The organism is Deinococcus metallilatus, from assembly GCF_004758605.1.
Classification (GTDB): Bacteria; Deinococcota; Deinococci; order Deinococcales; family Deinococcaceae; genus Deinococcus; species Deinococcus metallilatus.
In genome coordinates this window covers 139872-196633 of record NZ_CP038510.1, presented here as the reverse complement: position 1 = coordinate 196633, position 56762 = coordinate 139872, and the positions used below count along the sequence as shown (strand labels likewise).

The window sequence follows — 56762 nt, the reverse complement described above, 5'->3', positions numbered from 1 at the left end:
CGATGATGGCCCTGTACTGGCGCGACGCGCAGGGCGGCGGGGTCGGGCAGATGATCGACCTGAGCCTCTATGAACCGCTGTTCGGCATTCTGGGGCCGCAGGCCATCGAGTACCTGCAAACCGGCACCGTCCAGCAGCGCCAGGGGAACCGCAGCAAGCGCACCGCCCCCCGGAACGCTTACCGGACGGCGGACAACCACTGGGTGGCCCTCTCAGGCGGCACGCAGCAGATCGTGAACCGCATGCTCACCGTGATCGGTCGCCCGGAACTCGCCGGGGACGAGCGGTTCTCCACCGCCGCCGCCCGCCTGCGGAACGCCGACGAGATCGATACCCTCATCGGTGACTGGATCGCCGCCCATCCGCTGGACGAGGTGCTGGCCCGCTTCCGCGCCGTGGAAGCACCCATCGCGCCCATCTACGACATCGCGCAGATCGTGCGCGACCCCCACTACCAGGCACGCGGCACCATTGCCTCTGTTCCCGACCCCGACCTGGGCGAAGCCGCCATGACCGCGGTGTACCCTCGGCTCTCGCGGACGCCCGGCCAGATCCGCTTCGCAGGCGCGCGGGACATCGGCGCACATCAGGGCGAGGTGCTCGCCGAGATCAGCGGCAGGAAAGCCGGGGATACGCCGGTTCAGCCTGCCTCCGGGGCGGGAGACCGCTCCTGATGGCCGCCAGCATGGTCCTTAACCGTCTCCTTGACCTGATCCTGCGCACCCGGAGCGCCCTGTGACGCTGCCCGCAGACTACGCCGAGCGCGTGTACGCCGGGGTGCTGGGAAAGATGATCGGCGTGTACCTGGGCCGCCCCATCGAGGGCTGGACGCACGCGCGCATCGTGGAGCGCTTCGGTGAGGTGCGCGACTACGTGCACGAGGCTCAGGGCCGCCCGCTGATCGTGAGTGACGACGACCTCTCCGGCACCTTCGCCTTCGTGCGCGCCATCGAGGAACACGGGCCGCATCTGGGCAGCCGCGAGATCGGGCTGACCTGGCTGAACCAGATCGTGGAGGGCCGCAGCATCCTGTGGTGGGGCGGCATGGGCAACAGCACCGAGGAAACCGCGTATATCCGCCTAAAAAGCGGCATTCCCGCGCCGCAGAGCGGCAGCATCGCCCTGAATGGCCGCCCCGCTGCCGAGCAGATCGGGGCGCAGATCTTCATCGATGGCTGGGCCATGCTCGCGCCGAACAACCCCGAGCTGGCCGCGAGGCTCGCCCGCGCCGCCGCGCAGGTCAGTCACGACGGCGAGGCGGTGGACGCGGCGGTGGCCCTGGCCGTCATGGAGGCCCTGGCCTTCACCCGCCGCCCACTGGAGGAGCTGCTGGACGCTGCGCAGGCCACCCTTCCGCCGGAGGGGACGCTGGCGCGCCTGTACCGCGACGTGCGGCAGTGGCACGCCACCCTTCCTAACTGGCGGGACGCTTTCGCCGAGCTGGAGAAGTATTACGGCTACCACCTGTACCCCGGCAACGTGCACGTCATCCCCAACCACGGCGTCATCCTGCTCAGCCTGCTTTACGGCGGCGGCGACTTCGAGGAGACGCTCGTCATCTGCAACACCTGCGGCTGGGACACCGACTGCAATGTCGGGAACGTCGGCGCGCTGATGGGCCTGCTCTGCGGCTTGAACGCGATTCCGGAGCGCTGGCGGGAACCGGTCGCCGACCGTCTGTTCGTGTGCAGCGCCGAAGGCTCGCGGGCCGTTACGGACGCCGTGCAGGTCACGGATAACCTCGTGCGCCTGGCCCACGTCCTGCACGGGCTGCCGCTGCCGGAGAGGCCTCCGCGCTACCACTTCCGCCTGCCGGGAAGTGTGCAGGGCTTCCAGGGGGAGGGCGTGGAGGTGCAGCCTTACCCAGACGGCCTGCACCTGACCGTGAACGGCGCGGGCCGCGCGACTGTGGCGACCTTTCTGCCCCCAGAGGTGCCGAACCCGCACGACACGCCCTATACCCGCAACCTGGGTCAGGGCTGGAACTACACGCTGCTCGCCAGTCCGACCCTCCACCCGGGTCAGCGGGTCACGGCGCGGGTGAGGGTGGACGCACCCCTCACGGTCGCGTGGACGCTGGATCACTACGACGCGGAAGATCAACCCGTCACGCTGAATGCCGAAGCAACGCTCCTCCAGCCCGGCACGCACGATCTGACCTGGACGGTGCCCGACCTGAGGGCCTTGCCCGTCGCCCGCATCGGGTTGCAGTTGGAGGGCGCGGGCACCCTGATCCTGCGCCACCTGGACTGGCAGGGCGTGCCGACCTTGCAGCTTACCCGTCCGCCGGGCGCCGGGCAGATGTGGCGGCGGGCCTGGATCAATGCCGCCGGGCGCATCGACATCAAGAGTCCCGGCCTGATGCGCTTTTCCCAGCATGAGGGCGTCGGGCAACTCCTGCTGGACGCCCGCGACTGGACCAGCCTGCGCCTGCGGGCCGTGATGTCCGCCCAGTTGCCCGCCCCGCTCGGGCTGGCCGTTCATACGCGTGGGCTGCGCCGCCACTACGCGCTGTGGGTGAGGCCGGGACTCGTCGAACTGGTGCGCCAGCGGGACGCCGAGCGGGTGGTGCTGGCCCAGGCGCCCTCCCTCTGGGAGCCGGGCGAGCGGCTGGAACTCTGCCTCACGGTCGTGGAGGGATCGCTGCAGGCCAGGGTCGGCAGGGCAATGCTGGAAGCCAGGGACCCGAACCCTCTCCCACCCGGTGGGGTCGCCGTGCTGTGCGAGGCAAACGGCGTCGATGTGTGGGAGGTCCAGGTCCAACCGATCTGATCCTGCACTGGGGTCGACTCGGTCTTGTGGCCGTTGGTTGGAACGATGACAGATAAGGAACGCTCTCAGGTCGTGAAAGAACTTCACGGAAGTGGACCGCGGGGCGCCTGTCTCCATCTACCCGCTGGAGACGGTGGTGACCGAGAGGTTCGCGGCCCTGGTCAGTCTCACCAGCGGGGACCTGGAAGCAAGCTCTCTGCGCGGTCATCGGGGATTGACAAGAAGCGACCGCAGGTTCATGCTGCATTCGTAAACGTTTACAAACGAAGATTGCAACCAATCCCTCTGACCTGACAAGGTCGGATTTGTCCCGCCCCCGGAGGAAGCGTTGTCTGTCACCATCCATGACGTTGCCCGTCAGGTGAACCTGAGCATCGCGACGGTGTCACGCGCCCTCAACCGGCCGGAAAGCGTGCCCGAGCCAACCCGCCAACGGGTGCTGGAGGCGGTCAGACTGACGGGCTACCGACCGGACGCCATTGGGCGGTCATTGCGGGAGGGGCGTTCGCGCAGCGTCGGCCTGATCGTGTCCGATATCCGCAACCCGTTCTACGCCTCGATTACCAAGGCCGTGGAGGACATTGCCCAGGCCCGTGGGTACGGGGTGCTGATCTGCAACGCCGACGAAAAACCGGAGCGTGCCCAGGAGGCCCTGCACTTTCTCGCCTCCCATCAGGTCAGCGGCATCATTCATGTCCCGACGGGTGAGAACGTCGCGGTTCTGGGTGAACTGGAGGCGCGCGGTGTCCCCATCGTCGATCTGGACCGCGTCTCCGGCCTCCAGAACGCCGGTGCCGTGCTGGTCAACAACCGGCAGGGCGCACGGCAGGCCGCCGAACATCTGATTGGTCTGGGCCATCAACGGATCGCGACCATCGCCGGCCCACAACATCTGACCACCGGGCGGGAGCGCCTGGAAGGCTTTCGGCAGGCCCTGGAGGAGGCGGGCATTCGCTTGCTCAAACGGCACGTGGAATTTGGTGATTTCCGGGAAGCCTCCGGGATGCGGGCCGCGCAGCGCCTGTTCGCCTTGCCCAAGCCGCCGACCGCCCTCTTCGTGGCGAACAACGAGATGATGGCGGGCGCCCTGGGAGCGGTGCTGGAAAGTGGGCGGCGGATTCCGCACGACATCTCCCTGGTCGGCTTCGACGACGCGCGCTGGGCGCAGTACATGCATCCGCCGCTGACGGTGGTGGCCCAGCCCATCGACGCGATCGGGACGCTCGCGGCAGAGCAGCTCTTCGAACGCATCGAGGGAAAACCAGCGGCCAGGATTCAGGTGCTGGACACCCAACTGATCGTGCGCGCTTCGACCGGACCGCCAGGTGCGTCATGAGTGGTTCCCAGCTCCACCCCTTTGCGCGCCCCCTCCCGTAAACGTTTACGTTCCCTCGGAGCCATTGTTTTCACCGCACTGCGGTCCCGCTGGGCAGAAAGGACTCACATGCTGCATGCCAAGCCAGTTCGTCAGATCACGCGCCGCCGGACCCACCGTCTCAGCCTGGTCATCGGCTGCGGGTTGAGCCTGGGCGCCCTGACCCCCGCGCTCGCCGCGCCCCCCAGCAACATCAAGGCCACCCTGAACGTTGTGCGCTTCGGGGACGAGAACGATGTCAAGACCGTGGGCCTGATGATTCAACGCTTCCACAAGCGTTACCCCAACGTGACCGTGAAAGTCCAGCGCTTCACCGCCGCGAACGGCTGGCCCGAATATCTCAGCAACGTGATGAACCTGATCGCCAGCGGCAATCCGCCGGACATTCTGGACATGCCGCTGGAGGGCGTCTCGACCGTCGCCAGCCGCGGCCTGATGCTGGACCTCGATGCCCTCGCGGCCAAGGACGGTCAGGCGAAAGAACTGCTCAACGATGTCGAACCCAACATCATCAACAGCATGCGCTACAACAAGCAGTTGGTGTTCTTCCCCACCGCCTGGAACAACATCGTCATCTACTACAACAAGGGAGCGTTCAAGAAAGCGGGCCTGCAACCCCCCAGCTCCACCTGGACCTGGGACGACTTCCTCAAGGCCGCACAGAAGCTCACCGTGCGGGACGCCAAGGGAAAGGTCACGCAGTACGGCTACTACGTTCCCGCCTACGGTTTCGGCCTAACCCCCTGGTTCCTCACCAACGGCACGGACAAGCTCACCCCCGACTGGCGCCGGTCCAACGTCAAGGACCCCCGCTTCCGCGAGTCGCTGCAATTCCTGCACGACCTGATCTACAAGTACAAGGTGTCCCCGGCCTTCCAGGCGGGTGCCGGTGAAAGTGCCTTCGTGTCGCAGCAGGCCGCCATGATCTCCATCGGCCACTGGCCCATCGCCAGCTTCGTGAAAAGCTTCAAGGATTTCGACGTGGCCGTGGTGCCGCGCAAGACCGCCTCCAACACGGTCTTCGGCGGCGAGGGCAACGGCATCCTGAAGACCTCGAAAAATCCCGAACTGGCCTGGGAGTTCATCAAGGAGCTGACCAGCAAGCAGTCCCAGGCCGAGCTGGCCGGAGCCGGGCTGGCGATTCCGGCGCGGCGCTCGGCGGCCAGCCTGCCCGCCTTCCTGAACTTCCCGGCCAACTCCGGCATCTTCTACGGCAGCGCGAAGACGGCCGTGCCCATCGCCTCGCCGCCCAACTTCTCGCAGGTCGAGGACATCCTGATGCGGAACGTCACGGCCTACATGACGAACAACCAGACGCTGGACGCGGCCCTGAACAACATGGACCGCGAACTGACCCGTTCTCTCAGCCGCGTGAAGTGGTGAGGCGCGGGGCCGCCAGGGGGTGAAGGCATGACCACGCTGTGGACCAGACGGAGGGGTGGGCTGAGACGCCGCGACGGGCGGGCCGCCCTGCTGTTCGCCGCACCGGCCTACCTGCTCTTTCTCGCCTTCGTGCTGATTCCGGCCCTGGTGACTTTTGGCCTGAGTTTTACCTACTACGACCGCCTGGCCTCGGGACCTCAGTGGGTGGGTCTGGAGAACTACAGCTACATGTTCAGCGACCCCCGCGTGTGGCAGATCTTCGGCAACACGCTGGTGTTTACGGTGGTGGCGACCAGCCTGAACGTGGGCTTGGGGATGCTGCTGGCGCTGCTGCTCGACCGCCGCATGCCCCGGCCCTTGCTGTACCTGCTGCGCCTGGCCTACTTCCTGCCGGTACTGACGGCCACGGCCTTCGTGGTGCCCATCTGGCAATTTCTGTACTCCACCGATCTGGGCGTCATCAACTACTTCCTGCGGGCCGCCGGGCTGGAGGGTGTGGGCTGGCTGACCAGCGAGCGGCTGGCCCTGCTGTCGGTGATCATCATGGACGTCTGGAAGAACGTCGGCTTCTTCATGGTGATTCTGCTGGCGGCCTTGCAGGGTATCCCCCGCGATGTGCTGGAGGCGGCCACGCTGGACGGGGCCGGTCCCGCGACCGTTTTCTGGCGCATCAAGCTGCCCATGCTCTCGCCCGTCTTGTTCTTCTGCGTGACCTTCGCCTCCATTGGGGCGCTCCAGGTCTTCGACTCCACCCGGCTCTTAACCGGTGGCGGCCCCGGCGACGCCACCCGCAGCGTCGCCATGTACATGTACGAGGCGGCCTTCGGGCAGCAGGACATCGGGTCGGGCGCTGCGGTGGCCCTGGTGCTGCTCCTGCTGGTCGCGGGCGTCACCGCCTTCCAGTTCTACGCCGCGCGGCGCTGGGTGCAGTCGTGAGGAGGCTTCATGTCGCGCGTTAACCCGGTGCCCGCGCCCACGCCCACCGAGCGCTGGCTCTCGGCCACACAGGCCATCCACTGGCGCAACCTGCCCTTCATGGTGCTGGCGGTGCTGGGGGCCTTTTTGATGGCGCTGCCCTTCCTGTGGATGGTCAGCACCTCATTCCGCACGCCCGCCGAGGCGTACAAGTTGCCGCCCTCCCTGCTTCCCAGCCGATTGGACTTCTCGGCCTACGACCACGTGCTGACCTCCTCGGTGCCCTTTTTGACCATGTACTGGAACAGCTTCAAGATCGCGCTGCTGACCACGGCGGGCGTGCTGCTCAACTGCTCGATGGCAGCCTTCGCCTTCTCACGGCTGAACTTCCGGGGCCGCGAGACGCTCTTTTCGATCCTGCTGCTGGGCCTGATGGTGCCCGCCGGTCTGGTGGTCATCCCGGTGTACCTGGGCCTCTCGCGGCTGCACCTGCTGGACACCGGGGCCGCGCTGGTCCTGCCCGCCCTGGCCTCGTCGTTCGGGGTCTTCATGCTGCGGCAGTTCATGCTGGGCCAGCCGCGCGAACTGGAGGAGGCCGCCGCCGTGGACGGTGCGGGCCAGTGGACGGTCTTTACCCGCATCTCGCTGCCGCAACTGGCCCCCGCGCTGTCGGCGCTGGGCATCATCACCTTCACGGCCAGCTGGAACAACTACATGGGGCCGCTGATCTTCCTGAAAAGCTGGGACAAGATGACGCTGCCTATCGGCATCTCCATCTTGCAGGGCTTTTTGGGGTCCGGCAGCCTGGCGGTGGTGATGGCCGCCGTAACCATGGCGATCCTCCCGCTGCTGGTGGTGTTCCTGATCGCGCAACGTTACATCATCGAGGGCCTGGCGATGTCCGGGGTGAAGGGATGAGCGCCCTGAACCCCGCCGGTGTGGCGGCGCCGCGCATCGCCTCACCCTTCGTCCACCTCTATGACCCGAACCTGGCCCGTCCCGGCGACGACCGGAACTGGTACACCAACGACCACACCGTCTTTCGTGGTCAGGACGGGCTGTGGCACGCCACCGGCATCTGCGGCGTGCGGCCCGCCGATCCCTTCGCGGGCGAGCAGGTCTTCTTCCATGCGCGCGGCGCGAGCCTGGAACAGGGTGGCTGGGAGGAGTGCCCGCCGACCCTGCGGGCGGACCATTGGCGCGGGGAACGGTTCCTGTGGGCGCCGCACGTGGTGCGGCAGGGCGGGCGCTACGTGATGGCCTATGCGGCGGGCGGCCCGCGCGTGACGCCGGAGCATCCGGAGGGCGTGTGCGACCACTACGGCCTGTACTTCGCGCACAGCGAGGACGGCGAGCACTGGGCGCGCCATCCCCTCAACCCCATCTTCCGCGAGCCGGGCCACGCCCGCGACCCGATGCTGCTGCAAGTCGAGGACGGCTGGCGGATGTACTACACCGGCGTGATGGGCGAGGAGGACCGCCGGGGAGCCGTGCGGATGCGGCGCTCTCCCGACCTGGAACACTGGTCCGGCGCGCAGGTCGTGAACGTGCAGCCCGGCCCGCACGACTTCGGGCGCGACGCCGAATCCCCCTTCGTGGTCGAGCGGGAGGGCGTGTATTACCTGTTCGTGTGCCGCGCCATGTCCTCCTACCGGGACACCCGCGTGTACGCCTCGCACGATCCCGCACGCTTCGAGCAGGAGGTCGCGCGGCTGGCCGTCCACGCCGCCGAGGTCGTGCAGGACGGGGACAGCTACTACATCACCGATACCGGCTGGGACAAATGCGGGCTGTACGCGGCCCGTCTGGAATGGAGCTAAAGGACGACCGTGCGAACCTATTGTCACTCCCCCCCTTGCCCGCCCCCGTCACCCCGCCTCTCTCATCCCGCTCAAGGAGACTCCATGCAGAAGAGCAAGAAGGTCCTGTTCGCCCTCGCCGCCAGCCTGCTGCTCGCCAGTTCCGCGCAGGCCGCCACCCTGCAATTCTGGAAGTTCGGCACGCCCGAGGAAACCGCCAACAAGGCGCTGCAAGGCTGGGTGGATCAGTGGAACAAGGAAAACCCCGACACCCAGGTCGCCTTGAAGCTCTTTCCCTTCAACGACTACACCGGCCCGGTGCTGACCACCGCCTTCGCTTCCGGGAGCGGCCCGGACGTGTTCTGGGCCTCACCCGGCACCTTCTTGCAGTACGTGTCGAGCGGCGTGGCCGCCGATCTGTCGAGCATCTTCACGCCCGCCCTGCGCGCCGACCTGCTGCCCGCCGCCGTCCAGGCCGTCACCGTGAACGGTAAGCCCTACGCCATGCCCTTCGAGCAGGAGCCGGTGGCGCTGTTCTACAACAAGGACATCCTGGCGAAGTACAAGATTCCCGTGCCCCGGAGCTGGAACGATGTGCTCAAGGCCAGCGCCACCCTCAAGGCGGCGGGCGTGACCCCCATCGTGATCGAACCCGCGCCGGGGGCCTACCAGAACTTCACCTGGTATCCCTTCCTGTGGCAGACCGGCGCGAACGTCGCCAATCCCTCCCTCACCCAAGCCACCATGAACAGCGGGGGGGCCGCGCAGGCACTGGACTTCTGGCGCGCCCTGATTCAGCGGGGGTACGCGCCGCGCACCGCCTCGGACTGCACCTGCAACATCGGCTCGACGCCCTTTGCCAGCGGCAAGGCGGCCATGATCGTGGACGGCATGTGGGCCATCCAGATGCTCAAGGAGGCGGGGAAGGTGAATTTCGGCGTCACCCACCTGCCGACGCCCACCGGCAAGAATCCCGTCACCGTGTACGGCGGCTGGACGCAGGTGGTGAACGCCAAGGGCCAGAACGTCGAGGCGGCCAAGAAGTTCACGGCCTGGATGTGGGCGCAGGGCACCCAGCGGCCCCTGGAATGGGTCAGCAAGGTGAACTCCAAGTTCAGCCCGCGCAAGTCGGTCACCGCCGCGGGCAAGAGCTACTACGACCAGCCGTACCTACGTGACTTCCGCGACCTGATCCTGCCCACCGCCCGCGCCGAACCGCGCTTCCCCGCCGAGATGGTCAAGATCGTCGGGGACGCCATCCAGTCCAGCATGTTCCGCAACACGCCCGGCCAGGTCGCCGCCAATCAGGCCCAGGCGCAACTGGTGCCCTACCTCAAGACTCTGCCGAAGTAAGGCCGGAGGGGGGCGGGGGCTGGACGGCTTAGGACTCTCACGAAGCTTGAGCGGGAAGAGCGGGGGGTTGAGAGCAAATGGCGCTGGGAGGCCCAGCCCGCTCACCCCCTCCCGGCCTCCCCCCTCGAGGGGGAGGAGCAATAGCGCCTCCTGCACAGTTTCATCTTCTGCTGAATCGCGTAAGTCCCAGGCCCGCAGAGCGGATTCCCGCCCCCGCCTCCACTTCCCCCCGCGCCCACCCACCAAGGAGTGTTCATGACCCGCCTCGCCACCCCACCTCTTCGCAGCCCCGCGCGCCCGGCCCGGCGTGAGCGGCGTGAACGCTGGACCGCGGCGCTGTTTCTGGCCCCGGACGTGATCGGGCTGGCGGTCTTCGTGGTGCTGCCCATCGTGGCCGCCCTGGTCATCAGCTTCACCAACTGGAACGCCCTGGGCAGCCCGAGCTGGGTGGGGGCCGCCAATTACCAGCGGCTGCTGGCTGACCCAGTCTTCTGGTCGTCGCTGCGGGTCACGGCGCTGTATACCGTGATCTACGTGCCGCTGGTCTTCGCCGTGTCGCTGGGGCTGGCGCTGCTCGCCAACCAGCGGCTGCCGCTGATCGGGGCCTTCCGCACCATCTTCTTCGTGCCGGTGGTGCTGAGCCTGGTGGTGACCGGGCTGATGTGGCGCTTCATCTTCGATGAACAGGTGGGGCTGCTGAACTACGCGCTGTCGCTCGTCCACCTGCCGCCACGCGCCTGGCTGGGGGACGTGAACCTGGCCCTGCCCGCCATCATCGTGGTGAGCGTCTGGATCAACATGGGCTACTACATGACGATCTTCCTGGCCGGGCTTCAGGACATCCCGCGCGAGTACTACGAGGCAGCCCGGATCGACGGCGCGGGAGGCTGGCAGAGCTTCTGGCGCATCACGTTGCCGCTGCTGCGGCCCACCAGTCTCTTCGTGCTGGTCGTGACCCTGATCGGGTCCTTTCAGGTCTTCGATCAAATCTGGGTGATGACCAAGGGCGGCCCCGCCGACGCCACGCAGGTCACGGTCATCTACATCTACAAACAGGCCTTCCAGTACCTCAGCCTGGGGTACGCCAGCGCCATCGCCTTCGCGCTGTTTTTGGTCATCTTCGTGGTCAGCCTGGCGCAGTTCTGGCTGGTGCGGAAGGAGGACTGATGCAGCGCAGCTATCCCCTGCCCGTGACCCGGCCACACAGGCACGTTCGCTCGCCGGGCCGCTGGCTGGGCACCGCCCTGGTGTACCTGCTGTGCCTGCTGGTGGCGCTGCTGACCCTGATTCCGCTGGTGTGGATGATTCTCGGCTCCTTGAAGAGCGCCGACGAGGTGGTGGCCTACCCGCCGACCTTCCTGCCGCACCACTTCGCGTGGCACAACTACGTGGAAGTGTTCACGACGGTGCCCTTCGGGCGCTACATCCTCAACACCTTCTTCGTGGCGACCAGCGTGACGGTGGTGGCGCTGCTGTTTCACTCGATGGCCGCCTACGCCCTCGCGCGGCTGAAGTTCCGGGGCCGCGACGCCCTCTTTCTCGGCATCGTCGCCACCTTGATGATCCCCTTCTCGGTGACGCTGATCCCGACCTTCATCCTGGTGAAGTCGCTCGGCTGGCTGGACACCTACTGGGCGCTGATTATCCCCGCCATCCCCAACGCCTTCGGCATCTTCTTGCTGCGGCAGTTCTACCTGGGCCTGCCGGTGGAGCTGGAGGAGGCGGCCCGCCTGGACGGCGCGACGCCCGCCGGTATTTTCTGGCGCATCGCGCTGCCCATGAGCCAGCCGATCCTGGCGACGCTCGCCACCTTCTTCTTCCTGGCGAACTGGAACGCCTATCTGTGGCCCCTGATCGTCACGCAGAACCCCAATATGCGCGTGACGCAGGTGGCCCTGGCCGCCTTTTCGGGCGAACACTCGACCTCCTGGCAGCTCATCATGGCGGGCGCGACGGTCGCGGCGCTGCCGGGCCTGCTGCTGTACCTGTTCCTGCAACGCTACCTGATCGAGGGCATCAAGCTCTCGGGCCTGAAGTGACGGCCCAAAGGAAAGGAGTCCGGTGAACATGCGACGCGGCTTCCTGGTGGCCCTGACCCTCGTTCTCACCGCCGCCTGCGCGCAGAAGGGGAACCCGGCGCCCGCCAACACGGTCGACGTCATCAAGACCCTGACGGTGCGGCAGGTGGCCCCGCTCACCGGCCCGGACGCCACCACGCCCACCAAGGCGGTGGACATCTGCGGCACCGACCTGGGGATTCCCGCCAGCCTGAACGGCACGCTGTACCTGGCCTTCGGGGACACCTTCGGGTACAACGGCGACATCTGCAAGCCTTTCGGGCCGAACTGGCGCTCGAACGTCCTCGGCTTCAGCACGGACGCCGATCTTTCCGACGGCCTGAGCTGGACCGGCTGGCATACCGGGCCGGACGGACGGGCCGTCGCCGTGATCGAGGGTGCGCACCAGGCCCCCTTCACCGGCGAGCAGACCAAGATTCCGACCTCCATGATCGGCCTCGGGGGCACGCTCTACCTGCATTACATGTCCGTCCACGGCTTCGCGGCGCAGGGGGGCGTCTGGGAGTGCAACTTCTCGCAGTTCGTGACTTCCAGCGACGCGGGCAAGACCTGGCAGCCGATGGGCGGGCACGTCGGCGAGCAGGGGAGCAACTTCAACATGCTGGCGCTGAGTGGCGACGCGGGCGGGGGCAACGCGGGCGGCACCTACGTCTACGCGCTGGGCACCCCCTGCGGACGTTTCGGGGATGCGCAACTGGCGCGGGTGAAACCGGCGACCCTCAGCGACGTCTCGACCTGGGAATACTTCGCGGGCCGGGCGGCGGACGGTGCGGCGTTGTGGGACAAGAACCCCCTGAAGGCCGTGGACGTGGTGCCCGGTCCGGTGGGGGAAGCCTCGCTGGTCTGGAACGCTTACCTGGGCCGCTGGACCTACAGCTACCTCAACGAGCAGACCGCCTCGCTGGAACTGCGGCAGGCGGAGCAGCCCTGGGGACCGTGGAGCGAGCCGCGCGTGCTGGCGACGGCCAGCGACTACCCGCAACTGTACGGGGCCTTTACCACCGCCGCCATGCTGCGGGGGAACGGGCAGACCATGTACTTCGTGATGTCGCGCTTCGGGCCGTACAACACGTTCCTGATGCGCGCCGACCTGAGCAAATGATTTTTCTCGATGAGGTGTACTGGATGACCCAACAGACCGGCCTTTCCCCGCTGCGTGGCCTGATGAAGCTGCGCGACGCCCGGCCCCGCCGCTTTTCCAGCTTTGACCGCACGGGGGGTAACGACGACCGGCTGCACCTTCAGCCCGGCGAAACCGTCACCCTGGCCGAACTGGACGGCGCGGGCATCGTCACGCATATCTGGTGTACCGTCGCCTGCCAGAGTCCCAACTCTCTGCGCAAGCTGACCCTGCGCGCCTACTGGGACGGCGAGGACACGCCCAGCATCGAGGTGCCACTCGGGGACTTCTTCGGCATGGGCCACGGGCGCACCGCCAATTACGCCAGCCTGCCGCTCCAGACCAGCCCGCAGGACGGCAAGGCCTTCAACTGCTACTTCCCCATGCCGTTCTCGGACGGGATGCGCGTCACGCTGGAGAGCGAGTGCGAGGACGAGGTGCTGTTTTACTACTACATCGATCTCGAACTGCACGACCGGCTCGAAGACGGTTTGGGCCGCTTCCACGCCCAGTGGCGGCGCACCATTCCGCAGGGTGAGCCGCAGGACGACATGACGGACGAGCAGTACCTGTTCGGCGGCGTGAACACCGACGGGGCGCGCAATTACACCATTCTGGAGGCCGAGGGGCATGGGCATTACGTGGGCTGCCTGTTCTCGGTGTACTCGCTGCGGCGCTCGCCGACCTGGGACTGGTACGGCGAGGGGGACGACATGATCTTCGTGGACGGCGAGCCGGGCATCAGCGCGCCAGACGCGGGGCGCAAGGTCGATTTTCCCGAACAGGCTGGCCTTCCCGTCATCGAACCCCGCCCCGAGTCGAGTCCGGGCGCCAACGATGCCTGGCCGCCCACGCTGCACGGCACCGGCACCGAGGACTACTTCAACACCGCGTGGTGCCCCAATCAGGAATACAACGCGCCCTACCACGGCATCATCGCGGGGGGCGGGGAGAACTGGGCCGCGCCGGTGACGGTGTACCGCTTTCACATCGAGGACCCGGTGATCTTTCAGAAGCGTATCCGCGTGACCATCGAACACGGTCACGCCAACCGCCGCGCGGACGAGATCGCCACCACCGCCTTCTGGTATCAGACGGAGCCGCACGCGCCTTTCCCCGAACTGCCGCGCGCCGCTGGCCGTCTGCCCGTCTACCGCAATATCTGGGAGCCGCGCGAGGTGCCCCGGACGCCGGGAGGAGAGGGCTGAACGTGCCGCCCGTTCTCCTCGGAGGGTTTTTATGATTAAGCAGGCATATCTGGTGGCGAGTGGGGACCTGCGGCCAGCGGCGAACCGGCAGTGCTGGCCCGCCCAGGCGCAGATGGAGGGGCAACTGACGGACGCCCTGGGCAAGCTCGGTGTGCAGGTGACGCGCGCCCATCCCTACGACGCGGCGGCAGGCCACGGGTTTATCGACTCGCAGCGCATGGGCATGGACGTGTTCCGGGAGATTCCGCAAGGCGCGCCGGTGATCGTCGCGGAGGCCGTCTGGCAATACAGTCATCATGTCCTGGCGGGGCTGCGCGACCATCAAGGCCCCATCCTGACCGTCGCCAACTGGAGCGGCGAATGGCCCGGCCTGGTGGGCCTGCTGAACCTGAATGGCAGCCTGACCAAAGCGGGTGTGACCTACAGCAGCCTCTGGAGCCGCGATTTCGAGGACGACGCCTTCACCGGGAAACTTCAGGAGTGGGTGCAGACGGGGCGGGTCACGCACGACCTCAGCCACGTTCAGCCGCTCGACGGAGGTGCGCTGAGCGCCGACAACAGGCAACTCGGCCAGCAACTCGCCCACGACCTGCGGCGCGACAAGGCCATCCTGGGGGTCTTCGACGAGGGCTGCATGGGCATGTACAACGCCATCATCGACGACGAGATGCTGAATCCGCTGGGGGTGTACAAGGAGCGCCTCAGCCAGTCCGCCCTGTACGCCGAGATGCGGCGGGTGGCCGATCAGGAAGCCGAACGCGCGCTGGCGTGGCTGCTTGAGCGCGGCATGACCTTCGACTGGGGGACGGACCCGGCCACCCAGCTCACCCGTGAGCAGACCCTGGAGCAACTGAAGATGTATATCGCCGCCGTGCGGATCGCCCACCGCTTCGGCTGCGACGCCGTCGGTATCCAGTACCAGCAGGGCCTCAAGGACCTGGTGGCCGCCAGCGATCTGGCGGAAGGCCTGCTGAACAACCCCGACCGGCCCCCGGTCTACCACGCGGACACCGGCGAGGAGCTGTACGCCGGGCAAGCCCTCCCCCACTTCAACGAGGTGGACGAGGGGGCGGCGCTGGACGCCCTGGTCACCCACCGCGTCTGGCAGGCGCTGAACCTGGACCCCTCCACCACCCTGCACGACCTGCGCTGGGGCGAAGACTTCGGGGACCAGTTCGTATGGCTCTTCATGATCTCCGGCGCGGCCCCCGCCTCGCACTTCGCGCAGGGCTACGCGGACGCGACCAGCGAGCGCCAGCCGCCGATGTTCTTCGCGCAGGGCGGCGGCACCCTGAAGGGGGTCGGCAAGCCGGGCGAGATCGTGTGGTCGCGGGTGTATATCGAAGGCGGCGCCTTGCAGGTGGACCTGGGGCTGGGCCGCGCGGTCGAGTTGCCGGAAGAGGAAGTGCGGCGGCGCTGGTCGCTGACCAATCCCCAGTGGCCGATGATGAACGCCGTGCTGGACGGCGTGACCCGCGATCAGATGATGGCGAAGCACCAGGCCAACCATATCCAGGTCGCCTATGCCCCTGACCGGGCGGCGGCGCAGCGGGCGCTGGAGGTGAAAGCGGCTTTCTTCGACGCCCTGGGCATGCGGGTCAACCTGTGCGGCGTCGGGACGGAGACTGCGCCGCAGGACGAACCCCAACCGGTCAGTATCACCACTGCCCACGCTTGAGGCACGACCCACGCCGCACAGGCGTGAGGTGGAGAGGAGCAGGGATGCCAAGGAACTTCCTTATCCTGCTGGTGGTCGGCGCGGCGCTCGGCGGCTGCGCGGCCCCCACGGGTCAAACGCCCAAAGGTGTCCTCCATGCCCAGGGCAGCCCGGCGGCCAGCACCTGGATCGGCACGGCGTTCGTGGAATCCGCCCACTCGGCCAGCAGCGCCAGCGACGGCGACCTGTGGCCCTCGTGCTGGTCGGACGACGGGAACCTGTATGCCGCCAACGGTGACGGCAAGGGCTTCGGCAGCACGGCCAGCGACATCGTGCTCAGCCGCGTCACGGGCACCCCACCCAACCTGAGCGGGACGGCCCTTGCCAGCGGCAACGCGCTGGGGCAGGTCTGGGGGGGCAGCAGTTACAACCGCAAGCCCACCGGGATGGCCTGCGCGGGAGGGAAGCTCTTCCTGGCGGTGCAGGACCTGAACCTCGATTTCAACGACGCCCCCAACGCCACCGTCGCGCAGTCGAACGATCACGGCCTCACCTGGACCTGGAACCGCAGCGCGCCGATGTTCAGCGGCGGCAAGTTCACCACCGTCATGTTCCTCGACTACGGGCAGAACAACGTCAACTCGCCCGACGGGTACGTGTATGCTTACGGGCTGGACGGCAACTGGCGCGATTCCTTCAATGACCGGGTGCCCGACCCGGTGGACCTGTACCTGGCGCGTGTGCCCGCCACGCAGGTGCTGACCCGCAGCGCCTGGCAGTTCTATGCCGGGCAGAGCGGCGGCGCGCCCGTCTGGACTCCCGACATCAATGCCCGCGTGAGCGTGCTGCATGACGACCGGCGCATCTACCCGGCCCTCTATTCCGGCAACGCCCACAACCTCAGCGTCATCAGCCAGGGCGGTGTGGTGTTCGACAAGCCGCTGAACCGCTACCTCTACACCTCCTGGACCGAGTACACCTTCGAGTTCTACGAGTCGCCCACGCCCTGGGGACCCTGGACGCTCTTCATGACCAGGGACTTCGGGGGCTACCCCTGGACCCAGACCAAGCACGGCGGCTACGCCACCACCGTCCCGTCCAAGTTCATCAGCGCGGACGGCAAGAGTCTGTGGCTCCAGTCCAACGTGTGTTCCTGCGGGGGCGGCGGAACCTCCGTCTACGACTACTCGTTGCGGCGTTTCTTTGTGGAACCTGCCAAAGGCGGGACCGCCAGCAATCCCCGCGACGACGCCCTGAACCTGGCGATGAATGGCGCGGGCACCCGGCCCGTCGAGCGGGTGGCCCATTTCGGGAACGTGGCCTTTTACAACGACGGCGTGCTGAATCAGAGCGAGGACGACTGGAACGACGAGAACAAGACCCAGAGCTGGTGGGGCTACGTCTGGCCGCAGCCCTACACCGTCAGCGAGGTACGCTACACGACCGGCCAGATGTTCAGCGACGGCGGCTGGTTCTCGGGCAATCTGGGAGTGCAGGTGCGCCAGAACGGCGTGTGGGTGAACGCTGCGGGAGTAAGTATCACGCCGCCCTATCCCTACAGCGGCGCGGCGGGTCCCAATAAGACGTATACCCTGCGCTTCACGCCGGTGAGCGCCGACGGGGTGCGGATCATCGGGACGCCCGGGGGCAGCCGGACCTTCACCTCCATCGCGGAACTGGGCGTCTATCACCGCGCGGTGGCCGACCAGGGCTTTGAAGAACAGACCGGTTCCGCCCTCGGCGCGCCCTGGGGCAGCGAGGGGAGCGGCAGCAAGGGCGTGGACCGGGGCGCGGGCTTCGCCCACAGCGGGGCCAACAACGCCTGGATTCACACCAGCAGCGCGGACTGGAACGCGATCACCCAGGTGATCCCCGTCACGCCGGGCACCAACTACCGCCTGACCGGCTGGGTGCAGACCTCGGCCAATCTGACGGGGGGGTACTTCGGGGTACGGGCAGGTACGGGCAGCACGCCTCTGGCCGAAACCAGTTTCGCGGGACTGCCGGGCTACACGCTCCTCACCGTCGATTTCAATTCGGGGACGAACAGCACCCTGACCGTCTTCGGCGGCTTCCACGGTGCGGGCGCGGACACCTGGCTTCGGCTCGACGACGTGCGGATCGCCACACGCTGAGCGGGCCTCCAGAAAGGGACCATGAGACAACGAGCCATGCGAGCGGATCACCCATGAGCCAGCTGTTGCTGGGAATCGATATCGGCACCGGCAGCAGCAAGGGCGTGCTGGTGCGCCCCGACGGGACCATCGTGCGGTCGCACAGCGTGCCCCACGACATCAGCGTGCCCCGGCCCGGCTTCGTGGAGCAGGACGCCGACACGGTGTGGTGGGTGGATGTGGTGACCCTCTGCCGCGCCCTGCTCTCGGGTGAGTACAGCGGGGCCGATGTGGCGGGCGTGGCGATCAGCGCCATCGGGCCGTGCCTGCTGCCGCTGGACGAGGAAGGCCGCCCGCTGCGCCCCGGCATCCTGTACGGCGTGGATACCCGGGGCACCCCCGAGATTCCCGCTCTGGAAGCCGAGTTTGGCGCTGAAAATATCCTGGCCCATTCGGGGATGGCCCTGACCAGCCAGGCCATCGGCCCCAAGGTGCGCTGGCTGCAACGTCACGAACCCCAGGTCTGGGCGCGGACCCGCATGCTGGCCACCGCCAGCAGCTACGTGACCTACCGCCTGACCGGGCGGCACGTCATGGACCGCCACACCGCCAGCCATTACATGCCCATGTACGACCCAGCCACCGGAGACTGGAACGCCGACTACAGCGAGCGCATGGGCGTGGCCGGGCGGCTGCCCGAGCTGGGCTGGAGCGACGAGCGGGCCGGAGAGGTCACGCCGGGGGCGGCGGCCCTGACCGGACTGAGGCCGGGCACGCCGGTGGCGGTGGGTGCCGTGGACGCACTGAGCGAGGCCATCAGCGTGGGCGCGGTGCAGCCCGGCGACCTGATGATCATGTACGGCTCCACCACCTTCTTCATCCTGGTGCAGGAGCAACCTACCCCCGACCCGCGCGTGTGGACGGTGGCGGGCGCCTTCGCGGGCCAGTTCAACCTGGCGGCGGGGATGAGTACCACCGGCAGCCTGACGAAGTGGTTTGCGGAAGAGCTGGCCCGCGAGCTGCCAGGGGGCGAAGCCTACGCCGAATTGTTCGCGGCGGCGGGGCGGGTGCCGCCGGGCGCGCGTGGCCTGGTGGTGCTGCCCTATTTCAGCGGCGAGCGCACGCCCATCAACGACCCGCAGGCGAAAGGCGTGCTCGCGGGCCTGACCCTGGCCCACACCCGGGGCGACCTGTTCCGGGCCACCCTGGAGGGCGTGGCCTGCGGCATCCGGCACAACCTTGAAACGTTCGCCGCGCTGGGCACGCCCATCCGGCGGGCGGTGGCCGTGGGCGGGGGCACGCAGGGCAACCTGTGGCCGCAGATCGTCTCGGACGTGGCGGGGACACCCCAGGTGTTGCCCCGGGTGACCATCGGGGCGAGCTACGGCGACGCCTTCCTGGCCGGACTGGTCGCCGGACAGGTGCGCCGCGAGGACCTGGACGCCTGGGTGGGGCAGACCGAAACCATTGAGCCCGACCCGGACGTGAAGCCCACCTACGACCACCTGTACGCCCTCTACCGCGAGCTGTACGAGAACACGAAGGACGTGGTGCATAGGCTCCACCCCGGATAAGAGCCTCTCTGGAAAGGGGCAGGTGACGGGTGGGCCTGTCCCGGTTGTGGCAACGCCCGGTGTACGGCTGGCTGGGGCCTGGTGTCAGGGTCGCTGCCGTGAGGCGCCATGATCAGGAGACAGCGGCCAGATGGTTCATCACCTCGACCAGCACCCGGGCACCTCGCACAATTTGCGCAGGCTCCAGCCCGCCGTAGCCCAGGAGCAGCCCGCCCGGTGCCGTGTCCGAGACATAGAACGGCGAGAGCACACTGACGCGCACGCCCCGCTCTTCTGCCCGGTGCACCACTTCCGCCGCATCCAGGCGCTCGTCCAGCTCCAGGTGGACGTGAAAGCCCGCCTCCAGGCCACCCACCCGCGCCACGGACCTCGCCCCGGCCAACTCACGCACCAGCAGTTCTCGCTTGCGGGCATACACCCGCCGCATTCGCCCCAGGTGCCGCTCCAGGTCGCCTGATCGGAGGAAGAACGCCAGTGCCCGCTGCACCGGCCAGGACGTGTGGTAGTCCGCGATGGTCTTCAGACCAATCAACCGCTCGCGCAGCACCGGCGGCCCCACGATGTACCCCACCCGGAGGGCCGGGGACAGCACCTTGGAGAAGGTGCCCAGATACACTACGCGGTCCGGTTCGAGCGAAGCCAGGGCCGGAAGCGGCGCAGCGTCATACCGGAACTCACCATCGTAATCATCCTCCACGATCAGGCTGTCCTGCGCCCGTGCCCAGGCCAGCAGGGCGTGGCGGCGGGGGAGCGAGAGGCGGCTGCCCAGCGGGAACTGGTGTGAGGGGGTCGTGTAGACCAGGGGCGGCGCGCCCTCGCCCACCGGCAATTCAGCGACCCGCAGCCCGTCTTCATCAACAGGGACCGGTAGAATTTGCGCTCCCCGCTCGCGGAGCACCTGACGGGCGAGGCGGTACCCCGGCTCCTCGAAGGCGGCCACATCTCCCGGGGCGAGCACGGCCCGCGCGACCAGGTGCAGGCCCTGAATGGTCCCGCTGGTCACGACCACATCATCCGGGCTGCACACCACGCCTCGCGAGCGCCGCAAGTACGCTGCGACCTCGGCGCGTAACTCGGGGTCTCCCGCCGCCTCCGCGTAAGCACCTGGCAGCGTGTCCTCTGCGACCCGGCGCCAGGCTCGCTTCCACGCCGCGTCCGAAAGGGGCGCGACGGCAGGCTGCCCCACCCGGAAGTCGATCACGTCCTCGTCAGCTCTGGACGGGGCCACGTCGGGGGTCACGGGTACACCGCGCAGCCAACGGGGCCGTTCTTCCATCAGCGGCGCACCCGAGGGGACTGGCGGTGTCAGGGGCAATTCGGTGCTGACATACGTGCCCGCGCCGACGCGGCCGACCAGATACCCCGCCGCCAGCAGATCGTCGTACGCCGTGACCACGGCCCCACGGCTGATTCCGAGCACCCGGGCGAGAGTGCGGGTGCTGGGCAGCCGCGTGCCAGGCTGCAACTGACCCTTCTGGATCGCCGCACGCAGTTGCGTACTCACCTGCTGCGCCACGGATAGAGGACTGGCCCGCTCTACATGCAGCGGCAGGTCCACGGTCACGTCCGGTTGGCGAGTCGGCAAATGGTCCGTCATTTTTCTCCCGAAATGGTACTTCCTGCCGGGCCATTTCCCCTTCAGGATGAACCCGTATGACCCCAAGCATTCACCCTGCCACCGAGCAGGACATCCCGCAACTGTTGCCCCTGATGCGTGCCCTGGCGGAATTCGAGGACTACCTCGACGTGTTCGCCGTGAACGAGGACATCCTGCGTGAGCAGGGCTTCCGCAAGAACCCCCCGGACTTCCATGCCCTCGTCGCCGATGAGGACGGAACCCTGGTAGGGATGTTGGTGTACTACCTCGTCCCCTTCACCGCGACGGCCAGACCGACGCTGTACGTCAAGGAGCTGTACGTGGCCGAGGAGGCGCGTGGGCAGCACATCGGGGAACACCTCATGCGCGCAGCGGCGCGCGAAGCCACGACGCGGGGCTGCGGTGCCCTCCGCTGGACGGTCGCCAACTGGAACACGTCTGGGCAGCGCTTTTACGAGCGGCTGGGGGCACGGGCAAACCCCGTGTGGACCGACTATGGCCTGAGTGGTCCTGCCTTGACTGCCCTGGCCGAAATCACCGTCTGAACACGTTCAGGAGTCCCTATGACCGACACCACTCCACGAGGACAGCTCAAGCGGCAGGACAAAGCCATGCCCCGGGAAGAAGCTGAGGCGTTCCTCACCACCGCCTTCTGTGGGCGCACTGGCACCCTCGGCCCGGACGGCTACCCGTACGTCGTGCCCAACCTCTTCACCTGGCAGGACGGGCAGGTGTACCTCCACACCGCGCGCTATGAGGGGCATTTCCTGACCAACGTGCGCTTCCACGACCGGGTCAGCTTTGAGGTGGACGAACCCGGCGAGATCTTCCCCTACGGTCACGTGGAGTGCGACACGTCGGTGTCGTACCGCTCGGTGATCGTCTTCGGGCGCATCCGCATCGTGGAGGACACCAACGAGAAGCTGCGCTTCTACCGCGCTTTTATGGACAAGTACGCGCCCGAGGATTCCTGGGGCCGGGAGAAGAACTCGCTGCCGCGTGTGGGCGGCACCATCGTGTACGCCATCACGCCGGAAACCCTCACCGGCAAAGAGGGACGACTGCCCGGGGTGAGCGAACGCTGGCCAGCCAGGAACGACACCGCCTCACCCGGCTGGCAAAAACGGAAATGACCCTGCTCCCTTCCGCCTTTTCTGGAGAAATTCTCTTGAACGATCTGCTTCAAATCAGCCCGGCTGTGGCTGAACGCTTCCCGACCTACCACGGACTCGTCCTCTTCGCTTCCGGCCTCAAGAACGGTCCCAGTGACAAACGCAGCCAGACCCTGCTGCGGGAGGCCGAAGAGCACGCCCGCCGAATGTTCGTCGCCACGCCTCCTGCCGAGCACCCGCACCTCGCCGCCTGGCGGGAAGCGTTCCGCGCCTTTGGCGTCAAGCCCCAGCGCATGATGAATTCCGCCGAGGCTCTGATCACACGGGTGATCAAAGGTGGGGAACTGCCTGCTATCAACCGTCTGACAGACGCCTACAACGCGGTCAGCGTACGCTTCGTGGTGCCCTGCGGCGGCGAGGATCTGGCCCAGGTGGTGGGACCGGTGACCTTGAAGTTTGCGGACGGCACGGAGCCCTTCGAGACGACCAAGGACGGCGCGCCCTTCATCGACCAGCCCGTGCCGGGTGAGGTGGTCTGGGCCGACGAAGCGGGCGTGACGTGCCGAGCGTGGAACTGGCGGCAGGGCACACGGACCCGGCTGACGGAAGACACGACGGAGGCGTACTTCCTGTTCGACGCCCGCTCGCCCATGACCTCCGGGAACCTGGAGCAGGCGGGCGACGCGCTGGAGACGCTGCTGGGGGAACTTTCGCCCGGCTGCCGAATTGAGCGTGTGCGCCTGGGGCCAGTCGGGTGAGCGACCTGGGCACCGTGCTGGCGGCGGGGCTGGGCGCGGCTGCCGCCTTCGGGGCAGGGGACTTCAGCGGCGGCCTCGCCACGAAACGTGACCCGGTGGTGCGCGTCGTGGCGCTGGCGCACCTGCTCTCCCTCGCCCTGTTCGTGGTGCTGGCCCTCGTAACGGGCGAGGCCGCGCCCAGACCAGTGGACCTCGCCTGGGGCGCCCTCGCCGGGGTAGGCGGTGTGATCGGCCTCGCCTCCCTCTACCGGGGGCTGGCCCTGGGACCGATGGGTACGGTGGCCGCCACGAGTGCCGTGCTCGCGGCGGCCCTGCCGGTGCTGGTGAGCGTGCTGCTCGGTGGGTCTCTGGGGGCGGGGCAACTGCTTGGGATGATCCTGGCCCTCGCGGGCGTCATACTGCTCAGTCGGGTTCCGGCCGAAGGACGGGGTGGGCTGGGACTGGCGGTGCTCGCGGGGCTGGGCTTCGGGGCGTTCTTCGTGTTCCTGGGGCAGACGCAGGCGGGGTCAGTGTTCTGGCCGCTGGTGATGGCCCGGCTCGTCTCGGCGGGGGTGATGCTGCCCCTCGCCGTAGGGGGACCGGGCTTGCGTCCCCAGAGTGCGCGACCCATCATGCTGTCCTCGCTGCTCGACGCGCTGGGGAACGTGCTGTTCGTGGTCGCGGCGCAAACAGGGCGGTTGGCAGAGGCGAGCGTGCTGTCGAACGTGTACCCGGCGTTCACCGTGCTGCTGGCCCTGGTGCTGCTCCGTGAGCGGCTGCGTGTGGACCAGTGGTGGGGGCTCGCGGCCACCCTCCTGGCCGTCCCGCTGATCGCCGCGCGGCTTTAGGGGCGGCCAAGTCGGGAGAAGTGCCGAATATCAGATTGGACATGGCATTAGTGGAGTGATTCAGAAGAAGCTTGGGAGTTTTGGGGGGCGGATGGGGCCGGGAGGTACCGCTTACAGAAACGCTTGATGTTGTCCAGAATGTCGTCGGCCGACCTCGTCCAAACGAACGGGGCTGGTGTTTCGTTGGTCTGGGCGATGAACGCTTGGATGGCCTGTTCCAGCTCATCCTTCGACTTGAAATTTCCGCGCTTCAATCGCCTGCGGCTCAGCAGCGCGAACCACGACTCCACAAGATTCAGCCACGATCCGCCCGTAGGTGTGAAGTGAAAGTGGAAGCGAGGATGAGCCAGGACCCAGTCCTGCACCACCTTGGTCTTGTGCGTGATGTAGTTATCGAGAATAACGTGCACCTCAAGTTCCGCAGGAACTTGAGCATGGACGATAACCAGGAAGTCTTTGAATTCGACGGCTCGATGTCGCGGGTAACACCGGCCAATGAGGTTGCCCACTCTGGCGTCAAGAGCAGCAATCAGCGTGGTGGTGCCGTGACGGACGTACTCGTGCCCCGTTCGTTCCTCCTGTCCGGGGAGCATGGGGAAGGTCGCACTCCCGCGTTCCAACGCCTGAATCTGAGGCTTCTCGTCCACGCACAGCACCAGCGCCCGGTCTGGTGGCGCGAGATACAGCCCCACGATGTCGCGCACCTTCTCGATCAGCAGGGGGTCTGTGGAGAGCTTGAACGACGAGATCAGGTGGGGCCGTAAGCCAAACGCACGCCAGATGCGGTGCACCGCACTCTGGGTCATCCCACTGGTCTGGGCCATGCTGCGGGTACTCCAGTGCGTGGCGTCGGCAGGAAGGGTATCGAGGGTCAGACGAACGACCCGTTCCACGTCGGCCTCCTGAATGGTCCTGGGCGCGCCGCTCTTCGGCGCGTCACTCAACCCGGCCACCCGCTCGGCAGCAAAACGTCGGCGCCAGGTGCCTACGGTGTCGTCGCTGAGCCCAACCTGCGCCGCAATCTGGCTCAGCGTCGCCGTGGGTTGATCGGCGCTGAGCAGGATAATCTTGGCCCGCGTCGCCAGACCCCGCGGGGTCTGGCGACGACGCACCAGCGCGCTCAGCAACTGACGTTCCTCGGCAGTCAGAACGGGAACAGGGGATGAGGGGCCACGGTGCATCGTCCACCTCCCATACCAGCGTACCCCTCTATCTCCCAACGTTCCTCTGAATCACTCCACTAAGTACAACTACGGAAGTTGTGCGGGATGGGAGCCAATAATGGACCGAACGCCGCCGGGCCTGAGGTTGTAGCGGTCAAAGAAGGCGTGTGAGGCCACCAGCAGGGCCTCGACGTTCTCGAACAACTCGCAGTGGGTGACTTCCCGGCGGAAGTGCCGCCACAACATCTCGATGGGGTTGAGCCAGGGGCTATAGGTGGGCAAGTACAGCAACACCAGGCGACCAGCCGCACCTCGGACCACGGCCTCGATTTCCTCGTCCTGGTGGGTACTGGCGTTGTCCCAGGCAACGTAAATCCGTTCGTGGGGATGCTTCTCCAGCAGTTGCTGGAGAAGCTCGGCCACCTCCTGGCGGCGTTTTCGCGTGCGGGTCAACACGACCGTCTCCCCGGTGTGGTAGTTCACGGCACCAATTCCATACCGGCGCACTGGCTGCGCCGGTGTCGGGACCATCACCTGCTGACCCACCGGGCTCCACATCGCCCGTAAGGTTGGCAACCAACTGATGTTGAACTCGTCAGCGTAGTAAAAGACCTCCCCGGGCTTCACCTGGTCACGGGCTTCCTCGACCGCTTTTTTTTCACGGCGTACTCGGGGTCCGGGCTGGTGATGGTGTGCTATGGCCGGTTGAAGTGAATTCCCCCCTGATGCAGCAAGCGGTAGACGCTCACCGCACTCAGCCGGATTCCGGTCAACTCCGCCAAATAGTCGGCCAAGCGCCAGCCCGTCCATAGCGAGAAGGGCAGGTCCAGGGCACGTGACCGCTGCCGGGCCACGCTGATCAGCTTCTCGCGGTACTCCGGTGTGACTTTGGGTGGTGCACCGGACCGCGGCGCGTCTGCCAAGCCCTGTATCCCCTCGGCAACGTAGCGGTGCAACCAGCGGCGGACCGTTTCCTCGTCGTACCGCACCAACACGGCGATCTCCGCGACCTTCCGCTGCTGTTCTGCCGAGAGCAGGACGATCAGGGCTCGAATGCGAAGATGGCCCTCCCCAGTGCGGTAGAGGTGCTCAAGTTCCTCAAGCTGCTCGGCAGATGGGGGCGGCAACCGAAAGGGTGCATATCGACCTCCTCGGTACGTCGATGACCCTACCCTACACCCCGCACAACTTCCGTAGTTGTACTTAGAGCCGGAGCAGGATGTAAGCCCCGTGGACACCGGCTAAGAACTGGTGTCCACGCTGGTCGGACCGCGTACCAAGAGCGCGGAAATCCTTGAGTCGGTCGATGCCACATCCCACAGCGTGACGGCCTTCGTGGGCTTGTGCATCCAGCCCGGCGAGCTATGGGCATGAAGCCTTGAACCGTGCTTTGCGCTGGGAGAAAGCGCGTTCCAGACCCATCTTCTCACCACCCCTTTTGCTGCCGCGGGACAGCGCAGTCCTCGACCAGTCAGGTACCGAGTATAAGGACCTTTGATAAATCTGATGAACACCCTTAGGAAGTTTCAAATATTAACGTCAGGACAGGTGAGTCGGATTTCATCTGAGAAGCACTGACAGGCTGCCCATAACTGTTTGAATTGCTACACGTAGGAGGGACATAACGATTCGGGCATACCGGGTCAACGTCGCGCCACAACGCCTGCTGCCTGCGCTGGTCAGCGAGAACTAGGGGTCATGAGGCCTGCATCTCCTCCTTCGCCAGCCTAGAACTCAGGTTCGTTCAGGAATGACCGACCACAGGGGGTGACCTTCCCATACCGGTTCGGGCGACCACACAGAAATCAGGGTGCGGTGCGAGACCAACGATGCGAGTTCCCCTCGTGCACGGGTGAGTCATCACAGAGGAGGCGGTATGGACGCGGGAAGCCCATTGGGAGGACCGGCCACGAGCGGGATTGCTGACGCGCTCAAGGGGACGCTTTCGCGGGGAGCAGGCAAGGCGAGTCAGGAGCAGCGCCGGGTCACCCTGATCCTCGGTGGGGTCTTACTGACGCTCGGCCTGCGGCGCATCTCGTTCGGCGGCGTGGCGCTGGCGCTCGCGGGCGGCGCCCTGCTGTACCGAGAACTGGCCAGGCGGTCCGGTCAAGCTGGGGCGGAAACCAACATGGCCGAGGTGGCGCGCTCCATCACCATCGGCAAGTCCGCCGACGAGCTGCACCGCTTCTGGCGCGAGGGGGGATACCTGCCCCGCGTCATGGGGCACTTCGCCGAGATCACCGAGACGGACATGGATCAGGCGCACTGGACGGTGCGCGTTCCCGGTGGGCGCAGCCTGTCCTGGGACACCCAGGTCGTGGAAAGCCGCCCCGGAGAACTGGTGCGCTGGCAGTCGCTGCCGGGCGCGGACCTGCCCAACTGGGGCGAGATGCGCCTGCGTCCCGCGCCGGGCGACCGCGGCACCGAGGTCACGTTGCGCCTGCACTTCCAGCCACCCGGCGGCACGCTCGGCGCAGCGGTGGCCAGGGCATTGAACGGTTTGGTGCCGAGCCTGCTGGTGGGAGACGCCCTGCGCCGCTTCAAGAGCCTGGCCGAGACGGGTGAGATTCCCACGCTGGACCGCAACCCCTCAGCCCGGGCGAGCACCGCCTGACTTTCGCCCCGCCGCGACGAGACCAAGGAGAACCCCCTATGCGAGCACTGTGCTGGGAAGGCGTGAACGACCTGCGCGTCCAGACCGTCCCCGACCCCGTCATCGTCAACCCGCACGACGTCATTTTGCGCATCACCATGTCCACCACCTGCGGCTCGGACCTGCACTTCATCGACGGGTACGTGCCGAGCATGTTGCCCGGCGACGTGATCGGCCACGAGTTCATGGGCGTCGTCGAGGACGTCGGACCCGAGGTGAAGAAAGTCAAGAAGGGCGACCGGGTGGTCGTGCCGTCCTTCGTCGCCTGCGGGGACTGCTGGTACTGCCAGCACGACCTGTACTCGCTGTGCGACAACACCAATCCCAACGCCGAGTTGCAGGCCCCGCTGCTCGGCTATCCAACGGGAGCGTGTTTCGGGTACACCCACGCTTTCGGGGGTTACGCCGGATCGCACGCGCAGTACATGCGGGTGCCGCACGCCGACGTGGGCTGCTTTCAGGTTCCCGAGGGGCTGCGCGACGAGCAGGTCCTGTTTTTATCCGACGCCGCCCCCACCGGCTACATGGGAGCCGACTTCTGTGACATCAAGCCGGGCGACATCGTGGCGGTGTGGGGCTGCGGCGGGGTGGGGCTGATGGCGCAGCAGAGCGCCTTTTTGCTCGGGGCCGAGCGGGTCATTGCCATCGACCGCTTCCCGGAGCGGTTGAAGATGGCGCGCGACCATATCGGCTCGGAAACCATCAATTACGTCGAAACGCCCGACGTGCTCGCCGTCCTCCACGAGATGACCGGGGGGCGCGGCCCCGACGCCTGCATCGACGCGGTGGGGATGGAGGCGTACGGCACCGGGCCTGGCTACCTGTACGACAAGGCCAAGCAGACGCTGCGCCTCGTGACCGACCGGGGGCAGGCGCTGAGGCAGGCCATCATGGCGGTCCGCAAGGGCGGCACACTTTCCATCCTGGGCGTGTACGGCGTGATGGACAAGTTCCCTATCGGGGTGCTCATGAACAAGGGCGTGACGGTACGCACCGCCCAGCAGCACGGCCAGCACTACCTGCCCAGACTGTTGGAGCACGCGGTGAAGGGCGAACTCGATCCTTCCTATCTCGCCACGCACCGCTTCTCGCTGGAGGACGGGCCGCGCGCGTACGCCATGTTCAAGAACAAGGAGGACGGCATCGTGCGCGCTGTCTTCACCCCCTGACGGTCGGCAAGAGGCTGAGAAAGGAGGGGGGACATGGTGACCCTGGGACTGCTCATCCGGCTGGAGGCCAAGCCTGGAAAAGAGGCGGACGTCGAGAACTTGCTGAAGGGAGGGCTGCCGCTGGTTCAGCAGGAACCGGCGACGACCGCCTGGTTCGGAATCCGCCTGGGACCTTCGACCTTCGGCATCTTCGACGTGTTTCCCGACGAGTCGGGCCGGGAAGCGCACCTGTCGGGCCGCGTCGCAGCGGCACTCAAGGAGAACGCCGAACTGTTCGCGCGGGCACCCGACATCGAGAAGATTGATGTCATGGCGGCCAAGCTCCCCGGTTAGAGGAGGCCCCGAAGAGGAACAGACGGGACAGCGAGCGGTCGGCAGCCTGTTCAACGGCACCAAAGGGACGTGTCCCCTGGAGCAGGAGGAACACCATGAAAGCAGTCGTCTACAACGGTCCCCGCGATGTGGCGGTGAAGAACGTCCCGGATGCTCAGATTCAGCGTCCCACCGACGTCCTGGTCAGGATCACCAGCACCAACATCTGCGGCAGCGACCTCCACATGTACGAGGGCCGCACCGATTTCGAGAAGGGCAGCATCTTCGGTCACGAGAACTTTGGCGAAGTGATCGAGGTCGGCGAGGCGGTCGACCGGGTGAAGGTCGGGGACCTGGTGGTCTTGCCCTTCAACATCGGCTGCGGCTTTTGCAAGAACTGCGAGAGGGGCCTGAGTGCCTTCTGCCTCACGACCGCCAACCCTGGCATGGCCGGTGCGGCCTACGGCTTTGCCGACATGGGGCCTTACCCGGGCGGGCAGGCCGAACTCCTGCGGGTGCCCTACGGGGACTACAACTGCCTGCTGCTCCCCCCGGACGCCCGGGAAAAGGAGGCCGACTACGTGATGCTGGCCGACATCTTCCCGACCGGCTGGCACGCGACCCGGCTGGCGGGGCTGTGCCCCGGCGAGTCGGTCGTGGTCTACGGCGCCGGTCCCGTGGGCCTGATGGCGGCCTACTCCGCCATGCTTCAGGGTGCCTGCATGGTGATGGTGGTGGACCACCACGCCGACCGGCTGCGGCTCGCCGAGAGCATCGGGGCCATCGCCATCGACGACTCACAGGTGAACCCGGTGGACCGGGTGATGGAACTGACCAACGGGATCGGGGCGGACCGGGGCTGCGAGTGCGTGGGGTATCAGTGCCACGACTATCACGGCAAGGAAATTCCCGGGTTGACCATGAACAACCTGGTGAAATCGGTGAAGTTCACCGGGGGGATCGGCGCGGTGGGTGTCTTCGAGCCGCTGGACCCGGGCGGGGCCACCCAGCTCGCCAAACACGGCGAGATTCCTTTCGACTGGGGAATGTTGTGGTTCCGGGGGCAGCATGTGGGCACCGGGCAGTGCAACGTCAAGGCGTACAACCGCCAGTTGCGCGACCTGATCGCGGTGGGCCGGGCCGAACCGTCCTTCATCGTCTCGCACAATCTGGCGCTGGACGAGGCGCCCGACGCCTACAAGAACTTCGACGAGCGCAACGACGGCTGGACCAAGGTGATCCTCCACCCCACCACCTGACTTCAGGCAGAACGTGGGGGCAGCAGAGGAGTTATGCTGCCCCCGCCTCCGATCACCTGTGTCTTCTCATCAGGAGAGCACCATGAACGATCAGGCGCAAAACCTGCCCACCGACGAACCCGTCGGAACGCTGGAGGTGGTGGCGACCTTTGGCGGTGCGATGCTCACGGGCGTGACGGTGTCCCACACGGGGCGCATCTTCATCAACTTTCCCAAGTGGGGCGACGACGTGCAATTCACGGTCGCCGAATTGCGGGACGGCCAACCGGTGGCCTACCCGGATCAGGCGACGAACGACACCCATCCGAATGATCCTGCCGCCGCCCTGGTGTCGGTGCAGAGTGTCGTGGTCGATCCGGCTGACCGGCTGTGGATTCTCGACACCGGCAGTCCGATGTTCCAGCCCACGCAGTACGGAGGGCCGAAGCTCCTCTGCGTGGACCTGGCGACGGATCAGGTGGTCCGGACGATCCTCTTTCCACAGGACGTGGCCCTGCCCACCTCGTACCTCAACGACGTGCGCTTCGACCTGAGGCGCGGTGAGGCGGGGATGGCCTTTATCACCGACTCGGCGCAACAGGGACCCAACGGCCTGATCGTGGTGGACCTCGACAGCGGTGAGAGCTGGCGGAAGTTGCATGACGATCCCTCCACCAAGGCGCAGGACCTGCAAGATTTCCTCCCCATCGTCGAGGGACGGCCTTTTCTGGAACGCAAGGACGGAGAGGTCAAGCAGGGTGCGGGGATGGGATCGGACGGCATCGCCATCTCGGCCGACGGCTCACGCCTGTACTACTGCCCGCTCGGCAGTCGGCGGCTTTATAGCGTGAGCACCGATGCCCTGGCGGACCGTTCTCTGGAGGACCAGGCGGTCGCCGCCGCCGTCCGGGACGAAGGGGATCGGGGCGGGGCCTCGGACGGGCTGGAGTCCGACGCGGACGGGTACATCTACTCCGGGAACTACGAACACAACGCCATCCTGCGGCGCAAGGAAGGGGGCGTGTGGGAGACCGTCGTTCACGACCCACGCCTGCTGTGGCCCGATACCATGTCCGTGGCGAATGATGGCTACCTCTACGTGACCGCCAATCAACTCCACCGTCAGGCGCGTTATCACGGCGGGCAGGACTTGCGCCGCAAGCCCTACAGCCTCTTCCGGATCAGGATTGACGCCCAGCCCGTCCTGTTACGGTGATGGACCAACGGTTGCGTCAGACGGAACTGCTGGTCTGCCGGGCCAGGGCGCGGTCCTCAGCGACGCGGGCACCCGCCTCCTGACGGGCAGCAGCAAGCAGCAGCGCTTCCCTGCTGCTGTGCCAGACCATCGTGATGGCGGACCACGCGGTCGATGCCCAGGAGCTGGCAAGCTGCACCAGCAACGGATCGAGTCCACCTCCACGTCCCTCTCGGAGAGCAGGCCGGTCGAGTGAGCTCACTGCCTCCCCCGGGGGCCGGGGAGGGAACCATGCCCGGTCCGGACCTGAACGACCTGCGCCCCGACCGGCCGAGGTGAGATGTGGACAGGATGCCAGGCAGCACCAACGAGTTGGGGGACGAGACGGCCTCGGGCACCTGGCGGAGTCCCGACCGGCCGCTCTTTGAACCCCCGCGCCTGCGGACCGGCGAGCAGGGGGAGCGCAAGACGACGTGGATGGAGCTGTTCTTCGACCTCGTCTTCGTGGTGGCGGTGGACCAGGTGGCGCGGCGGCTGGAAGGGGGCGTCACGGGAAGCGCCGTCCTGGGCTTCCTGGTCCTGGCGGTCCCGGTCTGGTGGGCCTGGGTCGGCTACGTCTACTACGTGGACCGCTTCGGCACCGATGACCTGAGTGACCGCCTGATCACGCTGGTCCAGATGGGGCTGGCGCTGACGCTCGCCCTGCGGGCACAGGACGCCCTGGGGCCGGGGGCTGCCGGGTTTGCGCTCGCCTACGGGGGGTTCCGGCTGATCCTGGCCCTCGGTTACGCCAACGCGGCGCGGGCGGCCCCCGAGGCGCGGGTGCCCGCCTCACGCTTCGCGCTGGGCTACGGCCTCGCGGCGCTGCTGTGGCTGGTCTCGGCGCTGGTGCCCGCGCCTGCCCGCTTCTGGCTGTGGGGCGTCGCCTTCCTGGTGGATGTCGGCACCCCGCTGGTGCTGGCGCGCTGGAACGTCCGCTTCCCACCCAACACCGGGCACCTGCAGGAGCGCTTCGGCAACTTCACGCTGATCGTCCTGGGCGAGAGCGCCGTGGGGGTGGTGGAGGGACTCCGCCAGCAGACCCAGGGACCGGCGGAGGGGGTCGCGGCCCTGGCGCTGCTGCTGGCCTTCGCGCTGTGGTGGGTGTACTTCGAGACGTCGGACGGTGCGGCGGTTCAGGCCGTCAGGGAGGGCCGCACCGCGCCCTACAACATCTGGCTGTACGCCCACCTGCCCTTCACGGTGGGCATCGGGGCCGGGGCGATGGGCGTCACGCACGCCATCCGCGAGGCCACGCAACCGGCCCTGCCCGACCCGTCGCGCTGGCTGCTGGCGGGGGCCACCGCGCTGTGCTTCGCGGCGCTCGCCGCCATCAACTGGGCTTACCTGGCCTCGGGCAGCCGCTGGGATGGCCCGCAGGTGGGCTGGAACCTCCTTGCGGCGGGGCTGGCGCTGGGAATCGGGGCCTTCGCGGGCGGCCTGCCCGCCCTCGGCGTGATGGGGCTGCTCACGGCGGCGAGCCTGCTGCCGGTCGGGTTGGATCTCGGGCGCCGCGCCCGTCGCCAGGGCGGATGAGGGCCACGGACCGGGGCTGAGCCGGTCCCCCGACCACGGACGAGCTGTCAGAGCAGGCCACCAGATTTGGGCGTGCAAGCGTCACTGCGACCGTTCGCTGAAGCATCCTTGGTGGGATCGCCAGCCCATCGTCGCAACGTGTGCCTCGACCTGATGCGGCCCTGGTCAGGGTGACGCGGGTGCGGCTGCCGGTCGTGTGGCTCTGGTTCAGGATCGTCGGGACGAGTCCTAAACCCCCGGGCCACCCACGGTGGTGGAGGGGAGACGGAGCGACCATTGGCCTGCCGATAGGGCAGGTCACCGTGGCTAAGGTTGCGCAAACGGGTGTTTGTGCAACCTTGACGTACGATCAGGGCCAACTCGTGTTGTGACCCCTATGGGCGAAATACCATGCCCGGATTGCCCCCATCCGGGGGGTCATGGCCTTCCCGCAGAACTTGCACTGCCACGTCTGCGCCAGGATGTCCTGCCGTGAACGCTTGGCGCGCAGGTAGGGCATGTCCAGGGTCCGCGGTTCATGCCCCTCCTTGATCAGCAGAGCAGAGATCATCGGGACACCAGAAGAATGTCGGGGATCGGCACAGCCAGACGATAAACACTGCTCGGCCTCCCCGCTGCCTCAAATGAAGAGTAAGGAAATCTTTCTTTCAAGCTTGTTTCGTTCGTTTCGCCCACTCGATAAGATCTGAACTGGAGGTGCCATGACGACGTCCTTTTTCCCCACACCTGCCGACACTCAGGCGGCCCAACAGCAACTGGAACGGTTCAACCGGCAACCTGACTTTCTTCTCCCGCGTCTCGCCGGGCTGATGACCGAACTCCTCTCGCAGCTCGCAGCTGGGAAAGCGGTGCAGATCACGGCTCTGGAATCTGAGATCACCACTCAGCAGGCCGCCGATCTTCTGAAGGTCAGTCGACCATACGTCGTCAAGTTGCTTGAGGCCGGGGAACTCCCGCACCGAAAAGTGGGGCCACGCCGCCGACTTCGTCTGGACGATGTCCTCGCGTATAAAGGGCGCCTGGACACCCAGCGGCTGGCAGCTTTACAGGTCCTCGCGGCTGACCTCCAGGAGATGGGACTGGATTGATACCAAGCGTGGCCCTGCTGGACGCGCGTGTCCCCCCTTCCCTGAGTCGGAAGCTGCTGATGCACTGCGCGACGGCTGTGATGTCCTGGTAAATCTGAAAAGCATTTTTCCGCTGAGGGGTGGAGGGGAAGTCCTCACACCAGATGAGCTGCTCTGTCACCTGCTGGACAGCGGCCCTATGGGGACGTGTGAAGCCCCCCAACAGCGACGTTGCAGTCTCCGCCGCCCGCCCTCTGGCCCAGCGCCACTGCTGGCCCGCTTTCAACGGATAGGCCTCAAGAAGTTGATCCCTTGTCCGTTGCAACCCCTTCCTTTCATTCTTTCTTGTAAGCTTTCTGTATGGCAGAAGTAATTTCGGTCCTTTCCCGTAAAGGGGGCGTCGGGAAGACCGTAACGGCGCTCTACACGGCCGCTCTCCTTAAGAGGCAGGAGCGTGACGTGGCGGTGCTCGATAAGGACCCTGAAGGCAGCGCTGGAGCCTGGGCAAGGGCGGCGGGTGACCTGCCCTTTCCCATCTATCCCGACGGGAAGGCAGCGCAGGCCATGAAGCATGACTGGGTGGTAGTGGATACCCCACCCAATGATCCGAGAGCGCTGGGAGACGCCGCCCGCATCGCCAGACGTGTGATCGTCGTGGCCAAGTGCAATGCCCTGGAAGCAGACCGCCTGATTCCTACTCTTGACGCCCTGGCGGCCTCCGGCTTCAGCGGACCTTGGGGCATCTTGCTGACCCAGGCGCGCGGGGGGCTGGGCCGGGAGATGCAACTTGCGTTGGAAGAAGAGGAGCTGCCGGTGTACGGCGTCATCCCGCACCTCGTGAAGTACGAGCAGGCCTTCGGCACCTTGCCGGAGGACCTCTCCGAGTACCGTGTGGCCCTCGCGGAGGTGCTCAGGTGACCGGTCGCAAGAAAGGCGTGAGTATCGGCGCGGCTATGAAGCGACGGATGAACGCCGAGGGGCACCTCCCCGTGGACAGCGAATCGGAGGCCGCACCGGTCCGGGAGGCCGACACTCCGGTGCTTCCGGAGATCACCAAGGCCCCGGAGGAGGACCCGCTGGAATCATTCAACACGCGCTTGCCGCGCAGTTTGCAACGGCGTCTGAAGATCCATGTAGCTCTGGAAGGGAAGAAGATCCAAGACGTCCTCTCCATCGCGCTGGACGAGTATCTAAAAAAGCATAACCACTGACTTTCTTTCTACATGGAGTAGACGCTGCGACAGCGGAAGAGGTATGCCAGAGTCAGGTGCAAGGTGACGGGGAAGATGGTGTTGAGGTTGCCCCCTTGGTCGGTCCGGCCCGTCCGATTTCTTCTTCGTCATGCCCCATAACCTGTCCGACCTTCCTTTGGCCTGAACGTGGACCGGGAGTCAAGGACACGCCGCGGCAGTCTGGGCACCGATTCCAACAAGCGGGTCCCCCTCGTTCATGGCGAGGCTGGACACGCAGAACAACACCACCCCACTGGCGGGTGCGGGGTACGTCTCCAGTTCCCGACCCAGCAAATCACGCAGAATGCCCACCGTCTCGCCCCGCCCGACCTGCTGCCCCGCCCGGACAGCTGGGGACCACAGGCCAGAGGCAGAAGCCCGCAACCAAGCGAAGGTGTCATACTCCGCGACCGCCTGGCGTTCAGGCGACGTTTCGCCGAGCATTCCCAGGTGCGCCATCACGCGCCGCCCGCCGTCCACCAGAAGCTGTACGTCGCGCGCCTCCCACTGGCCCTGCCCACCCGCTTCGGCGATGATGGCGGGAACCCCATGCGTGCGGCTCACCTCGTAAGACATGCCGGAACTGTCACTCGCCACCAGATGCGGCAGGCCGAAGGCGAGGGCGAGCTGACGGGACGGCTCGTGCCCCCGCGCGTAGATGCTGAAGGGTTCGAGGGCTTCGACCAGATCACCGCCGTGCAGGTCAAGGTAGGCGTCGGCGTGAGTGAGGTACGTTTCGTGCAGCCAGTACGCCAGCCGTTCGGCGTAGGTGCCGCCCTGCCGTCCGGGGAACATGCGGTTGAGGTTCCTGCCGTCGATCGGGTTCACATAGATGCTGCGCTGGTAGAACGCATTGGGATTCACGATGGGCAACACGACCAGCGTACCGCGCAGTTCTTCCGCACGGGTACCTGCGAGGCGGTAGGCCGCTTCGATGCTCGCGTACTCGGCGCCGTGGACGCCTGCCGTCACCAGCAGGGTAAGGCCGTCCTCCCGTCCCCGGACGACGATGGCGGGGAGGGCCGTGGTGGGGGTGAGCGGCACGTCGAGCAGGACGCGGCGGGCCGTGCCGGGTTCGGTGCTTTGAATCAGGTCTTGCATGGCTTCACCTGGAAGGTCAGATCGCTGCCGGTTCCTCAAGATGCGCCAGATGGGCGAAGTAGCGTGCCCAGGCGCGTGTCCCCTCGCCGAAGCGTGGGAGCCGGAAAAACTCGTTGGGGGCGTGGATGTTCTCGTCCCCCACCGCGAAGGAGAAGAACACCGTGTCCATCCCCAGCGCCTCGTGGAATGTCTCGCAGATGGGAATGCTGCCGCCCATCCCCACGGTGAGGGGTTCGGTGCCGTACACGTCGCGCTGCGCGGCGCGCGCCACGCGCAGGCCCAGGTGGTCGTCGGGAATGCGGTAGGCGGGAGCGCCGTGATCCGAGAGGTGCAGGTCGAGCGTCACGCCGGGCGGACAGTGAGTATGCAGGTGGGCGGCGACCTTGTCCCGCACGGCCTGTGGGTCCTGCCCGGGCACCAGACGGCAGGTGATCTTCGCGTGCGCCTCGCTGGGGAGGACGGTCTTGCTGCCCTCCCCCGTGTAGCCGCCCCACAGGCCATTGACCTCCAGGGTGGGCCGCCGCCACTGGCGTTCCAGGGTGGTGTATCCCGGCTCGCCGAAGGGGCCGGGACTGCCGACCTCGCGCAGATAGGCTTCCTCGTCGAAGGGGAGCGCCGCGTAGTCTGCCCGTTCCTTCGGACTGGGGTCGGCCACGCCGTCGTAGAAACCCGCCACCGCCACGCGCCCGTCCGGGTCGTGCAGGGAGGCGATCAGCGCGGAGACCGCGTGCAGGGGGTTCTGGACTGCGCCCCCGTGCCGCCCGGAGTGCAGGTCCTTGGCGGGGCCGCGCAGCGTGAATTCCAGCCCGCACAGGCCGCGTGCACTGACCGTGAGCGTGGGAATGTCCGCCCGCCACATGCCCCCGTCCGCCGACACCACGAAATCGGCCCGCAGTGCGTCCGCGTGCGCCCGCACGAAGGGCGCGAGGCTGGGGCTGCCGATCTCCTCCTCGCCCTCGAACAGGAACTTCACGTTGACGGGCAGGGTCCCCTGCGCCGCGAAATACGCCTCGACCACCTTGATCGGGATCAGCAGGGGGGCCTTGTCGTCCGACACGCCGCGCCCGTACAGGCGTCCGTCCCGTTCGCTCAGCTCGAAGGGGGGAGAATCCCAGCGGTCGAGGGGATCGGGGGGCTGCACGTCGTAGTGGCCGTAGATCAGGATGGTGGGCGCGCCGGGGGCACCGGTCCACTCCGCCGTCACCACCGGATGCCCGGCGGTGTCGTGGACACGGACATCCAGCGGACCAGCGGCGCGGAGTTGCGCGGCGACCCATTCCGCAGCGCGGCGGACATCAGGCGCGTGCCGCGAGTCGGTGCTGACGCTGGGCAGCGCCACGAACTCGCGCAACTCCTCCAGGTGGCGTGCCTCGTGTTGCCGCAAGTAGGCCTCGACCGCTTCCGTCATCACTTCCCCCCGTCGACGCTGAGGACCTGGCCGGTGATCCAGCCCGCGTACTCCGACGCGAAGAACAGGACAGCGGAGGCGATGTCCTCGGGCGTGCCCAGCTTCTTGAGGGCGATCCCCTCCACCAGCTTCCGCTGCCCCGCCTCGCCGTAACTCTCCCACTGCCGCTCGGTGGTGGGATTGCTCCGCACGAAGCCCGGCGCCACGTTGTTCACCGTGATGCCGAAAGGGCCGAGTTCGTGCGCGAGCTGCCGCGTCAGGCCGATCTGCGCGGCCTTCGCGCTCGCGTAGGCCTGGATGCCGGTCAGGCTCACGCCCAGCCCCGCCCCGCTGGAGATGTTGACGATGCGCCCGGAGTGCCGCGCCTTCATCAACGGGGCCACCGCCTGCGCGAAGTAGAACGCACCGTCCACGTTCACGCCGAAGATCGCGTGCCAGTCCTCCTCACTGATCTCTTCGAGCGGGCGGCCCACCTGGCCCAGCACGCCGCCCGCGTTGTTCACCAGCACGTCCACCCGCTCTCCCCCACTCGCCTCCTGCACGAAGGCCTGGATCTGCTCACGGTCGGTCACGTCCACCACGCGGACGTTCAGCGCCGTGCCCTGTTCGCGGGCCTGTTGTTCGGTCAGGGCGAGGCCGTCTCGGTTCACGTCGCAGGCCCAGACGTTCGCGCCGCGTTCGGCAAAGGCGAGGGAGATCGCGCGCCCGAAGCCGTGGGCCGCCCCCGTCACGATCACCGTCTGCCCATCGAAACGGATGTTCACGCCCGGCTCCCCGCCGCCTCGGCGGTTTCGCGCAGCAGGTCCAAGTTTTCGAGGCCCAGGGACCGCCGCCCCGCCTCCAGGTCCCGAACGATCGCCACCAGGCGCGCGGTGATGGGCGTCGGTACCCCCACCTCGCGCCCGGCCCGGACGATACTCTCCTCCTGCACGACCTCGGTGGGCCGCCGCCGGACCGCCAGGTCACGCCAGATACCGCTGTGGGTCTTGGCCGAGCGGCGGTTGAAAGCGACCAGATCGTCCAGGGACCGCGCGGCCTGCTCGTCGCTGGCCCCCGGCAGGAACGCCGCCGGGTCGAAGCCGTCGAACGCCTCGGGCCGGATACCCTGCGCGGCGGCCACCCGCAGCACCTCACGCGCGAGGGCCATGTAGGTGGAACGGTACTCCAGGCGGGCCAGCGCGTCGGCAATGCTGTCGTTCGTGAGGGCCGTGGCGAACAGCAGCGCCCCGTACGCCAGCTTGCTCCACAGGTAGCCCCAGATGTTCGGCGTGGTGATGGCCCGGTCATCGAAGGTCAGGAACAGCCCGTGCAGGTCGTGCAGGCGGGGTGTGTCCTGCCCGTCCAGCTCACCCAACACCACCGCCCCGCGCCCCCCGTAGTGAATCAGGCCGGGGCCGTGGTAATCCGCGCCGAAGTTCACGAAGCAGCCCATCACCCGCGCTTCCCCCAGCTCGCGCGCCAGCACCAACTCGTTCAGGCCGTTCTGCGCCGAGACGACGACGCCGTGGGCCGTGAGGTGCGGCTCCAGTTGCCGCGCCGCCTGCGCGGTGTCCTGCGCCTTGGTGCAGAGGATGACCGTGTCCCAGGTGCCTTGAAGTTCCTCGGGGGTGAAGGCGGGCGCCCGCACGCTGAACTCGTCGATGGGGCCGGTGATCCCCAGGCCGGTGCCCCGGATCGCCTGCACGTGTTCCGGGGCGCGGTCCACCAGGGTCACGTCATGTCCGGCGCGGGTGAAGGAGGCGCCCAGCGTGCCGCCGATCGCCCCCGCGCCCCACACCAGCACCCTCATGCGCGCTCCTGCGCTGCGGCGTCCGGCTGCGGCAGCCAGCCGTGCTGCAACAGGTCGCGGGTTTCCTGCACCGCCGCGTTCCAGAGGGCCTGCATGTCCTCGTCGGGCCGCTGGTACAGCCCGCCGTAATTCCCGTCCCCCAGCGTCTCGCGCAGGCGTGCGGGAGCCAGCAGGCGCAGGCGGTCCAGGTCCGTCATCGGTTTCTGGATGTCCGGGAGCTGCACCCCTGTCAGGCGCGTCCAGGGAAAGTTCTCCATCCAGGACGCATGGGACGCCACCGGGTCGATGCGCTGCACCTCCTGCCAGGCCCGCGGCGCGTTCCACCAGTTGTGGAACAGCACCTGGCAGTCGGGATGCTCGGCGGTCCATTCCGCCACCAAACCCTGCGCGGGGCTGTTGCCCCCGTGCCCGTTCACCAGCAAGAAGCGGCGGAAACCGCTGCGCGCCAGGCTGTCGAGGATGTCCCGCAGCACGCGCAGGTACGTTTCCACCCGCAGGCTGACCGAACCGGGATACGCCGCGAAATAGGGCGTGATGCCGTAGTTCAGGGTGGGAAAGACCGGCACGCCGAGCGGCTCCGCGACCTCCGCCGCCAGCCGCTCAGGCAGGATGTTGTCCACGCACAGGCTCAGGTAGCCGTGCTGCTCGGTGCTGCCCAGCGGGATTACGGCGCGGTCGTCGCGCTCCAGATAGGCTTCGAGCTGCATCCAGTTCATTTCACAGACACGCATGAGACTCCTCTAACGGCGGCGGGGGTCGAGCTGGTCGCGCAGGGCGTCTCCTAGCAGGTTGAAGCCCAGCACGACGAGCAGGATGGCGAGGCCGGGAAAGGTGGCGATCCACCAGGCGGTCAGGAAGTAACTCTGCCCGTCCGCCAGGATCGCCCCCCAGTCGGGGGTGGGAGGCTGCGCGCCCAGGCCCAGGAAGGACAGGGCCGCCGTCTCGACGATCACCGTCCCGGCCTGGAGGGTGGCGAGGACCACCAGCGCGATCACGCTGTTGGGCAGGACGTGCCGCAGCATCACGCGCGCGTCGTTCGCGCCCAGCGCCCGCGCCGACTGCACGTACTCCAGTTCGCGCACCGAGAGCACCTGCCCGCGAATCAGCCGGGCGTACTGCGGCGTGTACACGATCCCGATGGCGATCATGGCATTGAGCAGGCTCGGCCCCAGCCCCGCCACGATGATCAGCGCGAGCAGCAGGTATGGGAAAGCCAGCAGCACGTCCATCACCCGCATCAGCACGCTGTCCACCCAGCCACGGTAGTACCCAGCCAGCAGTCCCAGGAAGCCTCCCAGGACCAGGGCCAGGCCGTCCGCGACCAGCACGGCGAGCAGGGCAGTTCGCGCCCCGTAGATCACGCGGCTGAGCAGGTCGCGGCCATACTGGTCGGTGCCCAGCCAGTGCTGAGGACTGGGCGGCATGGTGGGCCGCAGGAAGTCCTGCTGAATGGGGTCGTAGGGTGCCACCAGCGGCGCGGCGACGGCCAGGAACAGGAACAGCAGCACCAGCGCGGCACCGAGCACCACCGTGGGGCGGCGTAACCACTTGCGCAGCCACGTGCGCCGCGTTGCCGCCGGTGGGGTCAAGGTGGTCATTGGTACTGAATCCTCGGGTCGATGAGTCCGTAGGTGAGGTCCACCAGCAGGTTCACCAGGATGAAGATGGTCGCCACGACGAGCGCGGCGGCCTGCACCACGGGGTAGTCGCGGGACAGGATCGACTCGATCATCAGGCGACCCACACCGGGCAGCGCGAAGATCGTCTCGGTGAGAAAGGCACCGGAGAGCAGCAGCCCGAGTTGCAGCCCGATCACGGTCACCACCGGAATCAGCGCGTTGCGCAGGGCGTGCTTGCGGATCACGTCGCGTTCCGGCAGGCCCTTGGCCCGCGCCGTCCGCACGTAGTCGTTGGACAGCACCCCCAGCATCTCCGAGCGGGTGATGCGGGTGATCAGCGCGAGCGGGATCGTCGCGAGCGCGACGGTGGGCAGAATCAGGTGCTGCACGCTGGCCAGCGTGAGGTCCGGGCGGCGCGCCAGCAGACTGTCGAGGATGGTCAGGCCCGTCACGCGCGGCAATTCCGCCCCAATGGGCAGGCTGCCCCCGGTGGGCAACCACCCCAGCAACCCACCGAACACCAGGATCAGCATCAGCGAGAGCCAGAAGATCGGCATGCTGACGCCGACCAGGGACAGGGCCATGATCAGGTTGTCCAGCCACGAGTACGGGCGCCGGGCGGCCAGGACCCCCAGCGGGACCGCCACCAGGACGGCGAGCGCCAGCGCCGCGAAACTGAGTTGCAACGTGGTGGGAAAGGCGCGCAGCACCTCCCCCAGCGCGCTGGTGTTCGTCTTGATGGAGGTGCCGAAGTCCCCGTGCAGCACGCCCCCCAAGAACCTGAGGTACTGCACGGGCAGCGGCTGGTCGAGGCCGATCTGATGCCGCAGGCGGGTGAGCTGCTCGGGCGTGGCCCGCTCCCCCAGCAGCAGCGTCGCCACGTCGCCCGGCAAAACGCGCATCGCGATGAACACCAGCAGGCTCACGCCGAACAGGACGATCAGCAGTTGCACGAGTCGGTTGGCGATGTACCTGGTCATGCCTCACCCGGCCTGGTCCGGCCTCACTTCGTCAGCGAGACGTCCTGCATGTCCAGGAACATCTGCGTGGGATTCAAGGTGAGGCCCTGCACTTCCTTGCGCGCCGCGCGCACCTGCAAGGTGGAGTTGACGAAAATCCACGGCGCATCCTGCATGATCTGGCGTTGCGCCTGCTGGTAGAGCTTCACACGTTGGTTCCGGTCGGTGCTGAACTGCGCCTGCTGGAGCAGGGCGTCCACCTTGGGATTCTTGTAACCGGAGGTATTCCCGACGGGGATGTTGGGCGAGGCGAACAGCTCGTACAGGAAGTTGTCGGGGTCGCCGTTGTCGCCCGACCAGCCGGTGAGGGCCATACCGCCATACTTGCCCGAGCGGACGGTGCTGAGGAACGAGCCGAACTCCATCTGCTTCACGTTCACGTTCACGCCGATCTGTTTGAGGTACCCCTGGATGGCGATGGCGAGTTGCGGCCCGGCAGGATTGTAGCCGCGCGCGGTGTTGTAAGCGAGGAGTTCAGCAGTGAAGCCGTTGGGGTAGCCAGCGGCGGTGAGCAATTGCTTGGCCTTTTGCGGGTCGTACGGATATCCCTTCAGGCTCGGGTCGAACCCCCACTGCGCTTCTGGCAGGGGCGAGGTGAGGGTCTTGGCAAGGCCCTGGTACAGCGTGCGGTTCAGGGCGTCCTTGTCGATGGCGTAGTTCAGGGCCTGGCGCACCCGCACGTCACTGAAGGGCTTCACATTGAAGGGCAGGCTGACGCCGCTGATAGTGAGACCGGGCTGCGTCAGGAGCCGCAGGTTCGGGTCGGCGCGGATGGCCGGGATGGTCTGGTTGCTGACGTCCGCGAGAATCTGCACCTCCCCGCGTTTCAGGGCCAGGACCGCCGCCTGCGGATCGGGAATCACCTTGAAGATGAGGCGGTCCACCTTGGGCTTGCCCCCCCAGTAGTTGGGGTTGGCAGCGAGGGTGACGTGATCGCCCCGCACCCACTCCTTGAAGACGAAGGGGCCGGTGCCGACCGGGTTGTTGCGGAAGTCCTTGCCGAACTTTGCGGCGGCCGCAGGACTCACGACCCCGTTCCAGACCATCGCCAGACTGGTGAGGAACGGGGCGAACGGCTTCTTGAGCTTGAACTGGACGGTGTAGGGGCCGGTGGCTTGGTAACTGTCCATGGGACCGTACGTGAAGTCGATGTAACTCTCGACGGGGCCGGTGTTGTAGATGTAGGCGGAATCGTTCTTCTTGAAGAGGCGGTCCAGGCTTTTCACGAAGGTCTGCGCGTTGAAGGGCGTGCCGTCCTGGAAGGTGACCCCCTTCCGCAGGGTGAAGGTATACGTCTTGCCGTCGGGGGAAATCTTCCAGCTCTGCGCGAGTCCAGGCTCCACCTCGACGGTGCCGCGTTTGTACTTCACCAGGCTGTCGTACACCGTCGACATGACGAAGCCCGAGGTGTTGTTGAGGATCGCCTCTGGATCGAAGCCGGTGGGATCGGACTGAATGCCGATCACCAGGGTGGTTTGTGCCTGTGCGCTGATCGCGCCGAACGCGGTGAGGGCCAGGGCCGACGTGAGAAGCCTTCCGTGTTTCATATCCGCCTCCTCGTGAGGGTCAGGGATGAACGGCAGGTGCTGGCACGGCATACGGTTTCAGCCGCCCAGCGGATTCGCGGGCACCAACAGGTCGTGCAGAAGCGGGTTCTGCGGGCAGCATAGCCCCTGTAACAGGGTGTGTCAATTTCCACGTCTTCCGTTCGCTTGGGCGAGCAGCTCTCTGAGCGGCACAGCCAAACCTGCTGGATGAGACGGGTTAAAGCATGGAGGAAGCGAGACTATCTGTTACACTCACTTGTAACAGATGGTTGCCGTTCCTCCCCTGTTCAGCCGCGACTTCCGGATCAACCGGAGTACGTCGATCCCGATTGGCCTCCAGATCAAGGGGCGGGTCGAGTACGGCATTGCCTGCGGCGACTTCCCTCCGGGGACGCGCCTTCCCACTGTGCGTGATCTGGCGCACGAACTGGGGGTTTCTCCTGTCACCGTGTCCCAGGTGTACCGACAGTTGCAGGAAGAAGGGCTGATTTCATCCCAACCGGGCCGGGGAACCTTCGTGAACGAGTTGCCCGCCGCGTACCCGGCCCCGGGGCAGCTCGCGCACCTTGACGGGTTGATCGACCGGATCATTGCGGAGGCCATCCACGTCGGCTTCGATCAGCAGCAACTGCTCAAGCGCATCTCCGCCAGGCCGTATACCCTGCCCTCCGCAGGTGTCCGGGTGATGTTCATCGGGCGCTTTCAGGACGCCACGGAAGATTACGTGCGCTTCCTGCAAACACTCACGCCGTCCTCCACGCAGTGGACCGCGACCACCTTGCAGGAGTTTGAGACAGTGCTGGCACAGGCACCCGCGCCTGATCTGATTGTGACGCTGCCGAACCTGGTGCTGGACCTGCGCCAGCAGGTGGGGGAGGCACCCCCCATCACCGACATGCTCTTCATCCCGAGTGAAACGACCCGCATCGCCCTCGCGGCCCTCGACCCGCGCGCGCAGGTGGTCGCCGTGTCCACCCTGCCGGAGTTCATCACGACCCTGCGTGCTGGCATCGAGCGCTTCGCGCCGCACGTGCCGGACGTGACCTACATCCTGCATGACGCCCCTCAGCTCGCGGAGCTGGTCGCGACGGCCGACGCCGTCGTGTATGCCACGGGGTCGGGCAAAGTCCGCGATCTGACCCCCTCCAGAACGAAGGTCTTCGAGTACCGCTACGCGCCTGACCCACTGTACTTCGAGCAGCACGTGTTGCCTTCTCTCCGAGCGATCCAGGCGAAGAAGCAGCAGGACGCCCGCGAGGAGCCCACCGGCCTGAACGGAGAAACCACCGAGTAAGCGTCTGAAGGCACGCGGCCGGGTTCGCTGGGAACGTCGGCGTATCGTGAGGGGCAGGGGTCGATGCCTCACCCCGTTTTCTCCTCAACAGCGAACGACCAGCGGATGGACGTGAACGGCAAACCGCACTCAGGGACGACTGGAGGTCCGCGTGCAGGATACGACCCACCTCGGCAAACGGCGCAAGATCATCGACGGCCTCGAGAAGGTCACGGGAAATGCTCGCTACGCTGCCGACCTCACCCTCGCGGGCATGGTCCACGCACGCCCCGTGCTCTCGCCCTACCCGCATGCACGCTTGCGCGGCATCGACGCCCGCGCCGCGCTCGACCTGCCCGGCGTGGTCGCCGTGCTGACCGGACATGACCTCAACCCCGGCCACGCCCCGCACTCGCGCTCCAGCATGCTCCTCGCCCTCGACGAGGTCGTCTTCGCCGGGCAGCCCGTCGCGGTCGTCGTCGCCACGAGCGAGGCGGGGGCCGAGGACGCCGCCGGGCGGCTCGAGATCGACTACGAGGTGCTGGAGAGCGTCGACGACGCCGCGCAGGCGATGACGGACGAGCTGCACGTCTGGCCGCAGGGCGTGCCGCGCGCCGGGACGGGCATGGCGAGCCTGCACGGCGGCGAGGCTGGGGGGCAGGGCAGCGAGAACCTCTCCAACATTGACGAGCGCCGGGTCTTTGAACGCGGCGACGTCCGCCGCGCGCTCGAAGGCGCACACGTCGTGATCGACCGCCGCTACACGAACGCCCGGGTCCACCAGTCCTACCTCGAACCACACGCGGTCGTCGCGCAACCCGGCGCGCGCCCCGGTGAAGTCACCGTCTATACCAGCACCCAGGGGCAGTACACCGTGCGCAGCGAGGTTGCGGGCACGCTCGGCCTGCGCGAGCGTGACGTGCATGTCGAACCCATGACTGTCGGGGGCGGCTTCGGCGCGAAGTACGGCATCCTCGACGCGCTCGTGGCCGCCGTCTCGCTGCACCTGCGCCGCCCGGTGCGTCTGGTGCTCTCGCGCTCCGAGGACATGCTCACCACCATGCCCACGCCTGAGACGGCCATACGTGTCCGCCTGGGCGCCGATGCTGCGGGCCGCCTGGTGGCGCTCGACGTGCAGGCCGTGATCGAGAACGGCGTGTTCCGCTTCGGGCACGCGGGCATCATCGCCACGGTCATCGGTGGCATGTACCGCTGCGAGAATGTGCGGATCGAGACGCTGGAGGTGCTCACGCACCGTGCCCCGGTCGGCGCGTACCGGGCACCCGGCGTGCCGCAGGCGCTCTTCGCGCTCGAATCGAGCGTCGACGAACTCGCGCGCACCCTCGGGCAAGACCCGCTCGACCTCCGCCTCCTCAACGCCGCCCAGACAGGCGACCCGACCGGCACCGGCTTCCCCTGGCCGGACATCGGCCTCAAGGCCTGCCTGGAGCGGGCGCGCGAGCACCCGATCTGGCGCTCGCGCGGTCAGCGCCCCGGTGAGGGCGTGGGCCTGGCGCTCGGCGGCTGGCCGGGCGGGTTCTCGCCTGCCGGGGCGGTCTGCCGCGTGGAAGCGGACGGCACGGTCCGCCTGCATGTCGGCAGCGTCGATATCAGCGGCGTCCACAGCTCGATGGTCCTGATCGCCGCCGAGACGCTCGGCGTGGACCCGGACGCCGTCGAGATCGTGCAGGGCACCACGGACAGCGGTCCCTACGCGCCTGCCTCGGGAGGATCGCAGGTCACGATCAGCCTCTCGGGCGCGGTGCTCGATGCGAGCAGGCAGGTGCGCGATCAGCTGCTCGACCTCGCCGCCTCACACTTCGAGGCGCACCGCGAGGATGTCGAGCTCGTGGAAGGCCACGCACGCGTCAAGGGGTTGCCGGGAAAGTCCGTCACGCTCGGGCAGCTCGCGCAGCTCGGCCAACGCCTTCCCGGTGGTCCCGGCCCGGTCGTGGCCGAGGGACGCGCGGCTATCAAGGCGGGTGCGCCGGGCTTTACCGTGCAGCTCGTGCACGTGCACGTCGACCCGGACACCGGGCAGGTCACGCCGCTGGAGGCCGTCTCGATCCAGGATGTCGGCTTCGCGCTCAACCCCCTGCTCGTCGAGGGCCAGATGCACGGCGGCACCGGGCAGGGCCTCAGCATCGGCCTGTACGAGGGCCTGCACTTCGCGGGCGGTAGCCTCGTCAACGCGAATTTCCTTGATTACGCCTTTCCGCGCGCCACCGACCTGCCGCCGATTGAGGCGGTCATCGTCGAGCGGCCCTCAGAGCACGGTCCCTTCGGGGCGCGGATCGTCGGTGAGCCCCCGATCACGGCGGGCGCGGCTGCCGTCGCCAACGCGATCCGCGACGCGGCCGGGGTGCGCGTGACCGAGTTGCCCGTCACGTCTGAGGCCCTGTGGCGGCTTATGCAGGGCCGGGCCAGCCACCGGCCTTGAGCCTGGCATGGCCCCGCAGACAGCATTCCACCTCGCCGCGCTGAACTGGAGCCGTAGCCTGCCGTGGAGAGAGAGCACTTCTCTCGCCTGTTTCCATGGATTCAGAAACCAACCTCCAAAGCGCAAGCCTCAGAACTTGCACCTGAAGAGGTAGCGAAAAAGCGCTCCCAGACGCGAGAAAGAGGGTGTGTGGAACCTCAAGCTTCGCGGGGAGCGCGCCTCTATTCTGGCAGACGCGCTCCTGGCTGTCCCCAGCAGCTCCTATCAGCAGCGCAGCCTGAAGGCGGCGCTGGGGCTCTTCCTCGACCTGAAGACGAAAAAGGCGCTGCACCGGGCTCACACAGTCAGCGCCAGTGCCCTGAGTCGCCTGCTGAATGTGTACGAATGGGACACGGCGGCTTGCTGGGCGACCCTGGTCCAGGCCCAATGGGAGGCCCTGCTCCTTGCGGCACGGCGCAAACATCATCCTCGCTTGCGGCTGTGCGTGGACCTGACCAGCGTCCCGAAGACGGGACGCGAGCTGCCCTTCGTCCGCGTCTACAACGAGGTCTACGGTCTTCATCTGGTGGTGCTGTACGCGGTGTACGGAGACCTCAAGTTCCCCGTGGGGTACCGGGTGTACCGGGGGAAGGGAACCCCTTCCCCCGTCCGGCTTGCCCTGGACCTCCTGTCCACTGTTCCGCCTGAGGTGAGCCGCCGCTTTGACGTCTGGGTGCTGGCGGACAGCGGCTTTGAGTCGGCGGCGTTCCTCCAAGGGGTGCGGGACCTGAGCTTCGAGTTCGTCGTTGGGGTCCGTTCGACTCGACGCACCGACCATCCTGGATACGTGACCGTGCAGGACTGCCAGCACGGCAGTTGGGTGAACCTCGCCAACTGGCCCTGGGAAACACTCACCCTGGCCCGGGTTGACCGTGGGGAGCGGACCTTTTTCTCGGTCGCCTCCCAACTGCTCCCGGGCGACTGTGTCGCCCGGGAGGGGGGTCGGCGTTGGGCCATCGAATCCTTTTTCAAAGAAGCCAAGCACGGCTTCGGACTGAACCGCTTTGCCTTGCGGACCGCTCAAGGCCTCGACCGCTGGGTGCTGCTGGTCTTCGCGGCCTTCACCCTGGCAATGCTCTGCCGCGCCGACACGCTGTCACTGGAACAAGCGGCGGAGGTCGCCGCCCGGGTAGCCCTACCCCTGCTGGTGGTGCAGCGACTCACTGCACCACTCTGGCAGGAGGAAGAATTCCTGCGCCAGCACGGCTATTCACTCACCCTATCCAGGTGCAAGACTTGAGTCCTATCTTCGAGGCTTATCCCCATCTACGCCATAACGGGTCACCCCTGACGGCCTGACAGAAAGGCCATGCTCCTGGCTTCCCGGTGGGCCAGCATGGCGTGTGTGGCTGGGCGGCCTCTTCACCCTGCTGGTGGTGGGTGTGACGGCGTACCTCGCTCCGGAGCTGCGGGCGATGGACCTCACCGATATCGCAGAGGACCGACCAGGCTGACGGGGCAAGCAGAAGTCTTGACTTGATGCCAGGTGCCGGGCCTCTCGTTTCAGCTCATTGCTAGCATCCCCTTCATGGGCCGCGAGCAAGACGTGAGGGTACTACTGAGTCAGAGCGAACTGGACATCTTGACGGCAGCAGCACAGCAGATCGGAATGGACCTCTCCTCCTTCCTTCGGCATGCGGCACTAGCCCTGGCCGGAGATATCCGGCCGCAGCGGTACACCCGCTACGAGCTGAACAGCATCTACCGGGAGGCCGCCAGCCGAGGCCACGTCTGGGAAGAGAGCAAACTGCGCGAGCGCGGCCTGCCCCTCTACTGGAGTGAAACCTGGGTGCGCGCCCGCCTAGCGGAGGGCAAAACCGGGAAGCAACTGGCGATTCTCAGCGGCTCTCCTGAGCGGAGCGTGCACCACCACTTGCGAGAAACCCACGGTATCCGTGTGTTCCGGACCCTCACTGACGTACAGATCGCCTCCATCCGTGAACGCTACGCTGCCGGTGAGCCTCGGAAAGAGATCGCGGCTGACCTGGGCGTGTCCAACACCACCATCGGGAAGTATCTCCGGGACATGCCGACCGAGCGAGAACGTGAAGCGAGAGAGGTGCGGGAACGGCGGGGAGGTGAGCCGCTAGAGCCGGTCCAACCTGGAGGGCTGCTGAAACCCAATGTCCAGGGGCTGCGGGACTGGTCCGAGCGCCTGTTTGCAGAACGGGCCGCCACCCTGACTTGGCCCACATCCACCGAACGGATTGCTGATGTCCTCTTTGAGGGCAACCGGGCCGTCGCACGGGGCTGGACGGGCCGCATGGTCAAAAAGGGGCGGCTGCGGCGGCTGACCAAGGGCTGGTTCGACCTGGCCAGCAAGGGAGAAACCGTCAGCGGCAACAGCAGGGTGTAAGCTGACGGCAGAGGAGCCGGAAGGCCACCCGCGTCCTGAGGTGTGCCCTGAAGCAGACCTCCTGCTCTCTTTGGTGAGAGCAGGAGGCCTTGCTCGGCTCTGACTGCTTACTTCTCGTTCCAGGTCCGTTGGATCGGCCAGCCCGTCTGCACGCCAAACTTGGTGGTGGCCGGAAAGAAAGGCGGGGCCACCGCTCCGTTGAAGAACCGCTGGTCAAAGTGGAAGTCGTCGGCATAGCCTGCGATGGACTGCCCATCGTTATTGACGGTACCGCGCAACTGGTCGGTACTCTCGGCCAGACTGCCCAACAAGTGGATCGCCCCCTTGGCCGGAACCTGGTTGGGGCTTTGTACGCCCAGCCCCTTGCCATCCGCTCCGGCCAGGATAGCCCCACTGACGTAAATATCCTTAGGCGCTGCGTCACCGACCATCACATGGCCGGTGCCGGAGATGATCCCCAGCACATTCTCGGCAGTGGCGACCTGCCGGGGATCGTCGGTGTAGGTGACGTCCCCCGTTAGCGTCACCTGTCCCCCCGCCGCGACATTGAGCTGCGTCTTGGGGGCTAGGGCGGGCTGGACCATACTCGGCACCTTGTCGGTGGGAGCAGGGTTGGGGAGGTTCCCGGTCCGGGCTGGCCCGGACAGAGCAGTGATGTTGCCCGAGACGTACAGCTGCCCGTTGGGAACCCCGGTGAGGACTCTGGGTAGGCTGGTCCCCGTGACGTAGGTGGTGGTGTTCGCCGCGTAGTTGACGGTAATCGTGGTTGTCCTGTTGTTCTGGTCCTTGATCGTGTAAATCTGTAAGGCTCCAGAGGTCGAGAGCGTAACGCTGGCATCGCCCTGCACATAGATGCCGCCCGTCACCCTCCCACTATTGGAAGGGACATACGTGCCGTTAGGAATGGAAGAGCAGTTCGAGAGATAATCCCTCAGCGCCTGACAGGTCTGCCCGTTATTCGGTTCATCCAGATTGGTCGCATCCATCCCCAGCGCTGCCCTGGCCTGAGAAAAGGCGTTCTTTGGCAGGTCAATCTCGTCCGCGTTGTACCGCAACCCTTTGTTGTTGGTGTTCGGGGCGGTGCAACCGTTGGGACTGGCCTGCTGACCGGTGACGCGAATAAAGTTAAACCCTCGACAGCCCCGGGCATTGTTCATCCAGACGTATGAACTGGCAGTGGTCGCCCCGGCCAGAAAGGTCGGGCTCCCGCTGAGGGCCCAGTTCTTGTTCACGTGAACGGGGCCGTCATAGGTGCTGCTGGTATCGAAGAAGCCGCTGGTGCCGTTCGACCCACTGCCGCCGTCGTCCGCGAGCAGGATGAACTGGTTCAGGCTCTGGCGCCCCAGGTTGATGCGCATGGTCCCTTCCGTCACCACATTGCGTTTGTTGCCGTTCGCGGTGGCCACGCCCGTAATGGAGTAGTCTAGGTAATAGGTCTGCCCATTGCGATTAAAGCTGCCCTCGTCGGCCCGTAGGCTACGGAAATTGATGGTGCTCGTATACGAGGCTGCCGTGAGGGTGGAAGGGCTGGCCAGCGCAGGGAACGCCGCCTGGATGGCGGCCAGAACGGCTGGGTAGGCCGAGGCGGGCACAATCGCCGTCTCTTCGGCCTTGCTGTTCGAACGGGCGAAGGCATTGACGTAAGGGGTAAACGCGTCGTTGATGTAACCCAGGCCCGGGTTGGCGAGGGTGTAGAACATGTCGGCCTGGGCCGCTTCCGCGTAGCCTCTGGCGCGCGCCTGGCCCTCACTATTGCCCGACTGTTTCAATTCGGACGTGGATTTGATCAGCAGCGTGCTGCCGACCAAAGCGATCAGGACCATCACCATCAGCACGGTCACGAGGATGAATCCATCTTGCTTGTTTCGCTGCATAGGGGCTCCGTTAGCGCAGGAAGACGATCTGACTCGCCGTCAAGGTCCGCGCTCCCTGAACCGCCGCGTTCTGCGGCGTGCTGGTCAGGGTCACGTTGACGCTTCTGGGCGTACAGGTGGGGGTGGGCACGAAGGTGGCGGGCGGGGAACAGTTGGCCACCCCGGCAACCGGGTTTTCCGGCAGATAGGTGAGGGTCAGGGCCGAGATGTTGTAGGCGACCACCTGGGCGGTCTGTCCCGCCAGTTGGCGGTAGAGCGTGCTGTTGCTCACGTAATAGCGCACCGGGATCACCTCGACCACGTAGGTGTTCGGATTCCAGGTGAGCTGGGGCAGGGGCGTCGGGGTATGGTTGAGCACCGCAATTCCCCCCCCCGTCGGGCAGGCCAGGAGGGCCGCCGTCTGAAACACCCGGAAGGCGTCGGGCGCGCGGCCCGCGCCCGCCTGGAAGTTGGTGTTCAGGGTCGAATACAGCACGCCGTAGTCGGACCCGGTGAAGGCGGCGCTGCAACTCTGGGAGGTTCCCCCGGTGTCGGTCAGACTGGTGGGGGACACGACGGTGAAACTACGTGCGGGCAGAGAACTGACATTCGGATAGCCCACCGGGGGCGAAACAACAAAGGTCGAGTTGGCCTGGGGTACAAGAATGGTGACGGAGGTACCGGTGCTGAGGGCGAGGCCAGACGGAACCGGATTCCCGGCGCCATTGACGTCGGCGTACATCACGCGGGGACCGATGGAGGCGCGCAGGTCCTGGGCGATGACCTCGATGGAGGCCCGGAGGGCCTGCTGGACCGGGACATTCTGGTTTTCGCGTGCCTGGATGTGGAGGCTGGTGGCCAGGAGGCTGACAATAAGTCCCAGCAGCAGCAGAGCGATGGCCGCTGCCACCAGCAGCTCGATCAGGGTGAAGCCCTGCTCTCCCCGGCGCATCAGAAGGCCATCCGGGTGGTGAGCGTGGTCGATTTTTCCTGGGAACCCTGCTTCCAGAAGGTCTGGGCACTCACCTCGTACTCCCACACGTTGGCGCCTGACGCCAGCACCCTCAGGGTGACGACGTGGCGGAAGGGCGACATGATGCTTGCCAGTTGCGCGTCATGCGTCGACCAGTCGGAGCTGGAATAACTGTAGTTGTAAGGGTAGGTGCAGGTCACGACACTTCCGCTGACCGTGCAGAGGCCAGGAACCGCCAGCATCGGTTCCTGGTTGGCCCGGTAGCGGTCCAGCCACGTCTCGGCGGCCCGCAGCGCCAGCGTCCGCTGCTTGGCGGTGTTGTTGGTCTGCATAGAAGGCACGAACAGCAGGATGGGAAATAGCGAGACCACCGCAAGCAGCGCAATCGCTACCAGCGTCTCAACCAGGGTGAGGCCAGCGTCCCGCATCACGACTCGATCCTGGTCAGGCCTAGCACCGTGATGCTAAGCACCCGCGTCTTCCCGTTGAAGGTGCAGCTCACCTGATTGAGGGTCTTCATGGCCCCCGCCGCTGTATACCCCAGGCAGAAGCCACCGGACGAACAGATTAGTTTGTCGCCCACATTCACCCCAGATATGGTCACGGACGTATTCTTCTGGGAAGCCAGGACCGGTTGCCCCGCTGCATCCAGATTCTTGACGACGTACTGGTTGGCGGAGACGAATTCGACTTGCGTGCGTTGCCCTTTGGCCATCGCAACGCTGCGTGCCAGGTTGATGTCCTGGGCGAGAGCTTCGACAAAGTCCATGCTTCTGGCATCGCGGATTTGTCTGGAAAAGAGCCAGCCGCCAATGGACAACAAAATGCTGGCAACGGCTAATACCACAAGTATTTCCAGCAGTGTGAAGCCCGCTACCTGCCGCTTCAAGAGAGAGCCGTTCATGCGCTCATCCTGACGATCCGCAGAAGCAGGAAACACCCAAAATTGGGGGGGAGGATAGGCCCCCATTTGGGGGTAGGCAGCGCGAGCACCACCATACCTGCCCTTTTATGGCCTTCCCATGAGGTCGCCAAAGGTATCGCTTCTCTGACGGGACTCGACCTCCTTCCCCTCTCAACAGCTTTAGGCAGCCTCGTCCCGCTTCCCCAGGCGTCCTTGAGTTCGTCAGGCCGCCCTGATTCCCAGGGCATACAAGCCCCCGTAGCTCAGCACCCCGAAGCGCGGGGCTAGGGCGCGGCCTTGATCGTAAGCTTCCTGTAAGAAGGGTGAGGCTATATCTGCTTTATGAGTACGGTAAGGGAGCCGAACTCAATTGCTATCCCCGGCCCGAGGGAACTTTCTCCCGATTCCTTACCCCGACGGCCACTGAGGAGACACTATGAAGAACGGAACCCAGGGCTTTACCCTCATCGAGTTGCTGATCGTGATCGCGATTATCGGGATCCTTGCGGCGGTTTTGATCCCAAACCTGCTAGGAGCACGTAAGCGTGCTTACGATACTGCCAGCATTAACTGCGGAAAGGCGCTTCAGGTTGCCGAAACGGCTTATCAAGGCGACAAGCGCACGTACGGCAAATATGCCGACTTAGACACCGACCTGCTGACCGCCTGCACTAACACAACTGCTGGCACGATTACCGTTACAGATAAGACGAACACCGATACCGCCTATTCGTTCACCGTAAAGGCGGCGAATGGCAAGAACACTTATCTCGTCACGCAGGACAACATCCAAGTACAGTAAGCTTTTTTCGGGAATCGCCGGGGCCTATCTCCCCGGCGATTCCCATATCGAGATCCATTTTACAAACAATTTTGGGGAGGGCTCGAGTAACCCAAATTCAAGTATCCGTCGCGCCGCTCGACTTGATGTCTACTGAGGAGTCAATTTCCCTTGAGGAAAACTTCCCAGCCTTGCCATTCGGAGTACACCTTATTGGGGGTACTGGGAAGGCCAGGATACTGCCGGTAGACCTGCGAATACTGCCGGAAGCTGATAATACCTGCCCTCCGCACAGTTCGGCAGGCCTCGTCATAGCTCAGGAACCGCGAGGGCTTGCCCTCCTCCTGCCCCAGAAACGCTGCCCAGCCTTGCCATTCTGGATACACCTCACTGGGCATGCTGGGCAGACTGGAATGCTGACGGTATAGGCGCGCGTAGGCCCGAGCATCAGTGACGCCCATCTCCCTCACCACCTGAGAGGCCTCGATATAGGACAGTCGCCCTGGAAGCTGCAGGAAATCTTCCCAACCCTGCCACTCGGGAAAGGCGGTGGGCCGGGTCGGGAGGCGGTGATCTTCCTGCACCTTCTGGAAATACTCGGTGCTCGAGCCTAGCCCCAGGCTGCGGGCCAGGGTCCGGGCCTCGGCAAAGCTCAACGGCGTGGGTTGACGCCGGGTCCGGCCCGTCCCGAGGAAGGTACCCCAGCCGGGAAACTCCTCGTAGAAGCGGTCTGGATTGGAAGGCAACCCCTCCACCTCCTGATAACGCGCCTCATACTCGGCGGAGCTTTGATACCCCTGGGCCTGGACTGCTGCGCTGGCCTCTTCCAGCGTCAGAAATCTCCGCGCCGTTCCTAGGAAGGTCCGCCAGTCCTGCCACTCCCGGTAGACCTGCTCAGGGGCGCTGGGCAAGCCGGGAATCTGACGCCAGTTCTTGCGGTACACCTGCTGGGTGGTCCATCCCGCAGCTTGCACGGCAGCTCTGGCCTGCTCGTACGTCAACCTTTCCCTCTCCTTCGCCATCAGTGTCTCTACTATCGCAGCCGACTGCCCGATGGGTGTGTTCCCGCCCGGGCAAATGTGGGGCAGCCGCCAGCGTTTTCATGCTGTGCGCTCCCGCTCAGGCCCCTTACGACGACTGCCACCGCTGGCATTCCTGCCCGAGCGACATGGGGCCTACGTTTGCGGCGACCTAGGCTACACCACGTACTGCCCCACGACGGAGCAGGCCCGGAACAGTGCGGTTTCCACGCCCCACCCGTCGTGGGCACCCCCAGCGGACAACCACGAACCTGAATCTCCGGTCTGGCTCTTCCGCCCAGACTGCCAAGGTGGCGACGCCCCCGGCGGGAACCGCCGTTCAGCTGGTGTCCTGCTCGTCCGGCTGGTGCAAGGTCAGTGTTCCAGGGGCTGACGTTCAGGAAATGGTGGAGGCGTTGGTATGGGAGCCCGACGTGCTCTGCGATCGGCTCGGTGCTCTTCCGTTCCAGCGGGGCGCGGAGACCACGAACGTATCTGGGGAGGCAGGCACGCTGCCTCGGGTGGTCGAGGGTTTTCAGACCGGGAGACAGGAAGTCGGGACAGGGCCGCTGCCAGTTGTGGGGGACGGGCATGTCCGCCAAGATCGGTCATCACGGCGAGGGGCGGCTGAGAGCCGCCCCGGAGTGACAAAGTCCTGCTAATCATCTCCGCCGCCCCCAGTCAACCCCTATTCGCGGTAACTTGCCAGAACCCTTCTGCATGACTCAGGTTTTGCACCTGGATAGGGTCAGTGAATAGCCGTGCTGGCGCAGGAATTCCTCCTCTCGCCAGACCTGCACAGCGAGTCGCTGAACGACCAGCAACGGTAGGGCCACCCGAGCCGCAACTTCCGCCGCTTGTTCCAGCGAGAGGCCATCGGCTCGACAGAGCATTGCCAGGGTGAAGGCCGCGAAGACCAGCAGCACCCAGCGGTCCAGCCCCTGAGCGGTTCGCAACGCGAACCGATTCAGCCCAAAGCCGTGCTTGGCTTCCTTGAAAAAAGATTCGATGGCCCAGCGCCGTGCTCCCTCCCGGGCGACACAGTCGCCCGGGAGCAGTTGGGAGGCGACCGAGAAAAAGGTGCGCTCCCCTCGGTCAACCCGGGCCAGCGTCAAGGTCTCCCAGGGCCAGTTGGCAAGATGCACCCAACTGCCGTGTTCGCAGTCCTGCACCATGACGTGCCCGGGATGGTCGGTGCGTCGGGTCGAACGCACACCGACCACGAACTCGAAGCCCAGGTCCCACACGCCCTGAAGGAACTGGGCGGACTCGAAGCCGCTGTCGGCTAGCACCCAGACATCGAATTGGCGGCTGACTTCGGCGGGAACGGTTGCCAGCAGGTCCAGGGCAAGACGCACGGGGGAAGGGGACCCCTTCCCCCGATACACCCGATAA

General features: G+C 66.3%; 52 protein-coding genes and 2 pseudogenes (2 of these 54 cut by a window edge). 34 read left to right on the top strand and 20 right to left on the bottom strand.

Features of this window, described 5'->3' with window-relative positions; translation table 11 throughout:
• The 15 genes from E5F05_RS00890 to E5F05_RS00820 all read left to right on the top strand — a co-directional run.
• On the top strand, positions 1 to 674 hold the 3' portion of the coding sequence (locus E5F05_RS00890; RefSeq protein WP_129117160.1) for a CaiB/BaiF CoA transferase family protein. It extends 547 nt beyond the left edge of the window; only the last 674 of its 1221 coding nucleotides appear in the window; its start codon lies off the left edge, out of view; the stop codon is at positions 672 to 674.
• A gap of 61 nt (positions 675 to 735) precedes the next feature.
• Entirely contained in the window at positions 736 to 2772 is a 2037-nt protein-coding gene (locus E5F05_RS00885) for an ADP-ribosylglycohydrolase family protein (RefSeq protein WP_241687018.1), read from the top strand.
• 328 nt (positions 2773 to 3100) lie between these two features.
• Positions 3101 to 4108: a LacI family DNA-binding transcriptional regulator gene (locus tag E5F05_RS00880; protein WP_129117159.1), complete on the top strand. Its 1008-nt coding sequence runs from the start codon at positions 3101 to 3103 to the stop codon at positions 4106 to 4108.
• A 108-nt stretch (positions 4109 to 4216) separates the two neighbouring features.
• Positions 4217 to 5530 carry an ABC transporter substrate-binding protein gene (locus E5F05_RS00875; protein ID WP_129117158.1) on the top strand — a complete coding sequence of 438 codons (1314 nt, stop codon included), beginning with the start codon at positions 4217 to 4219 and terminating at the stop codon, positions 5528 to 5530.
• A 27-nt stretch (positions 5531 to 5557) separates the two neighbouring features.
• Complete coding sequence (locus tag E5F05_RS00870) at positions 5558 to 6466, top strand: carbohydrate ABC transporter permease (protein WP_129117157.1); 909 nt, start codon at positions 5558 to 5560, stop codon at positions 6464 to 6466.
• Positions 6467 to 6475: 9 nt separating this feature from the next.
• A complete protein-coding gene (locus E5F05_RS00865; protein WP_129117156.1) occupies positions 6476 to 7363 on the top strand; it encodes a carbohydrate ABC transporter permease in 888 nt (295 codons plus the stop codon).
• Positions 7360 to 8265 (top strand): glycoside hydrolase family 32 protein, encoded by a 906-nt coding sequence (locus E5F05_RS00860; RefSeq protein ID WP_129117155.1) that lies wholly within the window; start codon positions 7360 to 7362, stop codon positions 8263 to 8265. Before E5F05_RS00865 ends, E5F05_RS00860 begins: the two co-directional genes overlap by 4 nt.
• Positions 8266 to 8349: 84 nt before the next feature.
• The gene (locus E5F05_RS00855; protein WP_129117154.1) at positions 8350 to 9597 is read left to right on the top strand and encodes an ABC transporter substrate-binding protein; all 1248 of its coding nucleotides are present in this window, start codon (positions 8350 to 8352) and stop codon (positions 9595 to 9597) included.
• A gap of 255 nt (positions 9598 to 9852) precedes the next feature.
• Positions 9853 to 10764, top strand: coding sequence for a carbohydrate ABC transporter permease (locus E5F05_RS00850; RefSeq protein WP_129117153.1), 912 nt, complete (start codon positions 9853 to 9855; stop codon positions 10762 to 10764).
• The gene (locus E5F05_RS00845) at positions 10764 to 11636 is read left to right on the top strand and encodes a carbohydrate ABC transporter permease (protein ID WP_129117152.1); all 873 of its coding nucleotides are present in this window, start codon (positions 10764 to 10766) and stop codon (positions 11634 to 11636) included. Before E5F05_RS00850 ends, E5F05_RS00845 begins: the two co-directional genes overlap by 1 nt.
• Before the next feature lie 28 nt (positions 11637 to 11664).
• Positions 11665 to 12777 (top strand): glycoside hydrolase family 183 protein, encoded by a 1113-nt coding sequence (locus E5F05_RS00840; RefSeq protein ID WP_129117151.1) that lies wholly within the window; start codon positions 11665 to 11667, stop codon positions 12775 to 12777.
• 23 nt (positions 12778 to 12800) lie between these two features.
• A complete protein-coding gene (locus E5F05_RS00835) occupies positions 12801 to 14003 on the top strand; it encodes a glycoside hydrolase family 172 protein (RefSeq protein WP_129117150.1) in 1203 nt (400 codons plus the stop codon).
• A 31-nt stretch (positions 14004 to 14034) separates the two neighbouring features.
• Positions 14035 to 15681: a fucose isomerase gene (locus E5F05_RS00830; RefSeq protein WP_241687017.1), complete on the top strand. Its 1647-nt coding sequence runs from the start codon at positions 14035 to 14037 to the stop codon at positions 15679 to 15681.
• Between the two features lie 44 nt (positions 15682 to 15725).
• Positions 15726 to 17795, top strand: a complete 2070-nt coding sequence (locus tag E5F05_RS00825; RefSeq protein ID WP_129117149.1) for a glycoside hydrolase family 183 protein — start codon at positions 15726 to 15728, stop codon at positions 17793 to 17795.
• Between the two features lie 53 nt (positions 17796 to 17848).
• Entirely contained in the window at positions 17849 to 19348 is a 1500-nt protein-coding gene (locus E5F05_RS00820) for an FGGY-family carbohydrate kinase (RefSeq protein WP_129117148.1), read from the top strand.
• 112 nt (positions 19349 to 19460) lie between these two features.
• Here E5F05_RS00820 and pdxR read toward each other — a convergent pair whose 3' ends face one another.
• The gene (gene pdxR, locus E5F05_RS00815; protein WP_164973281.1) at positions 19461 to 20945 is read right to left on the bottom strand and encodes a MocR-like pyridoxine biosynthesis transcription factor PdxR; all 1485 of its coding nucleotides are present in this window, start codon (positions 20943 to 20945) and stop codon (positions 19461 to 19463) included.
• Between the two features lie 56 nt (positions 20946 to 21001).
• Here pdxR and E5F05_RS00810 point away from each other — a divergent pair, with 56 nt between their 5' ends.
• Genes E5F05_RS00810 through E5F05_RS00795 form a run of 4 tightly spaced genes read left to right on the top strand, consistent with a single transcriptional unit; the run spans position 21002 to position 23642 of the window.
• Entirely contained in the window at positions 21002 to 21490 is a 489-nt protein-coding gene (locus tag E5F05_RS00810; protein WP_129117147.1) for a GNAT family N-acetyltransferase, read from the top strand.
• Positions 21491 to 21508: 18 nt separating this feature from the next.
• Positions 21509 to 22078, top strand: a complete 570-nt coding sequence (locus E5F05_RS00805) for a pyridoxamine 5'-phosphate oxidase family protein (RefSeq protein ID WP_129117146.1) — start codon at positions 21509 to 21511, stop codon at positions 22076 to 22078.
• A 35-nt stretch (positions 22079 to 22113) separates the two neighbouring features.
• On the top strand, positions 22114 to 22815 hold the full coding sequence (locus E5F05_RS00800) for a B3/B4 domain-containing protein (RefSeq protein ID WP_129117145.1): 702 nt from the start codon (positions 22114 to 22116) through the stop codon (positions 22813 to 22815).
• Positions 22812 to 23642 (top strand): DMT family transporter, encoded by an 831-nt coding sequence (locus tag E5F05_RS00795; RefSeq protein ID WP_241687016.1) that lies wholly within the window; start codon positions 22812 to 22814, stop codon positions 23640 to 23642. The genes E5F05_RS00800 and E5F05_RS00795 overlap by 4 nt, the downstream gene beginning before the upstream one ends.
• A 47-nt stretch (positions 23643 to 23689) precedes the next feature.
• Here the strand turns inward: E5F05_RS00795 and E5F05_RS00790 are convergent, their stop codons facing one another.
• The 4 genes and pseudogenes from E5F05_RS00790 to E5F05_RS00775 form a co-directional block, all read right to left on the bottom strand.
• The gene (locus E5F05_RS00790; protein WP_129117144.1) at positions 23690 to 24823 is read right to left on the bottom strand and encodes an IS630 family transposase; all 1134 of its coding nucleotides are present in this window, start codon (positions 24821 to 24823) and stop codon (positions 23690 to 23692) included.
• A gap of 69 nt (positions 24824 to 24892) precedes the next feature.
• Positions 24893 to 25615 carry an IS630 family transposase gene (locus tag E5F05_RS00785; RefSeq protein WP_206732964.1) on the bottom strand — a complete coding sequence of 241 codons (723 nt, stop codon included), beginning with the start codon at positions 25613 to 25615 and terminating at the stop codon, positions 24893 to 24895.
• On the bottom strand, positions 25501 to 25932 hold the full coding sequence (locus E5F05_RS00780) for a helix-turn-helix domain-containing protein (RefSeq protein WP_164973280.1): 432 nt from the start codon (positions 25930 to 25932) through the stop codon (positions 25501 to 25503). Before E5F05_RS00780 ends, E5F05_RS00785 begins: the two co-directional genes overlap by 115 nt.
• A 76-nt stretch (positions 25933 to 26008) precedes the next feature.
• A pseudogene (locus tag E5F05_RS00775) lies at positions 26009 to 26155 on the bottom strand (IS5-like element ISDge16 family transposase); the annotation flags it as partial.
• A gap of 526 nt (positions 26156 to 26681) precedes the next feature.
• On the opposite strand from E5F05_RS00775, the gene E5F05_RS00770 reads away from it, so the two are divergent.
• The 10 genes from E5F05_RS00770 (at position 26682) to E5F05_RS00730 (ending at position 35225) form a co-directional block, all read left to right on the top strand.
• On the top strand, positions 26682 to 27419 hold the full coding sequence (locus tag E5F05_RS00770; protein WP_129117142.1) for an SRPBCC family protein: 738 nt from the start codon (positions 26682 to 26684) through the stop codon (positions 27417 to 27419).
• A 38-nt stretch (positions 27420 to 27457) separates the two neighbouring features.
• Complete coding sequence (locus E5F05_RS00765) at positions 27458 to 28627, top strand: zinc-dependent alcohol dehydrogenase (RefSeq protein ID WP_129117141.1); 1170 nt, start codon at positions 27458 to 27460, stop codon at positions 28625 to 28627.
• 33 nt (positions 28628 to 28660) lie between these two features.
• On the top strand, positions 28661 to 28960 hold the full coding sequence (locus E5F05_RS00760; protein WP_129117140.1) for a putative quinol monooxygenase: 300 nt from the start codon (positions 28661 to 28663) through the stop codon (positions 28958 to 28960).
• A 95-nt stretch (positions 28961 to 29055) separates the two neighbouring features.
• Positions 29056 to 30198, top strand: a complete 1143-nt coding sequence (locus E5F05_RS00755; protein ID WP_129117139.1) for a glutathione-independent formaldehyde dehydrogenase — start codon at positions 29056 to 29058, stop codon at positions 30196 to 30198.
• An 82-nt stretch (positions 30199 to 30280) separates the two neighbouring features.
• Entirely contained in the window at positions 30281 to 31393 is a 1113-nt protein-coding gene (locus E5F05_RS00750; RefSeq protein ID WP_129117138.1) for an L-dopachrome tautomerase-related protein, read from the top strand.
• Positions 31394 to 31723: 330 nt separating this feature from the next.
• Positions 31724 to 32947 (top strand): low temperature requirement protein A, encoded by a 1224-nt coding sequence (locus E5F05_RS00745; RefSeq protein ID WP_129117137.1) that lies wholly within the window; start codon positions 31724 to 31726, stop codon positions 32945 to 32947.
• A gap of 701 nt (positions 32948 to 33648) precedes the next feature.
• On the top strand, positions 33649 to 34035 hold the full coding sequence (locus E5F05_RS00740) for a helix-turn-helix domain-containing protein (RefSeq protein ID WP_129117136.1): 387 nt from the start codon (positions 33649 to 33651) through the stop codon (positions 34033 to 34035).
• The gene (locus E5F05_RS22135) at positions 33944 to 34387 is read left to right on the top strand and encodes a VapC50 family PIN domain-containing toxin (RefSeq protein WP_483400384.1); all 444 of its coding nucleotides are present in this window, start codon (positions 33944 to 33946) and stop codon (positions 34385 to 34387) included. Before E5F05_RS00740 ends, E5F05_RS22135 begins: the two co-directional genes overlap by 92 nt.
• Positions 34375 to 34932, top strand: coding sequence for a ParA family protein (locus E5F05_RS00735; protein ID WP_129117135.1), 558 nt, complete (start codon positions 34375 to 34377; stop codon positions 34930 to 34932). Before E5F05_RS22135 ends, E5F05_RS00735 begins: the two co-directional genes overlap by 13 nt.
• The gene (locus tag E5F05_RS00730; protein ID WP_241687015.1) at positions 34929 to 35225 is read left to right on the top strand and encodes a hypothetical protein; all 297 of its coding nucleotides are present in this window, start codon (positions 34929 to 34931) and stop codon (positions 35223 to 35225) included. Before E5F05_RS00735 ends, E5F05_RS00730 begins: the two co-directional genes overlap by 4 nt.
• Positions 35226 to 35405: 180 nt before the next feature.
• Here the strand turns inward: E5F05_RS00730 and E5F05_RS00725 are convergent, their stop codons facing one another.
• Genes E5F05_RS00725 through E5F05_RS00690 form a run of 8 tightly spaced genes read right to left on the bottom strand, consistent with a single transcriptional unit; the run spans position 35406 to position 43729 of the window.
• Positions 35406 to 36347, bottom strand: coding sequence for a succinylglutamate desuccinylase/aspartoacylase family protein (locus tag E5F05_RS00725; protein ID WP_129117134.1), 942 nt, complete (start codon positions 36345 to 36347; stop codon positions 35406 to 35408).
• Between the two features lie 16 nt (positions 36348 to 36363).
• Complete coding sequence (locus tag E5F05_RS00720; protein WP_129117133.1) at positions 36364 to 37755, bottom strand: dipeptidase; 1392 nt, start codon at positions 37753 to 37755, stop codon at positions 36364 to 36366.
• Positions 37755 to 38519: an SDR family NAD(P)-dependent oxidoreductase gene (locus E5F05_RS00715; RefSeq protein WP_129117132.1), complete on the bottom strand. Its 765-nt coding sequence runs from the start codon at positions 38517 to 38519 to the stop codon at positions 37755 to 37757. Before E5F05_RS00715 ends, E5F05_RS00720 begins: the two co-directional genes overlap by 1 nt.
• Positions 38516 to 39544: a ketopantoate reductase family protein gene (locus tag E5F05_RS00710; RefSeq protein WP_129117131.1), complete on the bottom strand. Its 1029-nt coding sequence runs from the start codon at positions 39542 to 39544 to the stop codon at positions 38516 to 38518. The genes E5F05_RS00715 and E5F05_RS00710 overlap by 4 nt, the downstream gene beginning before the upstream one ends.
• Positions 39541 to 40275, bottom strand: a complete 735-nt coding sequence (locus tag E5F05_RS00705) for a creatininase family protein (protein ID WP_129117130.1) — start codon at positions 40273 to 40275, stop codon at positions 39541 to 39543. Before E5F05_RS00705 ends, E5F05_RS00710 begins: the two co-directional genes overlap by 4 nt.
• A gap of 9 nt (positions 40276 to 40284) precedes the next feature.
• On the bottom strand, positions 40285 to 41142 hold the full coding sequence (locus E5F05_RS00700; RefSeq protein WP_129117129.1) for an ABC transporter permease: 858 nt from the start codon (positions 41140 to 41142) through the stop codon (positions 40285 to 40287).
• Positions 41139 to 42143: an ABC transporter permease gene (locus E5F05_RS00695; RefSeq protein ID WP_129117128.1), complete on the bottom strand. Its 1005-nt coding sequence runs from the start codon at positions 42141 to 42143 to the stop codon at positions 41139 to 41141. Before E5F05_RS00695 ends, E5F05_RS00700 begins: the two co-directional genes overlap by 4 nt.
• Before the next feature lie 23 nt (positions 42144 to 42166).
• Complete coding sequence (locus E5F05_RS00690) at positions 42167 to 43729, bottom strand: ABC transporter substrate-binding protein (RefSeq protein WP_164973279.1); 1563 nt, start codon at positions 43727 to 43729, stop codon at positions 42167 to 42169.
• A gap of 265 nt (positions 43730 to 43994) precedes the next feature.
• Between E5F05_RS00690 and E5F05_RS00685 the strand changes: the two genes are divergently transcribed.
• The 4 genes from E5F05_RS00685 (at position 43995) to E5F05_RS00670 (ending at position 49837) form a co-directional block, all read left to right on the top strand.
• A complete protein-coding gene (locus tag E5F05_RS00685) occupies positions 43995 to 45023 on the top strand; it encodes a GntR family transcriptional regulator (RefSeq protein ID WP_129117126.1) in 1029 nt (342 codons plus the stop codon).
• A 151-nt stretch (positions 45024 to 45174) separates the two neighbouring features.
• Positions 45175 to 47442 (top strand): xanthine dehydrogenase family protein molybdopterin-binding subunit, encoded by a 2268-nt coding sequence (locus E5F05_RS00680; protein ID WP_129117125.1) that lies wholly within the window; start codon positions 45175 to 45177, stop codon positions 47440 to 47442.
• Between the two features lie 187 nt (positions 47443 to 47629).
• Positions 47630 to 48721 (top strand): transposase, encoded by a 1092-nt coding sequence (locus E5F05_RS00675; protein WP_129117124.1) that lies wholly within the window; start codon positions 47630 to 47632, stop codon positions 48719 to 48721.
• 288 nt (positions 48722 to 49009) lie between these two features.
• The gene (locus E5F05_RS00670; RefSeq protein ID WP_129117123.1) at positions 49010 to 49837 is read left to right on the top strand and encodes a helix-turn-helix domain-containing protein; all 828 of its coding nucleotides are present in this window, start codon (positions 49010 to 49012) and stop codon (positions 49835 to 49837) included.
• A gap of 107 nt (positions 49838 to 49944) precedes the next feature.
• Here the strand turns inward: E5F05_RS00670 and E5F05_RS00665 are convergent, their stop codons facing one another.
• The 4 genes from E5F05_RS00665 to E5F05_RS00650 are packed head-to-tail and all read right to left on the bottom strand — an operon-like array spanning position 49945 to position 53567.
• Positions 49945 to 51711 (bottom strand): DUF4900 domain-containing protein, encoded by a 1767-nt coding sequence (locus E5F05_RS00665; RefSeq protein ID WP_129117122.1) that lies wholly within the window; start codon positions 51709 to 51711, stop codon positions 49945 to 49947.
• 10 nt (positions 51712 to 51721) lie between these two features.
• Positions 51722 to 52642: a prepilin-type N-terminal cleavage/methylation domain-containing protein gene (locus E5F05_RS00660; protein WP_129117121.1), complete on the bottom strand. Its 921-nt coding sequence runs from the start codon at positions 52640 to 52642 to the stop codon at positions 51722 to 51724.
• On the bottom strand, positions 52642 to 53091 hold the full coding sequence (locus tag E5F05_RS00655) for a type IV pilus modification PilV family protein (protein ID WP_171029482.1): 450 nt from the start codon (positions 53089 to 53091) through the stop codon (positions 52642 to 52644). The genes E5F05_RS00660 and E5F05_RS00655 overlap by 1 nt, the downstream gene beginning before the upstream one ends.
• Entirely contained in the window at positions 53091 to 53567 is a 477-nt protein-coding gene (locus tag E5F05_RS00650; protein WP_164973278.1) for a pilus assembly FimT family protein, read from the bottom strand. Before E5F05_RS00650 ends, E5F05_RS00655 begins: the two co-directional genes overlap by 1 nt.
• 436 nt (positions 53568 to 54003) lie before the next feature.
• Here E5F05_RS00650 and E5F05_RS22015 point away from each other — a divergent pair, with 436 nt between their 5' ends.
• On the top strand, positions 54004 to 54369 hold the full coding sequence (locus E5F05_RS22015) for a type IV pilin protein (protein WP_129117118.1): 366 nt from the start codon (positions 54004 to 54006) through the stop codon (positions 54367 to 54369).
• A gap of 140 nt (positions 54370 to 54509) precedes the next feature.
• On the opposite strand, the gene E5F05_RS00640 is transcribed toward E5F05_RS22015, so the two are convergent.
• The 3 genes and pseudogenes from E5F05_RS00640 to E5F05_RS00630 all read right to left on the bottom strand — a co-directional run.
• The gene (locus E5F05_RS00640) at positions 54510 to 55349 is read right to left on the bottom strand and encodes an integrase repeat-containing protein (protein WP_164973277.1); all 840 of its coding nucleotides are present in this window, start codon (positions 55347 to 55349) and stop codon (positions 54510 to 54512) included.
• A gap of 392 nt (positions 55350 to 55741) precedes the next feature.
• A pseudogene (locus E5F05_RS21065) lies at positions 55742 to 55960 on the bottom strand (transposase); the annotation flags it as partial.
• Between the two features lie 132 nt (positions 55961 to 56092).
• Positions 56093 to 56762, bottom strand: partial view of a transposase gene (locus E5F05_RS00630; protein ID WP_129117115.1) — the 3' portion only. It continues 422 nt past the right edge of the window; 670 of the gene's 1092 nt are visible here — the last part of the coding sequence; its start codon lies beyond the right edge, outside the window — the gene reads right to left on this strand; it ends in the stop codon at positions 56093 to 56095.

Excerpts from the sequence above, each read along its gene's own strand:
- E5F05_RS00875 (WP_129117158.1), top strand. The coding sequence starts at position 4,217 with ATGCTGCATGCCAAGCCAGTTCGTCAGATCACGCGCCGCCGGACCCAC.
- E5F05_RS00870 (WP_129117157.1), top strand. The coding sequence starts at position 5,558 with ATGACCACGCTGTGGACCAGACGGAGGGGTGGGCTGAGACGCCGCGAC.
- E5F05_RS00865 (WP_129117156.1), top strand. The coding sequence starts at position 6,476 with ATGTCGCGCGTTAACCCGGTGCCCGCGCCCACGCCCACCGAGCGCTGG.
- E5F05_RS00860 (WP_129117155.1), top strand. The coding sequence starts at position 7,360 with ATGAGCGCCCTGAACCCCGCCGGTGTGGCGGCGCCGCGCATCGCCTCA.
- E5F05_RS00855 (WP_129117154.1), top strand. The coding sequence starts at position 8,350 with ATGCAGAAGAGCAAGAAGGTCCTGTTCGCCCTCGCCGCCAGCCTGCTG.
- E5F05_RS00850 (WP_129117153.1), top strand. The coding sequence starts at position 9,853 with ATGACCCGCCTCGCCACCCCACCTCTTCGCAGCCCCGCGCGCCCGGCC.
- E5F05_RS00845 (WP_129117152.1), top strand. The coding sequence starts at position 10,764 with ATGCAGCGCAGCTATCCCCTGCCCGTGACCCGGCCACACAGGCACGTT.
- E5F05_RS00840 (WP_129117151.1), top strand. The coding sequence starts at position 11,665 with ATGCGACGCGGCTTCCTGGTGGCCCTGACCCTCGTTCTCACCGCCGCC.
- E5F05_RS00835 (WP_129117150.1), top strand. The coding sequence starts at position 12,801 with ATGACCCAACAGACCGGCCTTTCCCCGCTGCGTGGCCTGATGAAGCTG.
- E5F05_RS00830 (WP_241687017.1), top strand. The coding sequence starts at position 14,035 with ATGATTAAGCAGGCATATCTGGTGGCGAGTGGGGACCTGCGGCCAGCG.
- E5F05_RS00825 (WP_129117149.1), top strand. The coding sequence starts at position 15,726 with ATGCCAAGGAACTTCCTTATCCTGCTGGTGGTCGGCGCGGCGCTCGGC.
- E5F05_RS00820 (WP_129117148.1), top strand. The coding sequence starts at position 17,849 with ATGAGCCAGCTGTTGCTGGGAATCGATATCGGCACCGGCAGCAGCAAG.
- pdxR (WP_164973281.1), bottom strand. The coding sequence starts at position 20,945 with ATGACGGACCATTTGCCGACTCGCCAACCGGACGTGACCGTGGACCTG.
- E5F05_RS00810 (WP_129117147.1), top strand. The coding sequence starts at position 21,002 with ATGACCCCAAGCATTCACCCTGCCACCGAGCAGGACATCCCGCAACTG.
- E5F05_RS00805 (WP_129117146.1), top strand. The coding sequence starts at position 21,509 with ATGACCGACACCACTCCACGAGGACAGCTCAAGCGGCAGGACAAAGCC.
- E5F05_RS00790 (WP_129117144.1), bottom strand. The coding sequence starts at position 24,823 with ATGCACCGTGGCCCCTCATCCCCTGTTCCCGTTCTGACTGCCGAGGAA.
- E5F05_RS00785 (WP_206732964.1), bottom strand. The coding sequence starts at position 25,615 with ATGGACGGGCTGGCGCTTGGCCGACTATTTGGCGGAGTTGACCGGAAT.
- E5F05_RS00770 (WP_129117142.1), top strand. The coding sequence starts at position 26,682 with ATGGACGCGGGAAGCCCATTGGGAGGACCGGCCACGAGCGGGATTGCT.
- E5F05_RS00765 (WP_129117141.1), top strand. The coding sequence starts at position 27,458 with ATGCGAGCACTGTGCTGGGAAGGCGTGAACGACCTGCGCGTCCAGACC.
- E5F05_RS00760 (WP_129117140.1), top strand. The coding sequence starts at position 28,661 with ATGGTGACCCTGGGACTGCTCATCCGGCTGGAGGCCAAGCCTGGAAAA.
- E5F05_RS00755 (WP_129117139.1), top strand. The coding sequence starts at position 29,056 with ATGAAAGCAGTCGTCTACAACGGTCCCCGCGATGTGGCGGTGAAGAAC.
- E5F05_RS00750 (WP_129117138.1), top strand. The coding sequence starts at position 30,281 with ATGAACGATCAGGCGCAAAACCTGCCCACCGACGAACCCGTCGGAACG.
- E5F05_RS00745 (WP_129117137.1), top strand. The coding sequence starts at position 31,724 with ATGCCAGGCAGCACCAACGAGTTGGGGGACGAGACGGCCTCGGGCACC.
- E5F05_RS00740 (WP_129117136.1), top strand. The coding sequence starts at position 33,649 with ATGACGACGTCCTTTTTCCCCACACCTGCCGACACTCAGGCGGCCCAA.
- E5F05_RS22135 (WP_483400384.1), top strand. The coding sequence starts at position 33,944 with ATGTCCTCGCGTATAAAGGGCGCCTGGACACCCAGCGGCTGGCAGCTT.
- E5F05_RS00735 (WP_129117135.1), top strand. The coding sequence starts at position 34,375 with ATGGCAGAAGTAATTTCGGTCCTTTCCCGTAAAGGGGGCGTCGGGAAG.
- E5F05_RS00725 (WP_129117134.1), bottom strand. The coding sequence starts at position 36,347 with ATGCAAGACCTGATTCAAAGCACCGAACCCGGCACGGCCCGCCGCGTC.
- E5F05_RS00720 (WP_129117133.1), bottom strand. The coding sequence starts at position 37,755 with ATGACGGAAGCGGTCGAGGCCTACTTGCGGCAACACGAGGCACGCCAC.
- E5F05_RS00710 (WP_129117131.1), bottom strand. The coding sequence starts at position 39,544 with ATGAGGGTGCTGGTGTGGGGCGCGGGGGCGATCGGCGGCACGCTGGGC.
- E5F05_RS00705 (WP_129117130.1), bottom strand. The coding sequence starts at position 40,275 with ATGCGTGTCTGTGAAATGAACTGGATGCAGCTCGAAGCCTATCTGGAG.
- E5F05_RS00700 (WP_129117129.1), bottom strand. The coding sequence starts at position 41,142 with ATGACCACCTTGACCCCACCGGCGGCAACGCGGCGCACGTGGCTGCGC.
- E5F05_RS00695 (WP_129117128.1), bottom strand. The coding sequence starts at position 42,143 with ATGACCAGGTACATCGCCAACCGACTCGTGCAACTGCTGATCGTCCTG.
- E5F05_RS00690 (WP_164973279.1), bottom strand. The coding sequence starts at position 43,729 with ATGAAACACGGAAGGCTTCTCACGTCGGCCCTGGCCCTCACCGCGTTC.
- E5F05_RS00685 (WP_129117126.1), top strand. The coding sequence starts at position 43,995 with ATGGTTGCCGTTCCTCCCCTGTTCAGCCGCGACTTCCGGATCAACCGG.
- E5F05_RS00670 (WP_129117123.1), top strand. The coding sequence starts at position 49,010 with ATGGGCCGCGAGCAAGACGTGAGGGTACTACTGAGTCAGAGCGAACTG.
- E5F05_RS00665 (WP_129117122.1), bottom strand. The coding sequence starts at position 51,711 with ATGCAGCGAAACAAGCAAGATGGATTCATCCTCGTGACCGTGCTGATG.
- E5F05_RS00660 (WP_129117121.1), bottom strand. The coding sequence starts at position 52,642 with ATGCGCCGGGGAGAGCAGGGCTTCACCCTGATCGAGCTGCTGGTGGCA.
- E5F05_RS00655 (WP_171029482.1), bottom strand. The coding sequence starts at position 53,091 with ATGCGGGACGCTGGCCTCACCCTGGTTGAGACGCTGGTAGCGATTGCG.
- E5F05_RS00650 (WP_164973278.1), bottom strand. The coding sequence starts at position 53,567 with ATGAACGGCTCTCTCTTGAAGCGGCAGGTAGCGGGCTTCACACTGCTG.
- E5F05_RS22015 (WP_129117118.1), top strand. The coding sequence starts at position 54,004 with ATGAAGAACGGAACCCAGGGCTTTACCCTCATCGAGTTGCTGATCGTG.